The sequence below is a fragment of the Rhodopseudomonas telluris genome (assembly GCF_042432815.1).
GTDB classification, from domain to species: Bacteria; Pseudomonadota; Alphaproteobacteria; order Rhizobiales; family Xanthobacteraceae; genus Rhodopseudomonas; species Rhodopseudomonas telluris.
In genome coordinates this window covers 453,002-506,598 of sequence record NZ_JBHLWM010000003.1, presented here as the reverse complement: position 1 = coordinate 506,598, position 53,597 = coordinate 453,002, and the positions used below count along the sequence as shown (strand labels likewise).

The 53,597-nt window shown below is 66.3% G+C and carries 59 protein-coding genes (2 of these 59 running past the window's edge); 29 read left to right on the top strand and 30 right to left on the bottom strand.

Translation table 11 applies throughout. From position 1 onward, the window contains the following. The 6 genes from sucD to ACFFJ6_RS09135 form a co-directional block, all read right to left on the bottom strand. Positions 1-535 carry the 5' portion of a succinate--CoA ligase subunit alpha gene (sucD, locus tag ACFFJ6_RS09160; RefSeq protein WP_378386708.1) on the bottom strand. The gene continues 350 nt to the left of window position 1, outside the view, so only the first 535 of its 885 coding nucleotides appear in the window; the start codon lies at positions 533-535; the stop codon falls past the left edge of the window. A 60-nt stretch (positions 536-595) separates the two neighbouring features. Further along, positions 596-1,792 carry an ADP-forming succinate--CoA ligase subunit beta gene (gene sucC / locus ACFFJ6_RS09155; protein ID WP_378386706.1) on the bottom strand — a complete coding sequence of 399 codons (1,197 nt, stop codon included), beginning with the start codon at positions 1,790-1,792 and terminating at the stop codon, positions 596-598. Positions 1,793-1,874: 82 nt separating this feature from the next. Next, entirely contained in the window at positions 1,875-2,843 is a 969-nt protein-coding gene (gene mdh, locus ACFFJ6_RS09150) for a malate dehydrogenase (RefSeq protein ID WP_378386704.1), read from the bottom strand. A 128-nt stretch (positions 2,844-2,971) separates the two neighbouring features. Beyond that, the gene (gene zapE / locus ACFFJ6_RS09145; RefSeq protein ID WP_378387053.1) at positions 2,972-4,150 is read right to left on the bottom strand and encodes a cell division protein ZapE; all 1,179 of its coding nucleotides are present in this window, start codon (positions 4,148-4,150) and stop codon (positions 2,972-2,974) included. A 57-nt stretch (positions 4,151-4,207) separates the two neighbouring features. Then, positions 4,208-4,774 (bottom strand): RNA 2',3'-cyclic phosphodiesterase, encoded by a 567-nt coding sequence (gene thpR / locus ACFFJ6_RS09140; protein ID WP_378386702.1) that lies wholly within the window; start codon positions 4,772-4,774, stop codon positions 4,208-4,210. A 189-nt stretch (positions 4,775-4,963) separates the two neighbouring features. After that, positions 4,964-5,593 carry an arylesterase gene (locus ACFFJ6_RS09135; protein ID WP_378386700.1) on the bottom strand — a complete coding sequence of 210 codons (630 nt, stop codon included), beginning with the start codon at positions 5,591-5,593 and terminating at the stop codon, positions 4,964-4,966. Positions 5,594-5,669: 76 nt separating this feature from the next. Between ACFFJ6_RS09135 and ACFFJ6_RS09130 the strand changes: the two genes are divergently transcribed. The 4 genes from ACFFJ6_RS09130 (at position 5,670) to ACFFJ6_RS09115 (ending at position 11,000) form a co-directional block, all read left to right on the top strand. Continuing rightward, positions 5,670-6,410: an ABC transporter ATP-binding protein gene (locus ACFFJ6_RS09130; protein WP_378386698.1), complete on the top strand. Its 741-nt coding sequence runs from the start codon at positions 5,670-5,672 to the stop codon at positions 6,408-6,410. 2 nt (positions 6,411-6,412) lie between these two features. After that, positions 6,413-8,992 (top strand): ABC transporter permease, encoded by a 2,580-nt coding sequence (locus tag ACFFJ6_RS09125; protein ID WP_378386696.1) that lies wholly within the window; start codon positions 6,413-6,415, stop codon positions 8,990-8,992. Between the two features lie 337 nt (positions 8,993-9,329). Beyond that, entirely contained in the window at positions 9,330-10,121 is a 792-nt protein-coding gene (locus tag ACFFJ6_RS09120; protein ID WP_378386694.1) for a Bax inhibitor-1/YccA family protein, read from the top strand. A 339-nt stretch (positions 10,122-10,460) separates the two neighbouring features. Continuing rightward, complete coding sequence (locus tag ACFFJ6_RS09115; RefSeq protein WP_378386691.1) at positions 10,461-11,000, top strand: GNAT family N-acetyltransferase; 540 nt, start codon at positions 10,461-10,463, stop codon at positions 10,998-11,000. A 208-nt stretch (positions 11,001-11,208) separates the two neighbouring features. On the opposite strand, the gene ACFFJ6_RS09110 is transcribed toward ACFFJ6_RS09115, so the two are convergent. From ACFFJ6_RS09110 to acnA, 3 genes are all read right to left on the bottom strand, one after another. Further along, positions 11,209-11,577, bottom strand: coding sequence for a DUF2794 domain-containing protein (locus ACFFJ6_RS09110; protein ID WP_378386689.1), 369 nt, complete (start codon positions 11,575-11,577; stop codon positions 11,209-11,211). A 385-nt stretch (positions 11,578-11,962) separates the two neighbouring features. After that, positions 11,963-12,721: a DUF1223 domain-containing protein gene (locus ACFFJ6_RS09105; protein ID WP_378386687.1), complete on the bottom strand. Its 759-nt coding sequence runs from the start codon at positions 12,719-12,721 to the stop codon at positions 11,963-11,965. Positions 12,722-12,878: 157 nt separating this feature from the next. Beyond that, entirely contained in the window at positions 12,879-15,596 is a 2,718-nt protein-coding gene (gene acnA / locus ACFFJ6_RS09100; RefSeq protein WP_378386685.1) for an aconitate hydratase AcnA, read from the bottom strand. A gap of 214 nt (positions 15,597-15,810) precedes the next feature. On the opposite strand from acnA, the gene ccmA reads away from it, so the two are divergent. From ccmA to ACFFJ6_RS09070, 6 genes are all read left to right on the top strand, one after another. Then, positions 15,811-16,413, top strand: coding sequence for a heme ABC exporter ATP-binding protein CcmA (ccmA, locus tag ACFFJ6_RS09095; RefSeq protein ID WP_378386682.1), 603 nt, complete (start codon positions 15,811-15,813; stop codon positions 16,411-16,413). Positions 16,414-16,686: 273 nt separating this feature from the next. Further along, positions 16,687-17,355, top strand: coding sequence for a heme exporter protein CcmB (gene ccmB / locus ACFFJ6_RS09090; RefSeq protein WP_378386680.1), 669 nt, complete (start codon positions 16,687-16,689; stop codon positions 17,353-17,355). 88 nt (positions 17,356-17,443) lie between these two features. Next, positions 17,444-18,178: a heme ABC transporter permease gene (locus tag ACFFJ6_RS09085; RefSeq protein WP_378386678.1), complete on the top strand. Its 735-nt coding sequence runs from the start codon at positions 17,444-17,446 to the stop codon at positions 18,176-18,178. Continuing rightward, positions 18,178-18,354 (top strand): heme exporter protein CcmD, encoded by a 177-nt coding sequence (gene ccmD, locus ACFFJ6_RS09080; RefSeq protein WP_378386676.1) that lies wholly within the window; start codon positions 18,178-18,180, stop codon positions 18,352-18,354. The genes ACFFJ6_RS09085 and ccmD overlap by 1 nt, the downstream gene beginning before the upstream one ends. Beyond that, entirely contained in the window at positions 18,351-18,944 is a 594-nt protein-coding gene (locus tag ACFFJ6_RS09075) for a DsbE family thiol:disulfide interchange protein (RefSeq protein WP_378386674.1), read from the top strand. The genes ccmD and ACFFJ6_RS09075 overlap by 4 nt, the downstream gene beginning before the upstream one ends. 304 nt (positions 18,945-19,248) lie before the next feature. After that, positions 19,249-19,641, top strand: coding sequence for a ComEA family DNA-binding protein (locus ACFFJ6_RS09070; protein WP_378386672.1), 393 nt, complete (start codon positions 19,249-19,251; stop codon positions 19,639-19,641). Positions 19,642-19,825: 184 nt separating this feature from the next. Here the strand turns inward: ACFFJ6_RS09070 and ACFFJ6_RS09065 are convergent, their stop codons facing one another. Both ACFFJ6_RS09065 and ftsY read right to left on the bottom strand, forming a co-directional pair. After that, a complete protein-coding gene (locus ACFFJ6_RS09065) occupies positions 19,826-20,428 on the bottom strand; it encodes a septation protein A (RefSeq protein ID WP_378387051.1) in 603 nt (200 codons plus the stop codon). Positions 20,429-20,439: 11 nt separating this feature from the next. Beyond that, positions 20,440-21,384, bottom strand: a complete 945-nt coding sequence (gene ftsY / locus ACFFJ6_RS09060) for a signal recognition particle-docking protein FtsY (protein ID WP_378386670.1) — start codon at positions 21,382-21,384, stop codon at positions 20,440-20,442. A gap of 28 nt (positions 21,385-21,412) precedes the next feature. Here ftsY and ACFFJ6_RS09055 point away from each other — a divergent pair, with 28 nt between their 5' ends. Then, entirely contained in the window at positions 21,413-22,378 is a 966-nt protein-coding gene (locus ACFFJ6_RS09055) for an RluA family pseudouridine synthase (protein ID WP_378386667.1), read from the top strand. A 70-nt stretch (positions 22,379-22,448) separates the two neighbouring features. Here the strand turns inward: ACFFJ6_RS09055 and ACFFJ6_RS09050 are convergent, their stop codons facing one another. Continuing rightward, positions 22,449-23,390 carry an AraC family transcriptional regulator gene (locus tag ACFFJ6_RS09050; RefSeq protein ID WP_378386665.1) on the bottom strand — a complete coding sequence of 314 codons (942 nt, stop codon included), beginning with the start codon at positions 23,388-23,390 and terminating at the stop codon, positions 22,449-22,451. Between the two features lie 314 nt (positions 23,391-23,704). Here ACFFJ6_RS09050 and ACFFJ6_RS09045 point away from each other — a divergent pair, with 314 nt between their 5' ends. Together ACFFJ6_RS09045 and ACFFJ6_RS09040 are read left to right on the top strand one after the other, a co-directional pair. Next, complete coding sequence (locus ACFFJ6_RS09045; protein WP_378386663.1) at positions 23,705-24,817, top strand: DUF2336 domain-containing protein; 1,113 nt, start codon at positions 23,705-23,707, stop codon at positions 24,815-24,817. Positions 24,818-24,861: 44 nt separating this feature from the next. Next, the gene (locus tag ACFFJ6_RS09040; protein WP_378386661.1) at positions 24,862-25,146 is read left to right on the top strand and encodes a PilZ domain-containing protein; all 285 of its coding nucleotides are present in this window, start codon (positions 24,862-24,864) and stop codon (positions 25,144-25,146) included. Here ACFFJ6_RS09040 and mtaB read toward each other — a convergent pair. Both mtaB and dapF read right to left on the bottom strand, forming a co-directional pair. After that, on the bottom strand, positions 25,127-26,416 hold the full coding sequence (gene mtaB / locus ACFFJ6_RS09035) for a tRNA (N(6)-L-threonylcarbamoyladenosine(37)-C(2))-methylthiotransferase MtaB (protein WP_378386659.1): 1,290 nt from the start codon (positions 26,414-26,416) through the stop codon (positions 25,127-25,129). The two genes, ACFFJ6_RS09040 and mtaB, sit on opposite strands and share 20 nt — an antisense overlap. Beyond that, on the bottom strand, positions 26,416-27,297 hold the full coding sequence (dapF, locus tag ACFFJ6_RS09030) for a diaminopimelate epimerase (RefSeq protein WP_378386657.1): 882 nt from the start codon (positions 27,295-27,297) through the stop codon (positions 26,416-26,418). Before dapF ends, mtaB begins: the two co-directional genes overlap by 1 nt. 216 nt (positions 27,298-27,513) lie before the next feature. Between dapF and ACFFJ6_RS09025 the strand changes: the two genes are divergently transcribed. Next, positions 27,514-28,275 (top strand): GyrI-like domain-containing protein, encoded by a 762-nt coding sequence (locus tag ACFFJ6_RS09025; protein ID WP_378386655.1) that lies wholly within the window; start codon positions 27,514-27,516, stop codon positions 28,273-28,275. Further along, positions 28,272-28,991, top strand: coding sequence for an SIMPL domain-containing protein (locus ACFFJ6_RS09020; RefSeq protein WP_378386653.1), 720 nt, complete (start codon positions 28,272-28,274; stop codon positions 28,989-28,991). The genes ACFFJ6_RS09025 and ACFFJ6_RS09020 overlap by 4 nt, the downstream gene beginning before the upstream one ends. A 138-nt stretch (positions 28,992-29,129) precedes the next feature. Here the strand turns inward: ACFFJ6_RS09020 and ACFFJ6_RS09015 are convergent, their stop codons facing one another. The 3 genes from ACFFJ6_RS09015 to ACFFJ6_RS09005 are packed head-to-tail and all read right to left on the bottom strand — an operon-like array spanning position 29,130 to position 30,855. Next, positions 29,130-30,191 (bottom strand): MBL fold metallo-hydrolase, encoded by a 1,062-nt coding sequence (locus ACFFJ6_RS09015; RefSeq protein ID WP_378386651.1) that lies wholly within the window; start codon positions 30,189-30,191, stop codon positions 29,130-29,132. Positions 30,192-30,195: 4 nt separating this feature from the next. After that, positions 30,196-30,606: a type II toxin-antitoxin system VapC family toxin gene (locus ACFFJ6_RS09010; protein ID WP_378386649.1), complete on the bottom strand. Its 411-nt coding sequence runs from the start codon at positions 30,604-30,606 to the stop codon at positions 30,196-30,198. Beyond that, positions 30,607-30,855, bottom strand: a complete 249-nt coding sequence (locus tag ACFFJ6_RS09005; protein ID WP_378386647.1) for a type II toxin-antitoxin system Phd/YefM family antitoxin — start codon at positions 30,853-30,855, stop codon at positions 30,607-30,609. A gap of 266 nt (positions 30,856-31,121) precedes the next feature. Here ACFFJ6_RS09005 and ffh point away from each other — a divergent pair, with 266 nt between their 5' ends. From ffh to leuC, 6 genes are all read left to right on the top strand, one after another. Next, positions 31,122-32,672 (top strand): signal recognition particle protein, encoded by a 1,551-nt coding sequence (ffh, locus tag ACFFJ6_RS09000; RefSeq protein ID WP_378386642.1) that lies wholly within the window; start codon positions 31,122-31,124, stop codon positions 32,670-32,672. A gap of 164 nt (positions 32,673-32,836) precedes the next feature. Then, positions 32,837-33,160, top strand: a complete 324-nt coding sequence (rpsP, locus tag ACFFJ6_RS08995; RefSeq protein ID WP_378386640.1) for a 30S ribosomal protein S16 — start codon at positions 32,837-32,839, stop codon at positions 33,158-33,160. A gap of 9 nt (positions 33,161-33,169) precedes the next feature. Next, positions 33,170-33,718: a ribosome maturation factor RimM gene (gene rimM / locus ACFFJ6_RS08990; protein WP_378386638.1), complete on the top strand. Its 549-nt coding sequence runs from the start codon at positions 33,170-33,172 to the stop codon at positions 33,716-33,718. 148 nt (positions 33,719-33,866) lie between these two features. Beyond that, positions 33,867-34,613, top strand: coding sequence for a tRNA (guanosine(37)-N1)-methyltransferase TrmD (gene trmD / locus ACFFJ6_RS08985; RefSeq protein ID WP_378386636.1), 747 nt, complete (start codon positions 33,867-33,869; stop codon positions 34,611-34,613). A gap of 113 nt (positions 34,614-34,726) precedes the next feature. Further along, positions 34,727-35,122: a 50S ribosomal protein L19 gene (gene rplS, locus ACFFJ6_RS08980; protein ID WP_378386634.1), complete on the top strand. Its 396-nt coding sequence runs from the start codon at positions 34,727-34,729 to the stop codon at positions 35,120-35,122. A 308-nt stretch (positions 35,123-35,430) separates the two neighbouring features. Beyond that, positions 35,431-36,843 carry a 3-isopropylmalate dehydratase large subunit gene (leuC, locus tag ACFFJ6_RS08975; protein WP_378386632.1) on the top strand — a complete coding sequence of 471 codons (1,413 nt, stop codon included), beginning with the start codon at positions 35,431-35,433 and terminating at the stop codon, positions 36,841-36,843. Between the two features lie 145 nt (positions 36,844-36,988). On the opposite strand, the gene ACFFJ6_RS08970 is transcribed toward leuC, so the two are convergent. From ACFFJ6_RS08970 to ACFFJ6_RS08960, 3 genes are all read right to left on the bottom strand, one after another. Then, a complete protein-coding gene (locus ACFFJ6_RS08970) occupies positions 36,989-37,588 on the bottom strand; it encodes a hypothetical protein (RefSeq protein ID WP_378386630.1) in 600 nt (199 codons plus the stop codon). Positions 37,589-37,733: 145 nt separating this feature from the next. Then, a complete protein-coding gene (locus ACFFJ6_RS08965) occupies positions 37,734-38,048 on the bottom strand; it encodes a hypothetical protein (protein ID WP_378386628.1) in 315 nt (104 codons plus the stop codon). 140 nt (positions 38,049-38,188) lie between these two features. After that, positions 38,189-38,482: a hypothetical protein gene (locus tag ACFFJ6_RS08960; RefSeq protein ID WP_378386626.1), complete on the bottom strand. Its 294-nt coding sequence runs from the start codon at positions 38,480-38,482 to the stop codon at positions 38,189-38,191. A 248-nt stretch (positions 38,483-38,730) separates the two neighbouring features. Between ACFFJ6_RS08960 and ACFFJ6_RS08955 the strand changes: the two genes are divergently transcribed. After that, the gene (locus tag ACFFJ6_RS08955; protein WP_378386624.1) at positions 38,731-38,943 is read left to right on the top strand and encodes a hypothetical protein; all 213 of its coding nucleotides are present in this window, start codon (positions 38,731-38,733) and stop codon (positions 38,941-38,943) included. Positions 38,944-38,958: 15 nt separating this feature from the next. Here ACFFJ6_RS08955 and ACFFJ6_RS08950 read toward each other — a convergent pair whose 3' ends face one another. Further along, positions 38,959-39,273, bottom strand: a complete 315-nt coding sequence (locus ACFFJ6_RS08950) for a hypothetical protein (protein ID WP_378386622.1) — start codon at positions 39,271-39,273, stop codon at positions 38,959-38,961. 127 nt (positions 39,274-39,400) lie between these two features. On the opposite strand from ACFFJ6_RS08950, the gene ACFFJ6_RS08945 reads away from it, so the two are divergent. Together ACFFJ6_RS08945 and leuD are read left to right on the top strand one after the other, a co-directional pair. After that, positions 39,401-39,802 carry a metallopeptidase family protein gene (locus ACFFJ6_RS08945; protein ID WP_378386620.1) on the top strand — a complete coding sequence of 134 codons (402 nt, stop codon included), beginning with the start codon at positions 39,401-39,403 and terminating at the stop codon, positions 39,800-39,802. A 98-nt stretch (positions 39,803-39,900) separates the two neighbouring features. Beyond that, positions 39,901-40,506 carry a 3-isopropylmalate dehydratase small subunit gene (gene leuD / locus ACFFJ6_RS08940; RefSeq protein WP_378386617.1) on the top strand — a complete coding sequence of 202 codons (606 nt, stop codon included), beginning with the start codon at positions 39,901-39,903 and terminating at the stop codon, positions 40,504-40,506. A gap of 170 nt (positions 40,507-40,676) precedes the next feature. Here leuD and ACFFJ6_RS08935 read toward each other — a convergent pair whose 3' ends face one another. Continuing rightward, positions 40,677-41,555: an HpcH/HpaI aldolase/citrate lyase family protein gene (locus ACFFJ6_RS08935; protein ID WP_378386615.1), complete on the bottom strand. Its 879-nt coding sequence runs from the start codon at positions 41,553-41,555 to the stop codon at positions 40,677-40,679. A gap of 195 nt (positions 41,556-41,750) precedes the next feature. Here ACFFJ6_RS08935 and ACFFJ6_RS08930 point away from each other — a divergent pair, with 195 nt between their 5' ends. Further along, positions 41,751-42,395, top strand: coding sequence for a carbonic anhydrase (locus ACFFJ6_RS08930; protein WP_378386612.1), 645 nt, complete (start codon positions 41,751-41,753; stop codon positions 42,393-42,395). A 302-nt stretch (positions 42,396-42,697) separates the two neighbouring features. On the opposite strand, the gene ACFFJ6_RS08925 is transcribed toward ACFFJ6_RS08930, so the two are convergent. Then, positions 42,698-43,258: a TIGR00645 family protein gene (locus tag ACFFJ6_RS08925; protein WP_378386609.1), complete on the bottom strand. Its 561-nt coding sequence runs from the start codon at positions 43,256-43,258 to the stop codon at positions 42,698-42,700. Positions 43,259-43,392: 134 nt separating this feature from the next. Beyond that, the gene (locus ACFFJ6_RS08920) at positions 43,393-44,427 is read right to left on the bottom strand and encodes an aspartate-semialdehyde dehydrogenase (RefSeq protein WP_378386607.1); all 1,035 of its coding nucleotides are present in this window, start codon (positions 44,425-44,427) and stop codon (positions 43,393-43,395) included. Between the two features lie 157 nt (positions 44,428-44,584). Here ACFFJ6_RS08920 and ACFFJ6_RS08915 point away from each other — a divergent pair, with 157 nt between their 5' ends. Together ACFFJ6_RS08915 and ACFFJ6_RS08910 are read left to right on the top strand one after the other, a co-directional pair. After that, a complete protein-coding gene (locus ACFFJ6_RS08915; RefSeq protein ID WP_378386604.1) occupies positions 44,585-44,935 on the top strand; it encodes a hypothetical protein in 351 nt (116 codons plus the stop codon). 165 nt (positions 44,936-45,100) lie between these two features. Then, positions 45,101-45,481 carry a hypothetical protein gene (locus ACFFJ6_RS08910; RefSeq protein WP_378386602.1) on the top strand — a complete coding sequence of 127 codons (381 nt, stop codon included), beginning with the start codon at positions 45,101-45,103 and terminating at the stop codon, positions 45,479-45,481. Positions 45,482-45,748: 267 nt separating this feature from the next. Here ACFFJ6_RS08910 and leuB read toward each other — a convergent pair whose 3' ends face one another. Continuing rightward, positions 45,749-46,861: a 3-isopropylmalate dehydrogenase gene (leuB, locus tag ACFFJ6_RS08905; protein WP_378386600.1), complete on the bottom strand. Its 1,113-nt coding sequence runs from the start codon at positions 46,859-46,861 to the stop codon at positions 45,749-45,751. A gap of 262 nt (positions 46,862-47,123) precedes the next feature. On the opposite strand from leuB, the gene ACFFJ6_RS08900 reads away from it, so the two are divergent. Then, complete coding sequence (locus ACFFJ6_RS08900) at positions 47,124-48,314, top strand: YbfB/YjiJ family MFS transporter (protein ID WP_378386597.1); 1,191 nt, start codon at positions 47,124-47,126, stop codon at positions 48,312-48,314. Positions 48,315-48,384: 70 nt separating this feature from the next. Here the strand turns inward: ACFFJ6_RS08900 and ACFFJ6_RS08895 are convergent, their stop codons facing one another. The 4 genes from ACFFJ6_RS08895 to ACFFJ6_RS08880 form a co-directional block, all read right to left on the bottom strand. Beyond that, positions 48,385-48,903, bottom strand: a complete 519-nt coding sequence (locus ACFFJ6_RS08895) for a superoxide dismutase family protein (protein ID WP_378386594.1) — start codon at positions 48,901-48,903, stop codon at positions 48,385-48,387. 138 nt (positions 48,904-49,041) lie between these two features. After that, the gene (locus ACFFJ6_RS08890; protein WP_378386592.1) at positions 49,042-49,821 is read right to left on the bottom strand and encodes a molybdopterin-dependent oxidoreductase; all 780 of its coding nucleotides are present in this window, start codon (positions 49,819-49,821) and stop codon (positions 49,042-49,044) included. Positions 49,822-49,933: 112 nt separating this feature from the next. Beyond that, positions 49,934-50,572, bottom strand: a complete 639-nt coding sequence (locus tag ACFFJ6_RS08885; RefSeq protein WP_378386590.1) for a cytochrome b/b6 domain-containing protein — start codon at positions 50,570-50,572, stop codon at positions 49,934-49,936. A gap of 212 nt (positions 50,573-50,784) precedes the next feature. Beyond that, the gene (locus tag ACFFJ6_RS08880) at positions 50,785-51,372 is read right to left on the bottom strand and encodes a fasciclin domain-containing protein (protein WP_378386587.1); all 588 of its coding nucleotides are present in this window, start codon (positions 51,370-51,372) and stop codon (positions 50,785-50,787) included. Positions 51,373-51,641: 269 nt separating this feature from the next. Between ACFFJ6_RS08880 and ACFFJ6_RS08875 the strand changes: the two genes are divergently transcribed. After that, the gene (locus ACFFJ6_RS08875) at positions 51,642-53,153 is read left to right on the top strand and encodes a malonate--CoA ligase (RefSeq protein ID WP_378386585.1); all 1,512 of its coding nucleotides are present in this window, start codon (positions 51,642-51,644) and stop codon (positions 53,151-53,153) included. 260 nt (positions 53,154-53,413) lie between these two features. On the opposite strand, the gene ACFFJ6_RS08870 is transcribed toward ACFFJ6_RS08875, so the two are convergent. Then, a protein-coding gene (locus ACFFJ6_RS08870) for a cation diffusion facilitator family transporter (RefSeq protein ID WP_378386582.1) crosses the window boundary here: on the bottom strand, positions 53,414-53,597 show its 3' portion. It continues 815 nt past the right edge of the window; only the last 184 of its 999 coding nucleotides appear in the window; its start codon lies off the right edge, out of view — the gene reads right to left on this strand; the stop codon is at positions 53,414-53,416.

Genomic DNA, 53,597 nt, shown 5'->3' with positions numbered 1-53,597 from the left:
CGATGCCGACCGCGGTGGTCTGGCCGAGGCCTTCGCTGGTGGTCTGGAACACGGCCTCGTAGGTCAGGGTGCCGGAGCGCGACACGATGCCGACCGAACCCGGCTTGAAGATGTTGGCCGGCATGATGCCGATCTTGCAGGCCCCGGCAGTCATCACGCCCGGGCAGTTCGGCCCGATCAGGCGGGACTTGGAACCGGCCAGCGAGCGCTTCACCCGCACCATGTCGAGCACCGGGATGCCCTCGGTGATGCAGACGATCAGCGGGATCTCGGCGTCGATCGCCTCGCAGATCGCGTCGGCGGCGCCCGGCGGCGGAACGTAGATCACCGAGGCGTCGGCGCCGGTCTTCTCGCGCGCTTCGCGGACGGTGTCGAACACCGGCAGGCCGAGGTGGGTCGCGCCGCCTTTACCGGGCGAGGTGCCGCCGACCATCTTGGTCCCGTAGGCGATCGCCGCCTCGGAATGGAAGGTGCCGTTCTTGCCGGTGAAGCCCTGGCAAATGACTTTGGTGTTGTGGTCGATCAGGATGGACATTGGCGATGTTGCTTTCGCGGTCGAACGGGTTGGTCGGAAGCGAGCGAGGCCGGCGCGGCCTCAGGCTCCCTTGACGGCGTTGACGATCTTCTGCGCCGCGTCGTCGAGATTGTCGGCGGGCAGCACGTTGAGGCCGGAGTGCTTGATGATCTTCTTGCCCTCTTCGACATTGGTGCCTTCGAGGCGGACCACCAGCGGCACCGACAGACCGACTTCCTTGACGGCCGCGACCACACCCTCGGCGATCACGTCGCACTTCATGATGCCGCCGAAAATGTTGATCAGGATGCCCTTCACGTTCGGATCGGCGGTGATGATCTTGAACGCCGCCGTCACCTTCTCCTTGCTGGCGCCGCCGCCGACGTCGAGGAAGTTGGCGGGCGACATGCCATACAGCTTGATGATGTCCATCGTGGCCATCGCCAGACCGGCGCCGTTGACCATGCAGCCGATGGTGCCGTCGAGCGTGACGTAGTTGAGGTCGTATTTCGACGCTTCGATTTCCTTGGCGTCTTCCTCGGTCTCGTCGCGCAGCACCTGGATGTCCGGGTGGCGATACAGCGAATTGCCGTCGAACGAGATCTTGGCGTCGAGGCACTTCAGATCACCCTGCTTGGTCAGCACCAGCGGGTTGATCTCGAGCATCTCCATGTCCTTGGCGACGAACGCCGCGTACAGCTTGGTCACCAGGCTCTCGGCCTGCTTGGCCTGCTCGCCCTTGAGGTTGAGCGCCTTGGCGACGGTGCGGCCGTGGTGGCCCATGATTCCGGTCGCCGGATCGACGGTGAACGACACGATCTTCTCGGGGGTCTCGTGGGCGACGTCCTCGATCGACATGCCGCCTTCGGTGGAGACCACGAAGGAAACGCGCGAGGTGGCGCGATCGACCAGCAGCGACAGGTAGAACTCCTTGTCGATCTCGGAGCCTTCCTCGATGTAGAGGCGATTGACCTGCTTGCCGGCCGGACCGGTCTGCACCGTCACCAGCGTCGCGCCGAGCATCTGCTGGACGTAGTCCTTGACCTCGTCGATCGACTTGGCGAGCCGCACGCCGCCCTTGTCACCGGCGGAGGCTTCCTTGAACTTGCCCTTGCCGCGGCCGCCCGCGTGGATCTGGCTCTTCACCACCCAGACCGGGCCGCCGAGCTGCTTGGCGGCGGTTTCAGCCTCGGACGCCTTGAAGATCGGGTAGCCGTGCGACACCGGAACGCCGAATTCGCGCAGCACCGCTTTGGCCTGGTATTCGTGGATATTCATCGATTGCCCCTCGCCAGATCACGTCCAGCCGGTTGAGTTGCGGCGCGCTCCATGCCGGAGCGCGCCACGGTCAGGTCAGGTCTTAGTGCCCCAGCAGGTCGGGGGCGATCTTCTTGCAGGCGTCGACGAGGCCCTGCACGGCGGCGACCGACTTGTCGAACGCTTCGCGGTCCTTGCCGGCCAGCTCGATCTCGACGATGCGCTCGACGCCCTTGGAACCGATCACCACCGGCACGCCGACATACATGTCCTTGACGCCGTATTCGCCGGCGAGGTGCGCCGCGACCGGCAGCACGCGCTTCTTGTCCTTGAGATAGCTCTCGGCCATCTGGATCGCCGAGGCGGCGGGCGCGTAGAACGCCGAGCCGGTCTTGAGCAGGTTGACGATCTCGGCGCCGCCGTTGCGGGTGCGGTCGACGATCTCGTCGAGGCGGCCCTGCGAGGTCCAGCCCATCTTCACCAGGTCCGGCAGCGGGATGCCGGCGACGGTCGAGTACTTCACCAGCGGCACCATGGTATCGCCATGACCGCCGAGCACGAAAGCGGTGACGTCTTCGACCGAGACGTTGAATTCGTCGGCGAGGAAGTAACGGAAGCGCGCCGAGTCGAGCACGCCGGCCATGCCGACGACCTTCTTGGCGGGCAGGCCCGAGGCCTTCTGCAGCGCCCACACCATCGCGTCGAGCGGGTTGGTGATGCAGATGACGAACGCGTCGGGCGCGTACTTCTTGATACCGGCGCCGACCTGCTCCATCACCTTGAGGTTGATGCTGAGCAGATCGTCACGGCTCATGCCCGGCTTGCGCGGCACGCCGGCGGTGACGATCACAACGTCGGCACCTTCGATCGCCTCGTAGGAGTTGGCACCGGTCAGGTTGGAGTCGAAGCCGTCGACCGGGGACGATTCCGCGATGTCGAGCGCCTTGCCCTGCGGCACGCCCTCGGCGATGTCGAACATCACCACGTCGCCGAGCTCTTTCAGCCCGATCAAGTGTGCCAGCGTTCCGCCGATCTGACCTGAGCCGATCAAAGCAATCTTGTTACGCGCCATGGGGAAACAGTCCTTTAAGCCCGAAGGTGGGAGGGGTGGGAAATCCGCTTGGCTGGTTATCCCTTTCGCCCGGAGCGTTCAAGTCGCGCCGCGCCCATTTGTTGGCCAGCCGCCATGCCGAATACGCCTTACGTCTCGACCAGGCCTGTTGTGGCACCGGTCGCGGTGGAATCACTGCGGCCGTGCGGAAGGGCCAGGTAAGATTCCGAGCCCATTTCGATCAGTCGCGAGACGGTGCGGTTGAATTCCATCGCCTCGTAGCCATCGGTGGCGCGGTAAAGCTCCGCAGGCTCGGCGGCGGCCGATGCCATCAGCTTCACGGCGTTGTCGTAGAGCGTATCGATCAGCGCAATAAACCGCTTGGCGGCATTCCGGTCGGCGTAGTCCATCACCGGCACGTGGTCGATGATCAGCGTGTGGTACTCGTGCGCCAGTCGCAAATAATCGGACGCGCCGAGCGGCTTCTCGCACAGATCGGCGAAGTCGAACCGCGCGACATGATGATCGGCCCGCGGAATATGCAGCAGCCGGCCCTTGATCGAGATGTCCCGCGGCGTACCGGGAGCATTTCCGGTGATCCGGTTCCAGGCGCGGTCGAGCGCCGCCGTGGCCTCGGCATCGTCCGGCGCCAGCCAGACCTTCATGCCGGCGAATTTCTCCAGCCGATAATCGGTCCGCGCATCGAGCCGGATCACCTGCATGTGCTGCTTCACCTGGCCGATGAAGGGCACGAACAGCGCGCGGTTGAGGCCGCCCTTGTAGAGATCGTCCGGCGCGACGTTCGAGGTCGCCACCACCACGGTGCCGAGTTCGAACAGTTTGCCGAACAGCCGTGACAGAATCATCGCGTCGGCGATGTCCGTGACGTGAAATTCGTCGAAGCACAGCAGCCACGCCTCGTCGAAAATCGACGCGGCGGTCAGCGCGATGACGTCGCCGTCGGGGATCTCGCCGCGTTTGATGTTCTGTCGGAACGCGTTGATGCGCTCGTGAGCCTCGGCCATGAATTCATGGAAATGCGCGCGCCGCTTGTGCAGCACCGGGCTGGCGTCGAAAAACAGGTCCATCAGCATGGTCTTGCCACGCCCGACTTCGCCATGGACGTACAGCCCCGGCGGCGGCTCGGGATCGCTGCCGCCGAACAGCCGACCGAGAAAGCCTTGTTTTTTCGGGGGCTTATAGGTTGCCAGCAGCGAGTCGAGGGCACCCAGGGCCTCGACCGCCCGCGCTTGGGCCGGGTCGGCCTCGATGGCGCCGGATGAGACCAGGGACTGATATTGTTGGCGAAACGAGCGCGGCGAGGACATGGACATCCTTACCGCCCCACCGCGCTGCAAAAAGCAAGAACTGAATGCTGCTGCGAGCTATGCAGTCCGGGCGAGCCGGGGGTCAGCGTAGGATTTCAGCTCGTAGGGGGCCTCCACCACATAGGGCCCGCCGCCGGTCGAGGCCCGGGACGAGAACAGCACGAAGCGCTCGGCCGTGAAGGCCCGGGTGGGGAAATAGCCGCGGATCGACAGATATTGAGCGACATCCTGGCAGGACACGTCGCGCAGCCACGCCAACGTAACGTGCGGAGTGAACTTGCGGCCTTCCGGATCGAGCCCGACGCGCTGCATCAGCCGCTCGAGCTCGGCCTGCAGCTCGATCAGCGGCCGGGACGGCACCACCGAGGCCACCACCGCGCGGGGCTTGCGTCCCCCAAAGCTCGACAGGCCCTGGAGTTGCACCTCGAACGGCCTGCGATTGACGCGGAACAGCGTCGAAGCCACCTCGTTGGCGGTGGCGCCGTCGATGTCGCCGATGAAGCGCAATGTCAGATGATAGTTTTCCGGCTCGACCCAGCGCGCACCCGGCAGACCGCCGCGCAGCGTGGACAGTGTCCGGGTGATGTCGGCGGGGATTTCCAGCCCAGTGAACAAACGCGGCATCGGAGCTCCCCTTTTGAGGCCCGATTGCGACGGCTGTCCCTGACGTCCGGGACTTTGCTCCCCGCAAATCGTCCGGCGAATCACTTCGTCAATTTTGTAGCGCGTTTGTGTAACAGCGCTACCGCGACAACGTCGGGACGGTGAAAAAGTTGAGGGCAATCCGCCCCTTAGGCGACTTATGCCGGGTTTTCAGCGCTTCTGCCCAGCAACCGGTCGAAGAAATGCTTCGACACTAGGCAGGATGTTGGCGACCACCCGGTCGACGCCGGCCGCGGTCGGATGCAGGCCGTCGGCCTGATTCAACCCCGACACCGTCGCGACGCCGTCCAGGAAGAACGGATACAGCGGCACGTCGTATTGCTTGGCGAGGTCGGGGTAGATCGCGTTGAACTCGCGGGCGTAATCCGGCCCGTAATTCGGCGGCGCCAGCATGCCGGCGAGCAGAACCGGGATATTGCGGGCCTTGAGCCGCTTGATGATCTCGTCCAGCGCCTTGCGGGGGACCTTCGGGTCGGTGCCGCGCAGCGCGTCGTTGGCGCCGAGTTCGACGATCACCGCGTCCGCGTCCGGGGGCACGGACCAGTCGAGTCGTTCAAGCCCGCCGCTCGCGGTGTCGCCCGACACGCCGGCATTGATCATGTCGGTCCGGATGCCTTTGGCGTCGAGTGCCTTCTGCAGCTTGACCGGAAACGCCGCGTCTGCGGGTAATCCATATCCAGCCGTCAGCGAATCCCCGAGCACCACGACCTTCAGCGGCGGCGTCTCCTGCGCACGGGCGCCGGAGCCCGGCATCATCATCGACAGCATTCCGATAACCATCGCCCACGCAAACGTGCGGCGCGCCCTCTCGACCGCTGCGAAACAATTGCCATATGCACCAGCCATGGACAGCCTTATGGACAGCTTCATCGAACCCTCGTCGCGGCCCGGCCAACAGCCGGACACCATCTCCATTTCGAACGTCAATCTGTCGCTGGGCAGTGGCGCCGCGCGGGTGCACATCCTCAAGGATATCAGCCTCCGCGTCGCCCAAGGCGAAGCGATCGGCCTGATCGGCCCGTCGGGGTCGGGGAAATCCACCCTGCTGATGGTCATGGCCGGGCTGGAGCGGCCCGACAGTGGTGAGGTGGTCGTCAACGGCACGGCTTTCAATGGCCTCGGCGAGGACGCATTGGCACGCTTCCGGGGCCGCGAGGTCGGAATCGTGTTTCAGTCCTTTCATTTGATCCCGACCATGACGGCGCTGGAGAACGTCGCGGTGCCGCTCGAACTCGCCGGCGAACGCGACGCGGCGGCACGCGCGGCGCGCGAACTTGCGTCGGTGGGACTGGGCGAACGGCTGCATCACTATCCGTCGCAACTGTCGGGCGGCGAGCAGCAGCGCGTCGCTTTGGCGCGGGCGCTGGCGCCGGATCCGGCGATCCTGGTGGCGGATGAGCCGACCGGAAATCTCGACGAAGCGACGGGGCGGCAGATCGTCGACATGCTGTTTACCAAGCACGCCGAACGCGGCATGACGCTGGTCCTGGTGACGCACGATACGGGCCTTGCGGAGCGCTGCGACCGGGTGATCCGGCTGCGCTCGGGGCGGATCGATACGACGCAGCCGGGCACGGCCCGCGCGCGCACGGCCTGACGATGGCGCTCGCGGAGTCTTGGGGCAAACCTGTGGCAGCACCTGCGAACCTGTCGCTGCCGTTCCGTTACGCGCTGCGCGAAATGCGCGGCGGCCTGAACGGGTTTTACGTCTTCATCGCCTGCATCGCGCTCGGCGTCATGGCGATCGCCGGCGTCGGCTCGGTCGCCGCCAGCCTCGGCGAGGGACTGGCCCGCGAAGGGCGTACTCTGTTAGGGGGCGATGTCGCGTTCTCGCTGATCCAGCGCGAGGCCACCCCGCAGGAGCTGGAATACCTTCGCGCCCGCGCGCCGGTCTCGGTGGCGGCGACGATGCGCGGCATGGCGCGGACGCCGGCGGGGCAGTCGGCGCTGGTCGAGATCAAGGCGGTCGACAATCTTTATCCGATGCTCGGCGAGCTGAAACTGGCGCCGCCGGTGCCGCTCGCCGATCTCCTTGCCGAGCGCGACGGCGCATTCGGCGCTGCGGCCGATGCGGCGCTGCTGGCGCGGCTCGGGCTGAAGGTGGGCGACCGGGTCTCGATCGGCAGCGCCAGCTTCCAGATCCGCAGCGTGGTCGAGTCCGAGCCGGACAAGCTCGCCGGCAATGTCGGCTTCGGGCCGCGCTTCCTGATCAGCGAGGACGCACTGCGCGCCACGCAGCTGCTGCAGCCCGGCAGCCTGGTGCGCTGGATCTATCGGGTGCGGCTGCCCGACAACCGCGCAGACGATCAGGCCGCGACCCGCTTCGCCGACGACACCCGCGCGGCGCTGCCGCAGGCCGGCTGGGAAATCCGCAGCCGCGGCAACGCCTCGCCGCAGCTCGAACGCACCATCACCCGCTTCACCCAGTTCCTGACCCTGGTGGGCCTCGCCGCACTGCTGGTCGGCGGCGTCGGCGTCGCCAACGCGGTGAAGAGCCACATCGATCGCCGCCGCGAGGTGATCGCCTCGTTCAAGGCGCTCGGCGCCACCGGGCGCGACGTGTTCGCGATCTATCTGACGCAGGTGCTGGTGCTGGCGGCGATCGGCTCGCTGATCGGGCTGGCGCTCGGCGCCGCGCTGCCGTTCGCCATCGTCGGCCTGTTCGGCAAGCTGCTGCCGCTGCCGGTGGTGCCGTCGCTGCACTGGGGCGAGCTCGGACTGTCGCTGATCTACGGCCTACTCACCGCGCTGGCGTTCGGACTGTGGCCGCTGGCGCAGGTCCGCGACGTGCCGGTTGCGACGCTGTTCCGCGAGGCCGCCACCGCCGACGGCCACCGGCCGCGGCTGCGCGACATCGTCGGGATCGGCGCGGTGATCGCGCTGCTGCTCGGCGTGGTGATCGGCCTCGCCTACGACAAGCGCGTCGCGATCGCCTTCGTGGTCGCCTCGGTGCTGGTGTTCGGGCTGCTGCGCGGCGTCGCCGCAGGTCTGATGGCGATCGCGCGCCGGCTGCCGCGCTCGCGCTTCACGATGCTGCGCCTCGCGATCGCCAACATTCACCGCCCCGGCGCGCTGACGCCGTCGGTCGTGCTGTCGCTCGGCCTCGGCCTCGCGGTGCTGGTGACGATCGCGCAGATCGACGGCAATCTGCGGCGGCAGTTCACCGCGGCGCTGCCCGAGAAGGCGCCGGCGTTCTTCTTCATCGACATCCCGTCGAGCGAGACCGAGCGCTTCAGTTCGTTCCTCACCCAGATCGCCCCGAAGGCGACGCTGGAAGACGTGCCGATGCTGCGCGGCCGGATCGTCGCCGCGCGTGGCGTCCGCGCCGAAGACCTCAAGCCCGCCCAGGACGCCGAGTGGGTGCTGCAGAGCGACCGCGGCCTCACCTACGCGACCGACCTGCCGGCCGGCTCCAAGGTGGTGCAGGGCCATTGGTGGCCGAAGGACTACAGCGGCAAGCCGCTGGTGTCGTTCGACAAGAAACTCGCCGACGGGCTCGGCCTGAAGATCGGCGACACCGTCACGGTCAACGTGCTCGGCCGCGAGATCACCGCCACGATCAGCAATTTGCGCAGCGTGGACTGGCAGAGCCTCGGCATCAATTTCGTGCTGGTGTTCTCGCCCAACACGTTCCGCGGCGCGCCCCACACCCACATCGCCACCCTGACCGAGGCCGGCAGCACGCCGCAAACCGACGCCGCGCTGATCAAGCAGGTGGCGGACAAATTCCCGATGGTCACCAGCGTCCGCGTCAAGGAAGCGCTGGAGACGGTCGGCGGCGTCGTCAGCAATCTGGCGCTGGCGGTGCGCGGGGCGAGCTCGGTGACGCTGATCTCGGCCATCCTGGTGCTGGGCGGCGCGCTCGCGGCCGGCCATCGCCACCGGGTCTATGACGCGGTCATCCTGAAGACGCTCGGCGCCACCCGGGCGCGGCTGATCGGCGCCTTCGCGCTGGAATACATGATGATCGGGCTGGCCACCGCGGTGTTCGGGGTGATCGCCGGCTCGATCGCCGCGTGGCTCATCGTCACACGACTGATGACGCTGAGCTTCGTCTGGCAGGCCGGGTCGGCCGCCGGGGTGGTGGCGGCGGCCCTGATCGTGACGGTCGGCCTCGGCCTGGTCGGCACCCTGCTGGCGCTCGGCCAGAAGCCCGCGACGGTGTTGAGGAATCTCTGATCGGCCGGAGCCTGACGGCCATCGTCCGGCATCCGGACAGGGCCGTGCGGCGGCCGCAACCGGCGCAGGAAACCGGCCCCGGCTGCGACCAAAGTCGCTGCCTGGAGCTTAACCCTGAAGCTGCGGAGCGACATTCAGCCGCGCATAAACCCTTGCCCCTATTGTGTTAGTTTCCCACATATCGGAATGGGTCGGGCAGCGCGCCGGCGACTTGGGTGGCGAATTCGGTGACCGAATTCAGTGACCCGAACTTAACGTCCGCCGCGCATCACTGTCCGGATAGTTTTCATCGGCTTCGCCACCCTTCGCGGCGCCGAACCAACTCAGGATCTCGACCATGTCGGACTTGGACCGTAACTACGCCTCTCCCTTCGGCCGGGCCGCCGGTCGCGTCGACAGCGCGACCGTGGATGCCGGTCTGCGCGCCTACATGCTGCGCATCTACAACTACATGACGATCGGCCTGGCCATCACCGGCCTGGCCGCTCTGGGCGTCTACATGGGCGCCGTGACCACCGATAGCACCGCCGCCGCCGCGCGGGTCGGCAACACCATGCTGACGTCGTTCGGCGTGGCGATGTTCGTCAGCCCGCTGAAGTGGGTGTTCATCCTCGCCCCGCTGGCGATGGTGTTCGCCATCTCGTTCGGTATCAACCGGCTGAAGCCGCAGACCGCGCAGATGCTGTTCTGGGCGTTCTCGGCCCTGATGGGTATCTCGCTGTCGTCGATCTTCCTAGTGTACACCCACACCTCGATCGTGCGGGTGTTCTTCATCACCGCCGCCTCGTTCGGTGCGCTGAGCCTCTACGGCTACACCACCAAGCGTGACATGACCGGCATGGGCTCGTTCCTGATGATGGGCCTGATAGGCATCATCATCGCCAGCCTGGTGAACCTGTTCGTCGCCTCGTCGATGCTGCAGTTCATCGTGTCGGTGGTCGGCGTTCTGGTGTTCGCGGGCCTCACCGCCTGGGATACGCAGCGCCTGAAGAACGACTACATCTACGGCTACGCCTCGGAAGGCGGCGACGTCGCGGAGCGCGCGGCGATCACCGGCGCCCTGTCGCTGTACCTGAACTTCATCAACCTGTTCACGCTGCTGCTGCAGCTGCTGGGACAGAAAGAGTAAGCACCTCCCCGGTGCCGACCATCAAAGCCCCGGCCTCGCGCCGGGGCTTTTTTGTTGGGGCGAGGTTTTGTTGGAGGCGCTCTTGTCAGGATCGGCTGAGTGAGACGACACGGCCCGCCCCACCCACTCCCGTCATCGCCCGGCTTGACCGGGCGACCCAGTATTCCAGAGCGCGCGTTGCTAACCTCCGCCGCTCTGAAATACTGGGCCCTCCGCTTTCGCGGAGGGTGACGGCGGGGGATGGTGGCGGTGGGGATGGGTGACGGTGGGGATGGAATCGCCGGCCTCTCTTGCGTATGACGGCGCGTTCGAAGCGCACCGCTCGTCTCAGGGCCTCTCATGTCCGACCTTCTCGTCCGCCCCGCTACACCCGCCGACCTCCCCGCCATCACGGCGATCTACGACGAGGCGGTGCGCGCCGGCACCGCGACGTTCGAACTGACGCCGCCGGATCTTGCCGAGATGACGCGGCGGTTCGAGACGCTGACCGGCGGCGGATTTCCCTATCTGGCGGCGCTGCTGGACGGCGAAGTCTGCGGCTACGCCTATGCGGGCCCGTACCGGCCGCGGCCGGCCTATCGGTTCACCGTCGAGAACTCGGTGTATCTCGCCCCGGCGGCGCAGCGCCGCAGCGTCGGCACCGCGCTGCTGCGCGAGTTGATCGCGCAATGCGAAGCGCGCGGCTTCCGGCAGATGATCGCGGTGATCGGCGACTCGGCCAATGCCGGCTCGATCGGCGTCCACCGCAAGACGGGCTTCGAGCTGATCGGCGTTCACCGCAACGTCGGCCTGAAATTCGGCCGCTGGCTCGACACCGTGATGATGCAGCGCGCGCTCGGCGACGGCGGAGAGACGGTGCCGGAGCAGGGCCAAGTGTAGATCGCGGCAGTCGCGTCGCCATCAGCCGTCACCCTCCGCGAAAGCGGGGGGCCCAGTAGTCCAGAGCGTCAGAGGCTTAATAATGCGCGCTCTGCGATACTGGGTCGCCCGGTCAAGCCGGGCGATGACGTGAGGGGGTGGGGCGGCGGCGGAGCATGCGGCCAGCTCCGGGACGCAACCCCGAGACAACTCCGGGGCCAGGCTCAGCTCACACCAGCGCCAGTTTCCGGTCGATCACCAGCAGCACGCGGTCGAGTTCGTGGCCGCGGCGGAGGATCTGGCCGCTGGCGCCAACCACGCTGTAGGCGCCCTGCTTGCGGGCCAGCCGCGGATCCTTGACGATACGGTAGATCGGAACCTCGGAGGCGCGGCGGAAGATCGAGAACACCGCCTGATCCTTGAGGAAGTCGATGGCGTAGTCGCGCCACTCGCCCTCGGCCACCATGCGGCCGTAGAGGTTGAGGATGCGATTGAGTTCAAGGCGATTGAACGTCACCCGTGGCTGCAACGGAGCGACGCCCTGGCGCTCCGCCGCGCGACTCTCGCCGGGATCGGCCTCCTCGGAATACAAGCTCATCGGCGCCTCCTGTCACTGAGGTGACATGATTGCGCCGACCCGGGTGCGCCGCAAGAGGACTTAAAGCAGGAGGCCGGCGGCGGCCGCAGAGGTGACCGGCCAGAAACACCGGCTCACACGTTCGTTAGGTCGAATCTTATTACCGCCCGAATTTCGCCCAGCGATGGCCAACCGGACCTGCAAAGTTACGATCACTGCGTTGGCTCGGTTCCTTCGGTTTCGGATTCCTCAGCCCCCAGCCCCCCGAGGCAGTCGGGACCGGGCCTGCGCAGCAGCTTAAATCCCCCGACTGGGCCAACGCGAGTTGGTCCTTTTTGTTTTTTGGGGTCTTTATTTCTCAAGCTCAGCGTTCGGCGGTGCGGCGCAGCCGCCGCATTCCCACCCTTTAGTGCAGCGACGTGAAGGCCCCGCCGAGCATCGGGCCGGGCCGGTCGCGGCTGCCGTCCTGCACATACACCACGGCCGCATCGATGCCGTCGTGCGCGATGTTTTCCAGCGGCACCGACCAGCTCCCGGCGGTTCCGGTCCAGTCGCCGACCTTCAGCAGATTGCGGACGACGTTGTGATAGGTGATCTCGCGGCCGCGGTTCTCGCCGCGCGTGATCGTGATCGGCACCGCCTTCGACACCGCACAGATCCACACCTCGCCCTGCCGGGCGGCGGCGTCCGCCGGCGCGGCGGCGACCGAGACCTTGATCTCCTTGCCGTTGACCGCCATCGAGACCGGCACCGTCATGCTGCCGGTGGTCTTGTCGGTGGTCTTGATCGCCTCCTCGATGCCGGCGCGGTTGCTGCCGACCAGATGCGCCGCGCCGTTGACCACCACCTGCGGGGTGTAGACGTCGCGGTCGCCTCGCATCTGCGAATAGGCTTTCTGGCGCGCGCTGAAGCGAGCGTCCGCCAGCGTATCTTTCCAGCCGAGATAGTCCCAGTAATCGATCGGCAGGCTCAGCGCGATCACCGAGGGGTCCTTGGCGAGATCGCCGATGATCCGGTCCGCCGGCGGACAGGACGAGCAGCCCTGCGACGTGAACAGCTCCACCACGGCGCGCGGGCCGGCAGCGGTCGAAGCATGCGTCGTCGCGATCAGGGCGCACACACCGAGTGCGCCGGACCATCGCGAAAAGCCAGGAAGTCGGATCATCGTCGCCTTTGCCGGGAGCAGGCGACGGCAATTGCGCCGCCGCTCGGGAGTGCCTTGAAAACGAAAAGGCGGCCCTTTGCATAGGCCGCCTTCCGTTCACCTGCCACTCACTTCGCAGTGAGGCTTTTTGGCCACTTTTGTGGCCGCCGAAGCCCGCTTAGGCGGCGAGCTTGCGCAGCACGTAGTGCAGGATACCGCCGTTACGATAGTACTCCAGCTCGTCCAGCGTATCGATGCGGCAGAGCAGCGGCACGCGCGAGACTTTGCCGGCGGCCGACTTGATCTCCGCCTCGAGCATCTGCCGCGGCTTGAGATCGCCCTGCAGGCCCTTGATGGTGACCGTCTCGTCGCCCTTGAGGCCGAGCGACGACCACGAGATGCCGTCCTCGAAGGTCAGCGGCAGCACGCCCATGCCGACCAGGTTCGAACGATGGATGCGCTCGAAGCTCTGGCAGATCACGGCGCGAACGCCGAGCAGACGGGTGCCCTTGGCGGCCCAGTCGCGCGACGAGCCGTTGCCGTATTCGGCGCCGGCGAACACCACCAGCGGCACCTGCTCGGCCTGATACTTCATGGCGGCGTCGTAGATCGACATCTGCTCGCCGTCCGGCCAGTGCTTGGTGAGGCCGCCTTCCGGAATGTTGCCGTCGGCGCCCTTCAGCATGAAGTTCTTGATGCGGATGTTGGCGAAGGTGCCGCGCATCATGACTTCGTGGTTACCACGACGGGTGCCGTACTGGTTGAAGTCGGCCGGGCGCACCTGGTGCTCCGACAGATACTTGCCGGCCGGCGAGGTCAGCTTGATCGAACCGGCGGGCGAGATGTGGTCGGTGGTGATCTTGTCGCCGAACAGCGCCAGGATGCGGGCGTCGACGACATCGACGATCGGCTCCGGCTGCATCTTCATGCCTTCGAAGTACGGCGGGTTCTGCACGTAAGTGGAGCTCATGTTCCACTTGTAGGTCTCGCTGTTGACCGTCTTGATCTTGCGCCAGTTGGTGTCGCCCTTGAACACGTCCGCGTAGCGCGTCTTGAACACCTTCGAGGTCACGTACTTCTTGACGAAGGCGTTGATCTCCTTGGTGGTCGGCCAGATGTCCTTGAGGTACACGGGCTGGCCGTCCTTGCCGGTGCCGATCGGCTCGACCGACAGGTTCTTGGTCACCGAACCGGCGAGCGCGTAGGCGACCACCAGCGGCGGCGACGCCAGGTAGTTGGCCTGCACGTCCGGCGAGACGCGGCCTTCGAAGTTGCGGTTACCCGACAGCACGGCCGCGGCGACGATGCCGTTGTCGTTGATCGACTTCGAGATCTCTTCCGGCAGCGGGCCGGAATTGCCGATGCAGGTGGTGCAGCCGAAGCCGACCAGGTTGAAGCCGACCTTGTCGAGATCCTTCTGCAGACCCGAATTCGCCAGATACTCGGCGACCACCTGCGAGCCCGGGGCCAGCGAGGTCTTCACCCACGGCGCCGACTTCAGGCCCTTGGCGGCGGCGTTGCGGGCCAGCAGGCCGGCGCCGATCAGCACGCTCGGGTTCGAGGTGTTGGTGCAGGAGGTGATGGCGGCGATCACCACGTCGCCGTGGCCGAGGTCGAAGTTCTTGCCCTCGACCTTGTAGCGCGTGCCGTCGAGCGCCTTCTTGTACTCGGTCTCCATCGCGGCGGTGAAGCCTTCGGCGACGCCCGACAGCGCGATGCGGCCCTCGGGACGCTTCGGGCCGGCCATCGACGGCTCGACCTTGGCGAGGTCCAGCGTCAGCGTCACGGTGAACACCGGATCGGGCGACGCCGAGGTGCGGAACAGGCCCTGCGCCTTGCTGTACTTCTCGACCAGCGCGACGCGCGCCGAGGCGCGGCCCGAGGTCTTCAGATAGTCCAGCGCTTCGGAGTCGACCGGGAAGAAGCCGCAGGTCGCGCCGTATTCGGGCGCCATGTTGGCGATCGTCGCCTTGTCGGCGACCGAGAGATGGTCGAGGCCCGGGCCGAAGAATTCGACGAACTTGCCGACCACGCCCTGCTTGCGCAGCATCTGGGTGACGGTGAGCACCAGGTCGGTGGCGGTGACGCCTTCCTTGAGCGCGCCCTTGAGCTTGAAGCCGACCACTTCGGGCAGCAGCATCGACAGCGGCTGGCCGAGCATCGCGGCTTCCGCCTCGATGCCGCCGACGCCCCAGCCGAGCACGGCGAGGCCGTTGACCATGGTGGTGTGCGAGTCGGTGCCGACCAGCGAGTCCGGATAGGCGACTTCGAACGTGCCCTTGGTGCGGCCGATCGTCATCTTCTGCTTCTTGGTCCAGACCGTCTGGGCCAGATATTCCAGATTGACCTGGTGGCAGATGCCGGTGCCGGGCGGCACCACCGAGAAGTTCGAGAACGCCTTCTGGCCCCACTTCAGGAACTCGTAGCGCTCCTGGTTCTGCTTGTATTCCTCGGCGACGTTCTTGCCGAACGCCTTGTTGTCACCGAAGAAGTTGACGATCACCGAGTGGTCGATGACGAGATCGACCGGGACCAGCGGGTTGATCTTCTCGGCGTCGCCGCCGAGCGCCTGCATGGCGTTGCGCATCGCCGCCAGATCGACCACCGCCGGAACGCCGGTGAAATCCTGCATCAGCACGCGCGCCGGGCGGAAGGCGATTTCGTGCTCGAGCTTCTTCTTCCGCATCCACTTCGCCACCGCCATGATGTCCGCCTTGGTGACGGTGCGGTCGTCCTCATTGCGCAGCAGATTCTCCAGCAGCACCTTCATCGAGTAGGGCAGGCGGGAGATGCCTTTCAGGCCGTTCTTCTCGGCGGTGGGCAGGCTGTAATAGACGTAAGACTTGCTGCCGACCTTGAGGATCTTCCGGCATTTGAAGCTGTCGAGCGAGGTCATGTAAGGCGGTCCCAGGATTTATCGTTGTCGATGGGCAGGCGGTGGTCCGGCGCCGGAGAAGAAGCCGTGCGGCTTGCAGGCGCCGATGGTGTGCTGCATCAAGTTCCGGCTTATAGAACCTTTCCAGATGCGCCGCCAGTTCGACAATGACTAGCGGCGGCATCGATTATGAGCAAGACGAAGTCGGCGCGGGAACGGGAATAGGCAAGCGAGAATGCGGCTGCGTGGACGGGGCCTGCGATGCATACGAGGCGGCCGCGAGGTCTTCGATGGGCTCGACTTCGAGGTGGCTTGCGGCGAGGCGCTGACGCTGGTCGGGCACAATGGCGCGGGCAAAACCTCGCTGCTGCGGCTGATCGCCGGCCTGTTGCAACCGGCGGCTGGTACCATCACGGTCGAGGGCGGCGAGCAGGACACACCGGTCGCCGAACAGGCGCATTATCTCGGCCACCGCGACGCGCTCAAACCGTCGCTCAGCGTGTCTGAAAATCTGGCGTTCTGGCGCGAGTTCCTCGGCGGCGAAACCACCGACCTCGCGGCCGCGATCGCCGCGGTCGGACTCGGCCACGCGGCTGAGCTGCCGGCCGCATACCTCTCCGCCGGCCAGCGGCGCCGGCTGTCGATCGCCCGCCTGCTGGTGGTCCGCCGGCCGATCTGGCTGCTCGACGAGCCGACCTCGGCGCTCGATGTGAAGGGCCAGGAGCTGTTCGTCCGGCTGATGCAGGACCATCTCGCCGGCGGCGGCCTGATCGTCGCCGCGACGCATCTGCCGCTGGGGATCGAAGCGCGCGAGATGCGGATCGGGGTGCGGGTATGAGCGGGGTGAGGTGGTGATAAACTCGTCCGCCGCTGCGGCTTTGCTGTCGCCGACACCGTGCCTGGGGACCCCCACCCCCGACCCCTCCCCGCAAGGGGGAGGGGGGACCAGACGCCGTGCCATGTCGCTGCTCGACTGTTCTTCCTGCACCTCCCCACTCACTCCCCTCGCGGCTCCTCGGCTCCCCTCCCCCTTGCGGGAAGGGGTCGGGGGTGGGGGGGCCGCGGGGAATGGGGCTCGTCATGGAAACCCGCCCGCCGCAGGAGCCGACCGATGACCGCCCTCAAGGCCATCATGCGCCGCGACATCGCGATTGCGCTGCGGGTCGGGGGCGGCGCGCTGATCGGCGTGCTGTTCTTCCTCACCGTTGTGGTGCTGATGCCGTTCGCGGTCGGGCCGGATCTGCAGCTGCTGCAGCGACTTGGACCGGCGATCCTGTGGCTCGGAGCGCTGCTGGCAAGCCTGTTGACGCTCGACCGGCTGTTCACCGCCGACGCCGAGGACGGCTCGCTCGACCTGATCGCGATGAGCCGCACACCGCTGGAGCTGACCTGCGCCGCCAAGGCGCTGGCGCACTGGCTCGCGGCCGGGCTGCCGCTGATCGTCGCCACGCCGGTGCTCGGCCTGCTGCTCAACCTCGACGGCAGCGCGTCGCTGGCCGTGATGGCGACGCTGCTGGCCGGGACCCCGGCGCTGACCTTCACCGGGATGATCGGCGCCGCGCTGGCGGTGACGCTGCGCCGCGGCGGGCTGCTGCTCGCCGTGCTGGTGCTGCCGCTGGCGATTCCCGTGCTGATCTTCGGGGTCGCCGCCTCGCAGGCCGCGATCGTCGGGCCGGTTCCGTTCGGCACCCCGTTCTCGATCCTGTGCGCGATCTCGCTGATGAGCCTGGTGATCGGCCCGTTCGCAGCGGCGGCCAGCCTGCGCCAGGGGCTGGATTGAGATCGCGGCCGATCAACTCCCGCTGAAGCGGCGGCCTCCGGAGAAGGCCGCATTGCCTGCACCCCATCCTCCCGATATCAGGAACGCCATGACGCTGACCGAACTCGCCAATCCGACCCGGTTCCTGTCGCTCGCGGGGCGTGTGCTGCCGTGGCTGGCCGGGCTGACGGTGCTGCTGCTCGGCATCGGTCTCGTCCAGTCGATGCTGGCGCCGGACGATTACCAGCAGGGCGCGACCGTCAAGATCATGTTCGTGCACGTGCCGAACGCCTGGCTGGCGATGTTCGTCTGGGGGGTGATGAGCGTCGCCTCGCTGGGCACGCTGGTGTGGCGGCATCCGCTCGCCGACGTCGCCGCCAAGACCGCCGCGCCGATCGGCGCCGCCTTCACGTTCCTGGCGCTGCTCACCGGATCGCTGTGGGGCCGGCCGATGTGGGGCACCTATTGGGAATGGGACGCGCGGCTGACCTCGATGCTGATCCTGTTCCTGATGTATCTCGGCCTGATCGCGCTGTGGCGCGCGGTCGAGGACCCGTCCCGCGCGGCGCGCGCCGCCGCGGTGCTGACGCTGGTCGGCGCCATCAACCTGCCGATCATCAAGTTCTCGGTCGACTGGTGGAATACGCTGCACCAGCCCGCCTCGGTGATGCGGATGGGCGGGCCGGCGCTCGACAAGTCCTTCCTGATCCCGCTGCTGGTGATGGCAATCGGCTTCTCGCTGCTGTTCGTGACGCTGCATGTCGCGGCGATGCGCAACGAGATCCTGCGCCGCCGGGTGCGGTCGCTGCAGATGATGCAGGCCAGCCGGTTCGAGGCGGCGTGATGTTCGGTCGCTACGCGGAATTCATCGTCTCGTCCTACGCGGCCACCGCGCTGGTGATCGTGCTGCTGATCGCCTGGGTGGTGATCGATTATCGCCGTCAGAAGGCGCGGCTGCGCGACCTCGAAGCCCGCGGCGCGACGCGGCGCTCCGGCCGCAGCGCGACGGACCTGTCATGAGTTCGCCCCTCGCCGACGCCCCCGCGCCGAAGCGCCGCTCCTGGCTGGTGGTGCTGCCGCTGCTGGTGTTCGCCGGGCTGGCGGTGCTGTTCTGGTTCAGGCTCGGCGATCGCGACATCGCGCGGATTCCCTCGGCGCTGATCGGCCGCGAGGCGCCGCAGACCGTGCTGCCGCCGCTCGAGGAGCTGGCCCGCGACGGCGCCGCGGTGCCGGGCATCGCGCCGGCGCTGTTCGCCGGCAAGGTCAGCGTCGTCAATGTCTGGGCGTCGTGGTGCGTGCCCTGCCACGACGAAGCGCCGCTGCTGACCGCGCTCGGCGACGACAAGCGGATCCAGATCGTCGGCATCAACTACAAGGACAAGCCCGATAACGCCCGCCGCTTCCTCGGCCGCTACGGCAACCCGTTCGCCGCCGTCGGCGTCGACGCCAATGGCCGCGCGGCGATCGACTGGGGCGTCTACGGCGTGCCGGAGACCTTCGTGGTCGGCCGCGACGGCCGGATCGCCTACAAGCTGGTCGGCCCGATCACGCCCGACAATCTCGACAAGGTACTGAAGCCCGAGATCGAGATGGCGCTGGCGAAGTCCTAGCAGCGTTCATCCTCACCCTCTCCCCGACCGCTGCGAGCCCCCTCTCCCGCCTGCGGGAGAGGGCTGGGGTGAGGGCGACGCGGGCAGTGACTCAGTGACTCGTTGATGGGAGTGCCCTCACCCGGATCGCTCCGCGATCCGACCTCCCCCGCAAGCGGGGGAGGTTGCGCTGCGCCGCGTGGACACGCTTCCCGAAGAAATAATCAGCAACGTTTATCGCAGGTTCATTTGGCGGCCTTGGACCCGCCATGAATCGACGGCTAGCTTGGTTCCGTTACTAACAACGTCCTTGGAGGACACCCCGATGCGTACTTTGAAGTTGCGCCACCTCACCCTCGCCCCGCTCGCCGCCGCGCTGGCCTTCGGCCTGCTCACCAGCGCCCCCGTGATGGCCCAGGGCACCCAGACTGCGCCGTCCGGCACCATGGCGCCGGCGCCGAAGGCCGATACCAAGATGGCCCCGGCCAAGGACAGCAAGATGGCGCCCGCCAAGGCGGAGAAGACCGAGCTGCTCGATATCAACTCGGCCACCGCCGAACAGCTCGACGCCCTGCCCGGCATCGGCAAGGCCTACTCGGCCGCGATCATCAAGGGCCGCCCCTACAAGGGCAAGGACGAGCTGGTGCAGAAGAAGATCGTCCCCGAGAAGACCTACGAGAGCATCAAGGACAAGATCATCGCCAAGCAGAAGAGCTGATTTGGCGAATTGAGCTATCAACTCGCGAATAGTTCTTCAGCTTCCCGCGACCGTCATTGCCGGGCTCGACCCGGCAATCCATCTTGTTCAGAAGGATGGATGCCCGGGTCAAGCCCGGGCATGACGGCGGTGGAGTGGGCGATGCCGCGTTCAGGCCAGCAATGCCAGCAATGACGTAACAGCCTCAGCGCCCCGACACGTCGCCTTCGTCGGCGGCGCTCTTGTCGAGCGTGGCGGGTTCGGCGGCGTAGCGTTTGGCCAGCGGCATCTGCAGCATGGCGAACAGCATGGTGATCGGCACCATGCCGAACACCTTGAACGACACCCAGAACTCGGTCGACTGCGTCCGCCACACCGCCTCGTTCAGCACCGCCATCGCGGCGAAGAACAGCGCCCAGCGTGCCGTCAGCTTGCGCCAGCCCTCCGGCGTCAGGTTGAACACCTGATCGAACAGGATGGCGATGAAGCTGCGGCCGAACAGCAGCCCGCCACCGAGCACCGCGGCGAACAGCGCGTACACGATGGTCGGCTTCATCTTGATGAAGGTCTCGTCGTGCAGCACCAGCGTCAGCGTGCCGAACACCAGCACGACGACGGCAGTGACGATCGCCATGATCGGCACATGCCTGGTCACCACATAAGACGCGATGATCGCGACGATCACCGCCACCATGAAGGCGCCGGTGGCGGCGAACAGATTCCACTTCGCATTGACGAAGAAGAACACCAGCAGCGGCCCGAGTTCGGTCGCCAGCTTGAACAGCGGGTGCGGCTGCTTCTTGTCGATCAGCTCGTCGCTCATGCGGCCTCCGTGCCGGCGATCGCCTTGGCGAAATCGCGTGCGGTGAACGGCGCCAGATCCTCGACGCCTTCGCCGACGCCGACGAAATGCACCGGCAGCTTATGCTTCTCGGCGATGGCGACCAGGATGCCGCCACGCGCGGTGCCGTCGAGCTTGGTCATCACCAGGCCGGTCACGCCAGCCGTCTTGGTGAAGGCCTCGACCTGCGACAGCGCGTTCTGACCGACGGTGGCGTCGAGCACCAGCAGCACGGCGTGCGGCGCGCTGGCATCGACCTTCTTGATCACCCGCACGACCTTTTCCAGCTCGCTCATCAGCTCGGCGCGGTTCTGCAGCCGGCCGGCGGTGTCGATCAGCAGCACGTCGCGGCCCTGATCCTTGGCGGCGGTCAGCGCGTTGAAGGCGAGACCCGCGGAGTCCGAACCCTGCGCGCCGGCGATCACCGGCGTATTGGTGCGGTCGCCCCAGACCTTGAGCTGCTCGATCGCGGCGGCCCGGAAGGTGTCGCCGGCGGCCATCATGACGCTGCGGCCTTCCGCCGCGAAGCGCGCCGACAGCTTGCCGATCGTGGTGGTCTTGCCGGAGCCGTTGACGCCGACCACCAGCACGACGAACGGCTTGTGGGCCGTGTCGATGGTGAGCGGCTTGGCCACCGGAGCCAGCACCTTCTCGACCTCGGCGGCGACGATTTCCTTGACGTCGCTGGCCGCGATCATCTTGTCGTAGCGGCCCTCGCCGACCGCCGCGGCGATCCGCGATGCCACCTCGGTGCCGAGATCGGCGCGCAGCAGCACGTCCTCGATCTCTTCCAGCATCGCCCGATCGAGCTTGCGCTTGGAAATCAGATCGGTGAGCGCCGTGCCGATCTGGCTCGACGTCCGCTTCAGTCCGCTGGACAGCCGCCGCCACCAGCTCGTTTTGCCGTTTTCCGTGTCACTCATCAGGGCGCTGTGTTAGCCGTTTCGGACCATGAACGAAAGCCACGCAGATCAATTCGACGTGCCGGAACTGACGCCGGACGAGATCCAGGCACGGGTGCTGCATCGCGACGGCCTGATGCTGGTGATCGACAAGCCGCCCGGCCTGCCAGTGCATCGCGGACCGAAGGGCGGACCGAACCTCGAAGCCTCGTTCGACGCGCTGCGGTTCGGCCTGCCGCGCCCGCCGGTGCTGGCGCATCGGCTCGACCGCGACACCTCGGGCTGCCTGGTGCTCGGCCGCCACCGCAAGGCCACCGCCACGCTCGGCCTGCTGTTCAAGCACAGCAAGATTTCCAAGACCTATTGGGCGATCGTCGAGGGCGGCCCGATCGAGGACCGGGGCGAGATCGATCTGCCGATCGCGCGGCTCAACGCCGAACGCGGCTGGTGGCAGAAGGTCGATCCCACGGGCCTGCCGTCGCTGACGAAATGGCGGGTGATGGGACGGTCGGGGCCTTTGCCGGCCGTGGCGACGACCGCCTCCGCAGCATCCGCCCCGCCGCCCGACGCCGCGGCAAATGGCTCCCCTCCCCCTTGCGGGGAGGGGTCGGGGGTGGGGGTGCCCCGAAGCGAGGCTCCCGTTGTGGACCCCCACCCCAGCCCTCCCCGCAAGGGGGAGGGAGCTCGCCCCGCTGGGGGCGAGGCGACCGATCCGTCTCGCAAGCCGGGCGCGATTCTTGGCGCGGCGCCGCCGACGCAGCTCACCTGGCTGGCGCTGGAGCCGATCACCGGCCGCACCCACCAGCTGCGGGTGCATTGCGCCGCGATGGGCTGGCCGATCGTCGGCGACAATATCTATGGCAATGGCCCGCGCTTCGGCGAGCCGCGGCTGCATCTGCACGCCCGCGAGATCGTGATCCCGCTGTCGCGCAACAAGCCGCCGGTGATCGTCACCGCTCCGCCGCCGGCCCACATGCATCCGCGGCTGCGGACATGTGGTTGGACGGACAATTAGTCAGCCGGCGCCGGGGTCGTCGCGGCGATGGGGACCTGAAACACGTCCCTGTCGCAACCCGGTCGACGACCTAGTGCGCCAGCGCGAGGGTCTCGGACGGCAGTTCGCCGAAGTGAGTCCGGTAGCTTCGCGAGAAGTCGCTCAGATGCCAGAAGCCGTAGGCGAGCGCGCACGCCTTGACGCTGATGTTGCCGCTCAGCAGCCGTTGCCGGACCAGCCAGAGCCGCTTGAGCCGGAGGTAGCGATGCAGGCTCATGCCGCGATATTGCAGCACCGCGGTGTGGATGGTGCGGACCGACACGCCAAGAGCGCGCGCCAGCTCGCCGCTGTAGATCGGATTCGCCGGATTAGCGAAGATGATCTCGTCGATGCCTTTGACGATACTCAAAAACCGCTCAGTATGCTCCGACCGCGAACCGAGTAGTGAGACCGAATCCGCAAAAGCCTCGTCCGCGGCGGCGAGTAGTGACTCCCTCATTCCCTCCACGACTTCCGGCTTGCGCAAGTCATCGGGATATTGCGACGCGAGATTGATGATTTCCTGCACCAGGACGCGAAGCCTGCTGTGGGCCGGCTGCGAGACGGTGAAAATCTCGAAGCCCTTGATGGGCGCAGGCCAGCCACGGTCGCGTATTTCTTGATCGAACACCACGCTTGCGAAGCATCCGGGCGTGTTTTCGTGCGCCACGCAACTGTCGCCGCCATAGGCGAGAACAAGCGTCGTGCCGCAGACATCGATGCCGTTGATCTGCACCGCAACGTCATCGCACATCGAGAATCCGATCCTGGTGCTTCCCGGCAACAGCGTCGCATCGATCAGACGGGGAAACGTCCGCTCCACGATGAGATGGAAGCCCGGCAAGCTTACTATCAACTGCCTGGCCGAAATCTTTCGGGTGAGCGGGATGAACTCGAGCGCCACCAGCTCGTCGCACCATCGATATTGATCGACATCGTCGAAGCAACAGATCCGCAGTGCGGACGATGGAGCCAATGAGTTGGTGGTCTTCATTGTGTTTCAAAACAATTCAGAAAATCGTGCCCGACAGGCGCGCATGAAAAATGAGCAGACCGCTTACTTGCACGGCACTACGAATTCATCGTCGGGCTCGCTCACGTGATCGATTAGCATCTGAAGGCCGCTCCGTCGAAATGTCTAGGTGTTTGCAGATTTTCGATATCGATTCTACCGCTCGTTAAGTCCTGTCTAACCAGCGCTTGGAACATTGCAGAACGAGTTGACGGACTGCGTATCACCGGCTGGCGGAATTACACGCGCCGCAGGCGAATGAGGCAGGACGATAAGTTGCGAAGGATAATTTCGACGTGTCCGCTTCCCAGACGATGACGACCCAAGCCTCCTTGCTGGACGAGCTCGAATTCGCGTTTCAGACGGGGTCGGCCGAACGCCGCCTCGAGACGCTGCGCCGGATCACGGATCTGTTTCTGGGCGGCAGCAACAAATTCAACGAGGAGCAGATCGCGGTTTTTGATCAAGTCCTTGGGCATCTGATCCGGAAGATCGAAACGCGGGCTCTGGCCGAGCTGAGCGTTCGCCTGGCGCCGATCGACAATGCGCCGCTGGAAACGATCAGAAGCCTCGCAAGAAACGACGATATCGAAGTCGCCGGACCGGTGCTCGCCGAATCCGCGCGGTTGACGACGAGCGATCTCGTGGAGATCGCCAAGACCAAGGGACAGGCTCACCTGCTGGCGATTTCCGGACGTCCGACGCTGACCAACCCGGTCACGGATGTACTGGTCTCGCGCGGCAACAATGAAGTGTATCACCGCCTGTTGAGCAACGAGACATCCTCGATCTCGGCGGCGGGTTTTGCCGTGCTTGCCAAAGCTGCCGAGAACGACGAGCTGCTCGCCGAAAAAGCGGGTCGGCGCATTGATATCCCGATCAAGCTGTTACGCGATCTGTTGCTGAAGGCGAAGGAAGCCGTGCGCGAAAGGCTGCTGGCGGTGATGCCGGCCAAGGTCCGGGACGAGGTCCAGCACATCCTGAATTCGGTGGTGCAGGCGGTGGACCACGAGGTCTCGCAGCCGCGCGATTTCGCGGCGGCCCGCAAGTTCGTCGAGCTCCTGAAGGAAAAGGGCGAACTCCAGGAGAGGGACCTGCTGCGGTTCGCCAAAGCCGGCCAGTACGAGGAAACGGTCGCGGCGCTGTCGTTGCTGGCATCGACGCCGATCGACCTTCTTAAACCTCTGATGCAGAGCCCGCGCTGCGACGGCTTGCTGGTGCCTTGCCGCGCCGCCGACTTCCGGTGGGAGACGGTCAGCGCAATCCTGCAGATGCGCCTTCCGGGCGTGCCTCTGACGGAGGTTGAGCTCGACCGGATCGGACAGGAGTTTGCGAAGCTGTCGAAAGCGAGCGCGCAGCGGATGCTTCGGTTCTGGAAGGTGCGGGAAAGCACGCAAGCGAGCGGCTAGCGCAAGCCGCGCCAGTCGGCGAATTCGAGCGGGAGGAAACGGCAATGTCGTGGGACAAACGCAAGGCCAAGCGCGTGCAATTTCACCCCAGGAGTAGCATCGATGTCCGCATCGTCGGCGTCGACGGCCTGTGGCGACGCGACTGCAAGCTTCTGGATATTTCGGAATCCGGCGTCCTGCTGAGCTACACCGGCTCGGTACAGGACCTGGACCTCAGGACCTTCATCCTGCGGTTTCAGCCGGAGGGCATGGCCAGCCGGCGTTGTTCGGTCGTGCGGATCGAAGCCGGCCGCATCGCGGCGCGGTTCGTCAAGCAAGCGGCCCGCTGAGCTGCGCCACAAGCCGCGCGCCGTCGTGCCCCGCCATGGTCAGCCGCCGCACCACGCCGGGCGTGTCGCCGCCAATGGAGACCGGGATGAAATGCTCGGTCCGGCCCTGCGTCGTGCTTTCGATCAGCACATCGCGCACGGCGCCGACTTCGGTCACCAGCCGCCGCAGCAGCGCGGCCTCGCCGGCGGCGCGAAGGCGCCTCGCCCGGTGCTTGACGACACCGCCCGCCACCTGCGGCATCCGCGCCGCCGGCGTGCCGGGCCGGGGCGAGTAGGGAAACACGTGCAGGAAGGTCAGGCCGCAATCCTCGACCAGATCGAGCGAGCGCTGAAACATCTCCTCGGTCTCGGTCGGGAAGCCGGCGATCAGATCGGCGCCGAGCGCGATGTCGGGCCGCAGCCGGCGCACCTCGTCGCAGAACGCGATCGCGTCTGCGCGCGCATGCCGCCGCTTCATCCGCTTCAGGATCAGGTCGTCGCCGGCCTGCAGCGACAGATGCAGATGCGGCATCAGCCGCTCTTCATTCGCCAGCGCGTCGAGCAGATCACGGTCGGCCTCGATGGAGTCGATCGAGGAAATGCGCAGCCGCTGCAACTCGGGGACGTGGCGTAGGACCTTCTTGACCAGCGTGCCGAGCTTCGGCGTCCCCGGAAGATCAGCGCCGTAGCTGGTGAGGTCGACGCCAGTCAGTACGATTTCGGCATGGCCGCGCTCGGCCAAAGTGCGGACCTGATCGACCACCGCGCCGACCGGCACCGAGCGCGAATTGCCGCGGCCGAACGGGATTATGCAGAAGGTGCAGCGATGGTCGCAGCCGTTCTGCACCTGCACGAACACCCGCGGCAGGCCGCTCTGGTAACCATCCAGCAGATGCGGCGCCATCTCGCGCACCGCCATAATGTCGGCGACGGCGATCTTCTGCTCGCGCCCGAGCCCGAACGCATCGGCATCGAACGCCGTCCGCGCCGCGCGCCAGGCCTCGCCGCGCATCTTGTCGTCATTGCCGATCACGCGGTCGACTTCGGCCATCGCCGCGAAGGTCGCGGGTTCGGTCTGCGCGGCGCAGCCGGTGACGACGATGCGCGCGCCCGGCCGCGCGCGCTTCAGCTTGCGGATTTGCTGGCGCGCCTGCGCCACGGCCTCGTTGGTGACCGCGCAGCTATTGACGACGATCGTCTCCGTGAGGCCGGCGCCCTCTGCCTCGCGGCGGATCACTTCGGATTCGAAGGCGTTGAGGCGGCAGCCGAAGGTGACGATCTCGACCGTCATCAGGCCGGATTGGAATTCAGCGACGGCGCGAACAGCGCCGGATCGAACCGGCCCTCGAACTCGAACTCGGCGCCGCCGGTCATCAGCACGTGGTTGTCGGCCTCGCGCCACTCGATGGTGAGCTTCCCGCCCGGCAGCGTCATCTCGACGACGCGCCCCGTCCGCTTCAGCCGCGCCGCCGCCACCGCCGTCGCACAGGCGGCCGAGCCGCACGCCTTGGTCAGGCCGGCGCCGCGCTCCCAGGTCCGCATCGTGATGTGCTCGCGATCGACGATGTGGGCGAGCGTGATGTTGGCGCGCTCCGGAAAGATCGGATGGTTTTCCAAGAGCGGCCCGAACCGGCCGAGATCGTAAGCCTCGATGTCGTCGACCCAGAAGATCGCGTGCGGGTTGCCCATCGAAACCACCGACGGCGTGTGCAGGATCGGCGCGTCGATCGGGCCGATCTGCAGCTCGATGCCGCGGGTGTCGCGAAACTCTTCGGCGAGCGGAATATCCTGCCAGCCGAATTTCGGCTCGCCCATGTCGACGGTGAACAGCCCCTCGGCCGGACCGCGCCAGCAGTTGAGCAGGCCGGCGCGGGTCTCAAACGTCAGGCCGCTCTTGTCGGTGCCGGCGAACATCTGCGAGGCGACGCAGCGCATGCCGTTGCCGCAGGCGCCGGATTCGGAGCCGTCATTGTTGTAAATACGGACGAAGGCCTCGGTGCCGGGCAGACGCGCCGGCTGCAGCAGCATCAGCTGGTCGTAGGGCACATGCGCCGCCACCGCGCGGGCGTCGTCCGGCGTCACCGGCGCTTTCTGGTCGCGCAGGTCCACCACCACGATCTCGTTGCCGATGCCGTTCATCTTGGCGAACAGGCGATTGTCCAGCGCGCTCATGCTTTCCGATCCTCTTCGCGCCTATATGGCGAAGCACGGCGGTTTTGGCCAGTCCGGCGCCCGGACTCGCAGCCCGCCACAGTCAAGCCACATGCGGATCGCAAGGGACGAAAGCGCCGGCCGGATGTTAGGAAGGTCACGGCGCTGACGATCCGCCGGGCGCTTGCGGATCGCCGCGACCGGCAGCGCTCCGCTGCGGCCAGGGAGACATTTGGAATGAACCGCCCCCGCTTGATCCGCCCCGTTTGGCTCGGGCTCACCTCCGCCGCGGCCTTGATGCTCGGCGTTACCGGCGCGCTGGCGCAGACCGAGACCAAGCCGGCCGACACGCCCGCGACGCCTCCGGCCGCGGCGACACCCGCTCCGGCGACGCCGTCTGCTCCCGCAACACCGGCCGCTCCTGCAACGCCGGCCACCCCGGCCGCGCCCGCAACACCGCCGGCGGCCACCGAGACCCCCGCAACGCCTCCGCCGGCCGCGCAGGCGCCGGCCACTCCGCCCGCCAAGGTGCAGACCGCCGATCCGTTCGGCGAGGAGATCACGCTGGAGCCGAAATCCGCCGTGATCCTGAAGGGCAAGGCGAGCTGGGACGCCGCCTTCGAGGCGCTGATGGAGGCGTTCAAGACGCTCACCGCCACGCTCGACAAGGCGGGCGTCAAGCCGAACGGCAACCCGATGATCGTCTACACCTCGACGGACGACAACGGATTCACCTTCCAGGCCGAGATGCCGGTGCCGGAAGCGCCGAAGAACCTGCCGAAGACGATGAGCATGGGCACCACGCCGGACGGCAAGGCGCTGAAATTCGTCCACCGCGGGTCTTACGACAACATGGACAACACCTACGAGGCGATCACCAACCACCTCGACGACAAGAAGATCGAGGCCAAGGACACCTTCGTGGAAGAGTACCTCACCGATCCGCTGACCACAGCGGAAGACAAGCTGGTCATCAACGTCTATGTGCCGATGAAATGATGCTGCCCCTTCGTTCGCTGCTGTCCGCCCTCGCCGTCTCCGCATTCGCCGCCGCGCCATTGCACGCGCAGACGGTTTCCTCGCCTCAGCCGCAACAGCCGGCCATCACGGTGACCGGCGAGGCGCACAAATCGGTCGCGCCGGATATCGCCCAGATCGAGGCCGGCGTTTCCAACGTCGCCAAGACGGCCCGCTCGGCCGCCGAAGCCAACAACATGGCGATGGGCAAGGTGCTGCTGGAACTGAAGAACGCCAACCTCGACGCCAAGGACATCCAGACCTCGCGGCTGTCGATCCAGCCGCAATATGCGTCGTCCAACCGGCCCGGCCCGACCGAGATCAACGGGTATCTGGCCAGCAACATGGTGACCGTGCAGGTCCGTGACACCGCCCGCGTCGCCAGCCTGATCGATACGCTGGTGCAGGCTGGCGCCAACGAGATCCGCGGCATCAGCTTCCGTGTCGCCGATCCGTCCAAGGTGCTGGACGACGTCCGCGCCGAGGCGGTCGCCGATGCGCGCCGCAAGGCCGAGATCTACGCCCGCGCCGCAGGCGTCACGCTCGGCGCGCCGCTGGTGATCACCGAGGACACGCAGCCCGGCCCGATGCCGATGCGCAAGATGGTAATGGCCCAGTCCGCCAGCGCCGCCATCGCGCCCGGCGAGGAAACGCTGGGCGTCACCGTGCTGGTGAGCTGGGCCATCAAGGCGCCGTAGTAGCCGTCCGCACCCATAGGACGGCAGCCTCCCGTCATTGCGAGCGAAGCGAAGCAGTCCAGCGCCGTGCACGTGGCGCGGATTGCTTCGTCGCTGCGCTCCTCGCAATGATGGAAGATTTGACCCGCTGGGCGACCATCAGATCTCGAACACCTGCCCCGGCTTCAGCACCCGGAAGCGCTCGCGCGGGACGCCGGCGGCATCGAGCGCCGCGTAGAGATCCTGCTCGGGCGCATCGATCGCCTCGTCGGTGAGCTGGAACGTGAAGTGATGATTGGCGAGCGCCTGCTGCGCGCCGCAATCGGTCAGCGCCATTACGGCATCCGCCGGATTCATGTGCTGATCCTTCATGAACCAGCGCGGCTCGTAGGCGCCGATCGGCAGGATCGCCAGCCGCAGCGGGCCGTGCGCCGCGCCGACGTTGCGGAAGTGCCTGCCGTCGCCATAGCCGGAATCGCAGACGACGTAGATCTTGCCGGCCGGCGTCTCCAACACGAAGCTCGCCCATAGCGCGCGATTGCGATCGAACGGCCCGCGCGCGGTCCAGTGCCGCGTCGGCACCAGCGTCACCGCGACGCCGTCGCCCAGTTCGACACGATCGCTCCAGTCGTAAGCCTCGGCGCGGATCGCGGCGTCATGGCCGGTCATCGTGAGGTCGTTGCCGAGCGGCGTGATCACCCGCGGCGCATCGCGGGCGGCGAGCCGCGACAGCGTGACGAGATCGAGGTGATCGTAATGGCCGTGCGACACCAGCACGCGATCGATCTTGGGCAATTTGTCGAAGGCGATGCCCGGGTCGTTGTGACGTTTCGGCCCGGCGAAGCTGACCGGCGACACTCGCTCGGACCACACCGGATCGATCAGGATATTGAGCCCGCCGGTCTGCAGCAGCCAGCTGGCATGCCCGACATAGCTCAGCCGCGCGGCGCTGCCGGTGACGCGCGGCGGCGGGACGTCGGTCGACGCGTTCGGCAACCAGTCCGGCCACTTGGCCGGCTTGCTGGTGAACCGCCAGCGCAGCACGTCGAGCCACCCCTTCGGCGGGGCGCCGTCGCGGTCGAAGAAGCGCTCACCGTCGAAATGATCGGTGATCGGGCCTTTGTACGAAGTCATGCGGGATGCCCAGAAGGAGGAAAGACCGGCAGTGGCAGCAAGGCCGGCAAAGGTCGCCAGCAGACGGCGGCGGGTGATCAGCGTCATGCGCTCATGCGCCAACCAGCGCGACGCTCTCGGCCTCCGCGGCCCGAACCAGCGCCGCATCCAGCGTCGCCAACTCGATCCGCTCGCGCTGTGCCAGCTCGAGATAGGCGGCGTCGTAGAAGGTCAGGCGATGGCGCTGGGCCAGCTCGAACAGCGCGTTCGACGATGATGGAAGGCGATCAAATGTGATGGCCGCGCGATTGATGCGGTCCAACACACGCTTGATCTGCTGATCGTCGATACGGCCTCGCCTCGATCCGACCAACAAGGTGTTCCGGAGTTCAAACCAGAACAGCGCGGGCGCCACCGCGGTTGCGCTGCCTTGGAGGCGCGCAAACGCTGCATCGGCGACGCGCGCATCCTCATCGTCGAAACAATAGGCCGCCGCGACGGAGGCATCGAGCACGAAGCGCATTTAGAAGCGACGACCTTCGTCACGCCAAGCGATAATCTCTTCTGCGGTCGCCGGCCCAGACTTCTTGCGCAGTTGTTTCAGTTCTTCGATAGCCCGCCGGGCATCCTCCCGATTGCTTTCGTCAAACGGAGGCGCCAGCTCAACCGACCGTCCCCCCTCACGACTGATCGTAACCGTCTCGCCCCGCTCGACCTCGTCGAGCAGTTCCGCGATATTGGCGCGCGCATTCGCCAGACTGACGTGCTTCATGACTTTCGACCTTCGTTAAGTAACCGATATATAGCAACTTTTGGATGGTTCGGCAGTCCCGGCGAAAGCCCGAAATGCCGCAATTCTTGACTTCCCGGCGTCGTCGCGTGTAGATGCCGGCGAAATCTCGAAAAGTCTTCTTTTCGATCCGCCGACCGGTCCTGGAGGCCGGAGGTCAACGCCCGACAGCGCGATGCGCCCTCGGGCGCCATAAGTGTTTGGTTTTGTAGGCCTTTCGCCGGAAGGCCGTCGCTGGAATTGGGCCGATGTTCGACAATCTGTCGGAAAAGCTGGGTGGCATTCTCGATCGGCTGACCGGGCGCGGGTCGCTCAGCGAGGCCGATGTCGATGCGGCGATGCGCGAAATCCGCCGCGCGCTGCTGGAAGCCGACGTCGCGCTCGAAGTGGTGCGCTCCTTCACCGACAAGGTCCGCGAGCAGGCGATCGGCGCCACCGTCGTCAAGTCGGTCAAGCCCGGTCAGATGGTGGTCAAGATCGTCAATGACGAGCTGATCGCCATGCTCGGCTCCGACAGCCAGGCGATCGACCTCAACGCCGTGCCGCCAGTGCCGATCATGATGGTCGGCCTGCAGGGCTCCGGCAAGACCACCACCACCGCCAAGCTGGCGCGCCGGATGACCCAGCGCGACAAGCGCAAGGTGCTGATGGCGTCGCTCGACGTCTATCGCCCGGCCGCCATGGAGCAGCTCGCGGTGCTCGGCCGCGACCTCGGCATCGACACGCTGCCGATCGTCGCCGGCCAGAAGCCGCCGGATATCGCGCGCCGCGCCATGGAAGCCGGCAAGCTCGGCGGCTACGACGTCGTGCTGCTCGACACCGCCGGCCGCACCACGCTCGACGAAGAGATGATGACCGAGGCGGCCGAGATCAAAGCCGCCGCCAGCCCGCACGAAGTGCTGCTGGTCGCTGACTCTCTGACCGGTCAGGACGCCGTCAATCTCGCCCGCGCGTTCGATCAGCGCGTCGGCCTCACCGGCATCGTGCTGACGCGAATTGACGGTGACGGACGCGGCGGCGCCGCGCTGTCGATGCGCGCCGTCACCGGCAAGCCGATCAAGCTGATGGGCACCGGCGAAAAGACCGACGCCCTCGAAGACTTTCACCCCAGCCGGATCGCCGGCCGCATCCTCGGCATGGGCGACATCGTCTCGCTGGTCGAGAAGGCCGCCTCGACGCTCGACGCCGAGAAGGCCGCCGCCGTCGCCGAGAAGATGCGCAAGGGCAAGTTCGACTTGGCCGATATGCGCGAACAGCTGCAGCAGATGTCCAAGATGGGCGGCATCGGCGGCCTGATGGGGATGATGCCCGGCATCTCCAAGATGAAGAACCAGATCGCCGCCGCCGGCATCGACGACAAGATCCTCAAGCGCCAGGTCGCGATCATCGATTCGATGACCCGCGAGGAGCGCAAGAACCCCGACATCCTCAAGGCCAGCCGCAAGAAGCGCATCGCCGCCGGCGCCGGCATCAAGGTCGAGGACGTCAACAAGCTGCTGAAGATGCATCGCAACATGGCCGACATGATGAAGGCCGTGAGCCGCGGCAAGGGCGGCCCGATGGCCGGCCTCGCCAAGGCGATGGGCTTCGGTGGCGGCATGCCCTCCGCCGACGAGATCAAGGCGATGCAGGACAAGATGAAGAGCGGCGAGATGCCCGAGGGCATGCCGGAGCTGCCCAAGGATCTGCCGGCGAGCCTGCGCGGCGGCCTGCCCAATCTGCCGGGCCTCACCGGCCTGTCCGGCAAGCCGACCCTGCCCGGCCTCGGCGGCTTCCCCGGCTTCGGGAAGAAGAAATGAGGCCGCTCACTCACCGCCCTTTTGTCATTCCGGGATGCGCCCGCAGGGCGCAGGCGCGGAATCCATACTCCCTGCAGGGGTTATGGATTCCGGGTTCGCACTCCGGAATGACGATAAGCAACTAAGCGTTTCAAACACATCGAACCCCCACCTAAGGAGCTCACATGTCCGTCGTCATCCGCCTCGCGCGCGCTGGTACCAAGAAGCGCCCGTTCTATCACGTCGTCGTCGCCGACTCGCGCTTCCCGCGCGATGGCCGCTTCATCGAGCGTCTCGGCTACTTCAACCCGCTGATGGCCAAGGACAACGAAGCGCGCCTCAAGCTCGACCTCGACAAGGTCAAGGATTGGCTCGCCAAGGGCGCCCAGCCGTCGGATCGCGTCGCCCGCTTCCTCGACACCGCCGGCGTCAAGAAGCGCGAAGCCCGCAACAACCCCGAGAAGGCGGTGCCGCGCAAGGAGCGCAAGGCCGCCGAAGCCGGCAAGTAAGCCGGACCCATGGCGTCCGGGCTGATCCGCGACGCCCGGCAGATCTGCGTCGCGCGAATCGGCGCGCCGCACGGCGTGCGGGGCGCGGTACGGCTGTGGAGCTTCACCGCCGATCCGTTCGCCGTGGCCGACTACGGAGCGCTCGCCACCAAGGACGGCGCGCGCTCGTTCGAGATCGCCACGGCGCGAGAGGCCAAGGACCATCTGGTGGTGACGCTGAAGGGCGTCACCACGCGCGACGAGGCCGAGCGCCTCAACGGACTCGAACTCTATGTGCCGCGCGACGCGCTGCCGCCGACCGAGGACGACGAGTACTACCATGCCGACCTGATCGGCCTCGCGGCGGTGACCACCGCCGGCGAGCCGCTCGGCCGCGTGGTGGCACTGCATAATTTCGGCGCCGGCGACATCATCGAGATCGCTCCGCCATCAGGACCGACGCTGCTGCTGCCGTTCACCAACGCGGTGGTGCCGACCGTCGACTTGAAGGCCGGCCAGGTGATCATCGAGCCGCCGGACGAGATCGAAGGCGATACGCCGAACCATCCGGAGGCGTGAGCCTCCGGGCGGCCTTGTTTCGCCCGATCGCCGCAACGCTTATTGTCGTCATCGCCGGGCTTGACCCGGCGATCCATCCTCCTGCGAAGAAGATGGATGCCCGGATCAAGTCCGGGCATGACGTCTGAATTCGCTGCACGGCCTCCTCATGACCTGGCGCGCCACTGTCCTCACCCTGTTTCCGGAGATGTTTCCCGGTCCGCTCGGCGTCAGCCTGGCGGGGCGGGCGCTGGCGTCGGGGTTGTGGGCGCTGGAGGCGCGCGACATCCGGGACTCGGCGACCGACCGGCATCGCAGCGTCGACGACACGCCGGCTGGCGGCGGCCCCGGCATGGTGCTGCGCGCCGACGTGCTGGCCGCCGCGATCGACGCGGCCGACGCTGCGGCGGATCGCCCGCGCCTGGTGATGAGCCCGCGCGGCCGGCCGCTGACCCAGGCACGGGTCGCGGCGCTCGCCGCCGGCCCCGGGCCCCTGATCGTCTGCGGCCGGTTCGAGGGCATCGACCAGCGGGTGATCGACGCCCGCAATCTCGAGGAAGTGTCGATCGGCGACTACGTGCTGTCCGGCGGTGAGATCGCCGCGATGGCGCTGATCGATTCCTGCGTCAGGCTGCTGCCCGGGGTGATGGGCAAGCTCGATTCCTCGACCGAGGAGAGCTTTTCGGCCGGATTGCTCGAATATCCGCAATACACAAGGCCGCAGCTGTTCGAGGGCCGGCCGATCCCCGAGATCCTGACGTCGGGTGACCACGCCAAGGTCGCGGCCTGGCGGCAGGCCGAGGCGGAGGCGTTGACGCAGGCCCGGCGGCCGGATCTGTGGGCCGCGCGGCCAGCTAAGCCCGCACGGACAAAGGGCGAATCGCAAAAATCGCCAAAAAACAAGACGGACGGGTGACAAACCCCCAGGATTGCCGTATAGCACCGGCAAATCCGTGCAATGGCAGGACAATGGATCTTCGCGCAGCCCGCGCCGGGATGGTCGGGCGCGCCGCCGATGGAGAATTACCGATGAACCTGATTCAGACGCTCGAAAAAGAGCAGTTCGACAAGCTGTCCGCCGGCAAGACGATTCCGGAGTTCGGTCCCGGCGACACCGTGATCGTCAACGTGAAGGTCGTCGAAGGCGAGCGTTCGCGTGTGCAGGCCTATGAAGGCGTCTGCATCGGCCGCTCCGGCGCCGGCATCAACGAGAGCTTCACCGTGCGCAAGATTTCGTACGGCGAGGGCGTCGAGCGCGTGTTCCCGCTGCTGTCCCCGATGATCGACTCGATCAAGGTGGTGCGCCGCGGCAAGGTGCGTCGCGCTAAGCTGTATTACCTGCGCAACCTGCGCGGCAAGTCGGCCCGCATCGTCGAGAAGAAGCAGGACCGTCCTGCGGCCGCCGCTGCCGGCGCCGCCGAGTAATCAGCTTCACCGATCCGAAATTCGAAAGCGCGGCCTTCGGGTCGCGCTTTTTTGTTGCGGCTGCGTTGCGCGCCGGCCGGCGCGGCGGAACATTGTCGGTCTGGCGCGACGTGCTATATGGATGGAATGTTTCCAGATCGCTCCACGCTCCAGCCCGCGCGCGTCGTCCTCGACGACCGCAGCCGCCTGCCCTGGCGGTTCTTCGGCCGGCTGACCACGGCCGCGCTGATTAGCTGATCCGGCGCCGCGCGCTGCGCGATCATGCACTCACTTCGAAAATGCAAAGATCCTTCTGAAGGACCGACACCATGTCCGCGACCAAACCCACCACGCTGTACGACAAGATCTGGAACGACCATCTGGTCCACGAGGCCGAGGACGGCACCTGCCTGCTGTATATCGACCGTCATCTGGTGCACGAAGTCACCTCGCCGCAGGCGTTCGAAGGGCTGCGCACCACCGGCCGCAAGGTCCACGCGCCGGAGAAGACGCTGGCCGTGGTCGACCACAACGTGCCGACCAGCGATCGCAGTAAGCCCAATCCCGATCCGGAAAGCGCCGAGCAGATCGCCGCGCTGGCCGAGAACGCCCGCGACTTCGGCGTCACCTACTACAACGAATTCGACAAGCGGCAGGGCGTGGTCCACGTGATCGGCCCGGAGCAGGGCTTCACCCTGCCGGGCACCACCATCGTGTGCGGCGACAGCCACACCTCGACGCACGGCGCGTTCGGGGCGCTGGCGCACGGCATCGGCACCTCCGAGGTCGAGCACGTGCTGGCGACCCAGACGCTGATCCAGAAGAAGGCCAAGAACATGCGCGTGACCGTCGACGGCAAGCTGCCGGACGGCGTCACCGCCAAGGACATCATCCTGGCGATCATCGGCGAGATCGGCACCGCGGGCGGCACCGGCTACGTGCTGGAATACGCCGGCGACGCGATCCGCGCGCTGTCGATGGAAGGCCGCATGACGGTCTGCAACATGTCGATCGAAGGCGGCGCCCGCGCCGGCCTGATCGCGCCGGACCAGCAGGCCTACGATTTCCTGAAGGGCCGTCCGATGGCGCCGAAGGGCGAGCTGTGGGACGCGGCGCTGCGCTATTGGGAGACGCTGCGCTCCGACGAGGGCGCGCATTTCGACCACGAAATCCGGCTCGACGCCGCCGCGCTGCCGCCGATCGTGACCTGGGGCACCTCGCCCGAGGACGTGATCTCGGTGACCGGCCGCGTGCCGAACCCGGCCGACATCGCCGACGAGGCCAAGCGGCTCTCCAAGGAGCGGGCGCTGGCCTATATGGGCCTGACGCCGGGCACCAAGATCACCGACATCAAAATCGACCGGATGTTCATCGGCTCCTGCACCAACGGCCGTATCGAGGACCTGCGCGCCGCCGCCAAGGTCGCCGAAGGCAAGACCGTCAACGGCAACGTCAAGGCCATGATCGTGCCGGGCTCGGGTCTGGTGAAGGAGCAGGCCGAGGCCGAAGGTCTGGACAAGATCTTCATCAAGGCCGGCTTCGACTGGCGCGAGCCGGGCTGCTCGATGTGCCTCGCCATGAACCCGGACAAGCTGGCGCCGGAAGAGCGCTGCGCCTCGACCTCGAACCGCAACTTCGAAGGCCGCCAGGGCTTCAAGGGCCGCACCCATCTGGTGTCCCCCGCGATGGCCGCCGCCGCCGCGATCGCCGGCCACTTCGTCGACATCCGCGACTGGCACTGACGGACGCGTCATTGCCGGGCTCTCCCCGGCAATCCATCCTGCAAGACCGATGGACCGCCGGATCACGTCCGGCGGTGACGACCACAGCGACATCGAACGACAAACAGGCGCCCATGGGGCGCCTGTTTGCTTTGGAAGACTGTCGTTACCAGTACACGCGCCAGTGACGATGGTGGCGGTGGTGATGCCAGTGATGGCGATGCCAGTGATGCCGCCACGGGCGGAACTGGCAGACGCGGCGGGGGCCGTAATAGGTGTAGATCACGCGGCAGAACCGGCGCGGGCCGTAGTACACCGGCGCGTAGGTACGCGGACCGTAATAGCCGTAGTAGCGCGGGCCATGGAAATGCCGGCGGAAGCCGTAGTGGCGGTGACCGTAGAACCGTGGTCCGCCGTAAAATCTTGGACCGCCGTAGAACCGGCGATGATGATAGGCGCCGCCGATCCCGTACGCGCCGCGATGGAATCCGCCGCCGTGAAACGCCGGACGAAAGCCGCCGCCGCGGAAGCCGCCGCCGTGAAAATGCCCGCCGTGAAAGCCGCCACCATGGTGACCGCCGCGCACCTGAATGGCGCGTTCGGTTGCCGGCTTGACCGCGCCGGCGCTCACCGGAGCGAACGCCTGCGCCCGCGGCGCGGTGGCGATCGACGCGGCCACGGCCGCGATCGCCGCGACGCTCAGCAAACCGAGTCGCCGCACGAAGGTCAAACGTCTCCGTCCCATTGCGATTGCTGCTGTGGCCATCCGTCCTCCAATCCGCCGTGCCGGCGATGGGATGCAAAGGCTCTTCAACTGCAGCAAGGCTAGGCGGGGGACGGTGAACGCGCCATGAATGGATCACGACGAAGGGCGACGGCGTGATCTCCGCGTCGCCAACTACGCGTCGTGCTTACCAGGACGGCTGAAAGCCGTAGCCGCCGAAGCCGAACGGAAAGAACGGCGCCATGCCGTCCGGACGGGCGCCGTAGGGCCGCGCCGCAGCGGGCGGCGCCGCACGATGCCGAGTGCCATGTCGGTAGCTGTGACGGCGCGCGGGGCGCTGCGCATGCGCGCGGCCGCGATGACGCGAGCTGAACTCGGTCGCCGACAGGTGCCGGCTGATCTGCGTTCCGCCGTCCCGGTATGAGGCAGACGGTTGGGCAGACGCAGCACTCGTCAGCCCGAGTGCGACCGCGACGATCGCGGCTCCGATCCATCTTTGCATCGCAACATCCTCCAAGGATGGCTCCAGCGCTCCCGCGCCAGCGAGGCCATTCTCATGCTAGCGCGCCGCGGCGCCCGGCAACAGGCCCAAACAAAAACAGGCCCGCGGAACGGGCCTGTTTGCTGAACAACGCGTTGCGATCAGCGCCAGTGGCGGTGATGCGGCCGCACGTAGCGATGATGGCCGTAGACGCGATGCGGGCGGTGCCAATGGCGATGATGCGCGCGCGGGTGATGGCGGTAGCCGTGGTGATGACGATAGCCGTGACGATGGTGGCGATACTGCACTTCGCTCACGTTCGGCACGACGTCGCGCTGCACGCTGCTGGCGATGCCCGCGGCCGCAACCGGCGCGGCCTGCGCGCGATCACCGGGCGCCGCGATCAGCAGCAGACCCGCGATGGCGGCCAGACCCGAAAGTTTCAAAAAGTTCATGATGAGTTTCCTTGTTGGAGTGCGCTTCATCGAGTGCTGCGGAGTTGTTAGTCGAGATCCGCAGAGCGACCGGCGCCGCTTGTGATCATGCTGAGGCGCGTGACGTGAACGCGAAGTGAATGCGTTTGCATGCGCGAGTGAATGCGTCCGCGCCGAAGTAGTTCCGCGTCGGATGTTTTTTACTCTGCACGCTGGAAACCAAACGCGGGTTTGTGCGTCTTTGCTGGCATTTGGCAAAGGAGACCAACATGACGCAGGCACGCTTGCGACGAAGCATCGCGGCAGCGGCGGCCGCGACGTGCGGCATCGTGGCGCTCAGCGCAAACGTCGCAGCCGCGGCACAAGGTAGCGGCGCTGCGCCGGTCGCGGGCGAGCCCGTCGAATCCGCGATGGCCTTCATGGTGTATGGATCGATGGCGGCCGGATTGGTCGCCGGTCTGATCCGTCGCGCCGAGCGCTGACGACGGTCAGGCGGCTCAGCCGCGCCGCCAGAAGCAGTTCATCCGCGGCGTGATGACGGTGCCGCTCGGCCGATATTCCTGCACATAGGTGGCGGTGCATTCGCGCACCGCATTCGGGCCGGGATTGAAGCGCGGCGAGACGTCGTCATCCGGCACGACGCGCGGATAGATCCGCAGCCGCTTCGGCCGGCGCCGCTGCTGCGCCGACACGTCGGTGGCAGCGGTCGCCTGCTGCTGCGTGGCCGCCGGCTGCGTCCGGGACTGGGCCTGCGCTGCTTGCGGAGCCTGCGCCAGCAGCAGCGCCGCTGCCAGACCCGTCGCCAAGGTCATCCGTCCGATCATCGCCCGCCGTCCCATCCTCGATCCTCGCCGGCACCGTCCCCGATCAGGCTGCCGGCGTCAACCGCAACCGTTTGCCGCCTTTGCCGAAACCCCGGTCATCCCCTACAACGAGCCGATGTGGACCACCGCCAAAGCGCCCTCGCTCGCCGACTTCGAGGAGATGGCGCACGACGTTTACGGCAAGCTGCCGCCCGAGTTCCGCGCCCTGTGCGAGGGTGTGATCATCCGCGTCGACGATTTCCCGACCGACGAGGTGATGGACGAGATGCAGGTCCAGACCGAGTTCGACCTGCTCGGCCTGTTCCAGGGCATCGGCCTGCCGCAGCAGTCGAGCCAGGACATCGCCCCGATGCCCAACATGATCTGGCTGTATCGCCGCCCGATCCTGGATTATTGGGCCGACCACGACGACACGCTGGGCGAGATCGTCCGCCACGTCCTGATCCACGAAATCGGCCACCATTTCGGCCTGTCGGACGCCGACATGGAAGCCATCGAGGCGCAGGCGGACGGCTGAGGGCGGGTTGAGGCCGACGCAGGGCGACCTGCGCAACAAACGCCTTGGAACGCAGCTTCTGGCCAGCTAAAACCCGGCCTCAATCTGGGAAAATCGCCATGGACAAGTTCACCACGCTGGAAGGCGTCGCGGCGCCGCTGAAGATCATCAATGTCGATACCGACATGATCATTCCGAAGCAGTACCTGAAGACCATCAAGCGCACCGGGCTCGGCAAGGGCCTGTTCTCCGAACAGCGCTACAAGGACGACGGCAGCGAGAACCCGGACTTCGTGCTGAACAAGCCCGCCTATCGCAAGGCGTCGATCCTGGTCGCCGGCGACAATTTCGGCTGCGGCTCGAGCCGCGAGCATGCCCCGTGGGCGCTGCTCGACTTCGGCATCCGCTGCGTGATCTCGACCTCGTTCGGCGACATCTTCTACAACAACTGCTTCAAGAACGGCATTCTGCCGATCCGCGTGTCGCAGGACGATCTCGACAAGCTGTTCGACGACGCCGAGCGCGGCGCCAACGCCACCGTGACGATCGACCTGCCGGCGCAGGAGATCCGCGGTCCGGACGGCGGCACGATCAAGTTCGAGATCGACCCGTTCCGCAAGCACTGCCTGATCAACGGCCTCGACGACATCGGCCTGACGCTCGAGAAGAAGGCGTCGATCGACAGCTACGAAGCCAAGCTGAAGACCGAACGCGCCTGGGCGTAAGCCTTCGCTTCGCTACACGGCGCGCCGCGCGACGGTCGGCTGTCGCGCGCGGAAACGTGTCGTCACCTCATGCCTCAGCCGTCATGCGCGGGCCTGACCCGCGCCTCCATCTTCTCAAGACGATGATGGATCGCCGGGTCGAGCCCGGCGATGACCTTGGTGTGTAAAATTCAGCGCCCTGCCAGCTCGATCGCGTCGGCGATCGCGATCGTCTTCTTGGCGATCTCGGCATGCAGGCGCTCGACCATGCGGCCGTCGAGCTGGATCGCGCCGCGGCCCTGGTTTTCCGGGCGCTCGAACGCCGCGAGGATGGCGCGGGCCTGAGCCACGTCGGCGGCCGGCGGCGTGAAGGCGGCGTTGCAGGCGTCGATCTGGCCCGGGTGGATCAGCGTCTTGCCATCGAAGCCGAGATCGCGCGCCTGGGCGCATTCGGCACCGAGCCCATCGACATTGGCGATGTCGCTGTAAGGGCCATCCAGCGCGACGAGACCGTGGACGCGCGCGGCAAGCACGCAGTTCAGCATCATCGGAATCATGGTCGAGCGGCCCGGCAGCATGCGGATGCCGGTTTCGCGCGAGATGTCGTTCGGTCCGAACACGAAGCCGGCCAGCCGCGTCTGCGGATTCTGCGCCTGCGCGGCCAGCTCCTCGGCATGCAGCACGCCGCGCGCGGTCTCGATCATGATCCAGAGCCGGATCGCCGGATCGGCTTTCAGCGCGGCGAACTGCGACACGATCGTCGCGATGTCCTCGACGCTCGACACCTTCGGCACCAGAATGCCGTCCGGAACGACGTTCGCGGCCATCGCCATGTCGTCCTGCCACCACGGCGAATCCAGCGCGTTGATGCGCACCAGCACCTCGCGGTGGCCGAAGCCCTTCGCCGCCACGGCCGCGGCGATCTGCTCGCGCGCCTGCGCCTTGGCGTCCGGCGCCACCGCGTCCTCGAGATCGAGGATCAGCCCGTCGGCCGCGAGCAGCCGGGCCTTTTCGAGCGCCCGCGCATTCGACCCCGGCATGAACAGCAGGCTGCGGCGCGGTCGGATCATCGGAGGCCTCCAGAGCATAGGAAAATCACCCGAGCCGATACCATTTCGTCGCTCGCGCCGGAAGGCTTGTTCATCGCCGCATCCTGTGATTATCCCTGCGGCATCAGGCGCGCGCGTATCCTGGTCGCATCACATCCCCGCATCCGCGCAACATTCGCAACCTGACTCTTCTCCAGCCACAGAGAGACCGCGCCGATGGCCTCCTTCCCGACCTCCCTGATCTCCGGATACGAAGCGTTTCGCGCCCAACGGCTGCCGACCGAGCAGTCGCGCTATCGCGAACTATCCGAACGTGGCCAATCGCCCGAGGTCATGCTGATCGGCTGTTGCGACTCGCGTGTGTCACCCGAAGTGATCTTCGATGCCGGCCCGGGCGAAATGTTCGTGGTCCGGAATGTCGCCAATCTGGTGCCGGTGTACGAGCCCGATGGCGGCGCGCATGGCGTGTCCGCCGCGCTGGAATTCGCCGTGCAGGTGCTGAAGGTGAAGCACATCGTGGTGCTCGGCCATGCGCAATGCGGCGGTATCCGCGCCTTCGTCGAGAAGCCGGCGCCGCTGACGCCGAGCGACTTCATCGGACGCTGGATGTCGATGTTCAGCAAGCCGGGCGAAGTCGTCGAGCAGCGCGACCACGAAACCATGCAGCAGTTCATCACCCGGATCGAGAAGGCCGCGGTGTTCCGCAGCCTGGAAAACCTGATGACCTTCCCGTGCATCAAGATCCAGGTCGAGCGCGGCAAGATCCAGCTGCACGGCGCCTATTTCGGCGTCGCCGACGGCGAGCTGTCGGTGCTCGATCAGGAGAGCAAGCAGTTCGTGCCGGCCGTGAAGCTGGTGTGAGGCCCACCGCGATCGTGATGCCGGGCTCGTCCCGGCAATCCATCGCTCTGCGCAAGCGTGTTAGTCTCGCGCGCTCCCGCGCACGACGCTTCGAGCGCTTCATCGATTGATTGAAGCAATCCGGTCTTGCAGAGGCACTGAGTCCTCGTCCTGAGGAGCCCGGCGCAGCCGGGCGTCTCGAAGGATGGGGCCACGCAGTGCCGATGGCGCATGGTTCGAGACGGCGCTGCGCGCCTCCTCACCATGAGGATGTGCTTGTGGCCCACATCAGCAAGCTTGAGTGCGCCTCAAACAGAACCGCTCTAGTGCGCGCTTTTGCTGGTGCCGTGGCCGCCCCAGCGATCGGACAGCGCCATGATCAGCGTCGACACCACGAACACCAGATGGATGCCGACCAGCCAGGCCAGCTTGGTGGTGTCGTAGCCCGAGTCGAGATTCATGAAGGCCTTCAGCACCTGGATCGCCGAGATCGCCACGATCGAAGCGAGCAGCTTCTGCTTCAGCCCGGCGAAATCAACCTGGGTCATCCACTCCGGCCAGTCCGGGTGGTTGCCGGGATCGATCCGCGAGACGAAGTTCTCGTAGCCGGAGAACACCACGATCAGCACCAGATTGCCGGTAAGCGAGACGTCGATCAGGCTCAGCACACCGAGGATGATGTCGGATTCCTTGGCCAGCGTCGCGTGCACGATGAATTCGTACAGCAGCATGACGAACTTATAGAGCAGCACGACGAGGCTGATCACCAGGCCGAAATAGAACGGCGCCATCAGCCAGCGGCTGTTGAACAGCAGCGTCTCGAAGCCGCGCTCGACGCGTTTGGCGGAGGACGGGGATGGGGTCGGATCGGGTTGGTCGGTCATGATGCGGCCGTGGGCAATGAAGCTGCGCCAGCCTAGCGTGCGGGCGCGTTCGCGTCAGTACCGTTGCGCACCATGAACGCAAATGGCCGGGGACGAGCCCCGGCCATTGTGTCGATGCCAGAATTTCTGACGGACTACGCCGCCTGCTTCTTGGCGGTGATCAGCTTGCGGTTGATCAGCACTTCGGCGATCTGGATCGCGTTCAGCGCCGCGCCCTTGCGCAGATTGTCCGACACGCACCACAGCACCAGGCCGTTATCGACCGTCGGGTCGGTGCGGATGCGGCTGATATAGGTCGCATCCTCGCCGGCGGCTTCATACGGCGTGACGTAACCGCCGGGCTCGTGCTTGTCGATCACCAGGCAACCCGGCGCGCTGCGCAGGATGTTGCGCGCCTCGTCGACCGAGATCGGGTTCTCGAACTCGATATTGACCGACTCCGAATGGCTGACGAACACCGGCACCCGCACGCAGGTCGCGGTCAGTTTGATCTTGGGGTCGAGGATCTTCTTGGTCTCGACCACCATCTTCCACTCTTCCTTGGTAAAGCCGTCCTCCATGAAGACGTCGATCTGCGGGATGAGGTTGAAGGCGATCCGCTTGGGGAATTTCTTATTCACCAGCTCGCTGTTGGTGTAGACGGCCTTGGTCTGCGAGAACAGTTCGTCCATCGCATCCTTGCCGGCGCCCGACACCGACTGATAGGTCGACACCACCACGCGCTTGATGGTGGCGTGGTCGTGCAGCGGCTTCAGCGCCACTACGAGCTGCGCGGTCGAGCAGTTCGGATTGGCGATGATGTTCTTCTTGGTGAAGCCGGCGGCGGCCGCGGCGTTCACTTCCGGAACGATCAGCGGCACGTCCGGATCCATCCGCCACGCCGACGAATTGTCGATCACGACCGCGCCCTGCGCGCCGATCTTGGGCGACCATTCCTTCGACACTTCGCCGCCCGCCGACATCAGGCAGATGTCGACGTCGCTGAAGTCGTAGTGCTCGAGCGCCTTGCATTTCAGGGTTTTGTCGCCGTAGCTCACCTCGACGCCGACCGAGCGGCGCGACGCCAGCGCCACCACCTCGTCCGCCGGGAACTTGCGCTCGTCCAGAATGCCGAGCATTTCGCGTCCGACATTGCCGGTCGCACCGACCACCGCGACTTTGTAACCCATCGTTGACTCTCCGAAGAAATTCGCCCGCCGCGTTGCTGACGCGGAAAGGAGAAACCAGCGCTTCTATGCGAGAAACGCCCACAACACAACTTGATACCTGCCTTGCGCCGACCGGCGCGCCGTCCCTTTGCGTCCCATTCCGCCCGGAGTGTTGCCGATGCGACCGAACCCGCCCAGACGGGCCGCGCCTCACCGGATCCATCCAGCGCTGAGCAGCTTCGCCGACGACTGCAGCCGCACCCTGACCGGGCTGCTGCTCTATGTAGGTGCGCTGGCGTTGATCGGCATCCTCGTCGCCACCACCGCCGGACCGTTGACCGAGGCGGCGATCACGGCGGCGACCGAACTCGCGGCCGGCCGGATCGATCTGGCCGCCACCACCGACAATCCGGAAATCCTCCAGCCTGCCGACGACGGCCGCAAGACGCCTGCACAGCGCGCCGCCTGGGGCCGGGACAGCGCCGCGTCCCCCGGCCCGCAGAAGCTGGGGCTGCGCGGCGCAATCTGACGGGTGATTCGCTGGAATCGTTTAAGGCGCTGGAATCGATGCAACATTCTGGCAAGGTCGGGATTGCATTATTGCGCGCGGTGTTGCCCGATTGACCTTGTGGCGATGCCACAGGCGCGGCTAGAAAGAGGCGTAATTCGCAATGCGTCTGCCGATGAGGACCCGATGACCCTGAAACTGAATGCCGCCAAGACGTTTGCGGTGCTGCTCGCGACGGCGGCGGTGATCGCGGCCGGCATCTCTTCTGCAGACGCGCAGCAGACCACCAAGAAGCGCGTCTACAGGACCAACGACCAGATCCGCTACGGCGACCGCGGTCCGAACGTGTCGTACCAGTCCGGCCCGCGCACCCGCGTCTACATCACCAAGCGCTCCTGGCTCGACGCCGGCACCGAAGTGCTGCCGGGCGACCGCAAGTTCACCGACTATGCCAACCCGCCCGGCTACTCCTTCGCCCGCGAGAACGGCCAGCGCCCGATCGACCGCGCCCCGCTCAACCCGCCGTCGGATCTGGGCGGCTACCCGACCGGCTTCCCGCTGTACTGAGCGACACCGACACCCGGCGACGAAGACATCCCGATACGAAAATGCCCGGCTTGGCCGGGCATTTTTTATGGTCAACCGCCCGTCTCGTCCTCACCCGAGCCACGTGCCCCGGATGCTGCGCAGCGCGCCGCCCTTCGCGGCGTGGTGCGCTGCTGATCCGGGGCCCCGGTGCCTTCGGGAGTCAGCGAGACATCAAAACCGTCGAAAACCGCGGTCCCGGGTCTGCGAAGCGGCATAAGAATGCCGCATCGCGCCCGGGACACAAGGTCAGCCGTGCAGCGCCTGCAGTTCGGCGACGATGGCTTCGCCCATCTGGCTGGTCGACACCACGGTGGCACCTTCGCTCTTGATGTCGGCGGTGCGCAGGCCCTTGGCCAGCACGGCGGCGATTGCCGCATCGAGCTTGTCGGCCAGATCGCCCATGTCGAGCGAATAGCGCAGCGCCATGCCGAACGAGGCCAGCATCGCCACCGGGTTGGCCATGCCCTTGCCGGCGATGTCGGGCGCCGAGCCGTGCACCGGCTCGTACATCGCCTTGCGCTTGCCGGTCTTGCTGTCGACTTCGCCGAGCGAGGCCGACGGCAGCATGCCGAGCGAGCCGGTCAGCATCGCGGCGATGTCGGACAGCATGTCGCCGAACAGGTTATCGGTGACGATGACGTCGAACTGCTTCGGCCACTTCACCAGGTTCATGCCGCCGGAGTCGGCGAGCTGGTGCTCGAGCTGGACGTCCTTGTATTCGCGCTGGTGCACCGCCGTGATGACCTCGTTCCAGAGCACGCCCGTCTTCATGACGTTGCGCTTCTCCATCGAAGTGACCTTGTTGCGGCGCTTGCGGGCGAGGTCGAACGCGACCCGGCCGATCCGCTCGATCTCGTAGGTGTCGTAAACCTGAGTGTCGACCGCGCGCTTCTGGCCGTTGCCGAGATCCGTGATGGTCTTCGGCTCGCCGAAATAAACACCGCCGGTCAGCTCGCGGACGATCATGATGTCGAGGCCCTCGACCACCTCGGGCTTCAGGCTGGAGGCTTCGGCGAGCGCCGGGTAGCACACCGCCGGGCGGAGATTGGCGAACAGCGCCAGATCCTTGCGCAGCCGCAGCAGGCCGGCCTCCGGCCGCGCCTCGTACGGCACGCCGTCCCACTTCGGTCCGCCGACCGCGCCGAAGATCACCGCATCGGAGGCCTGCGCGAGCGCCATGGTGGCGTCGGTGATGGCGACCTTGTCGGCATCATAGGCGGCGCCGCCGACCAGGCCGTGCTCGGTCTCGAACTTGGCGATCCCGGCCTTGTTCAGCCAGTCGATCAGCCGGCTGACCTCGGCCATCACTTCGGTGCCGATGCCATCGCCGGGGAGAAGGAGCAGTTTATGCGTCGCCATTTGAGACCTCGATATGATGAAAGTCGTCATGCCCGGGCATAGCCGTTCGAAGAACGGCGTCGTTTCACGCGCCTATGACCCGAGCATCTATCCATTTTCGCGAAGAAGCTGGATTGCCGGGTCAAGCCCGGCAATGACGACCTGCGGAATTTCGGCCGAGTGCTAAATCGCCATTGCCGGCTTGGCAAGACAGTGTTGCCGGAGCTGTTGTTGCCGTTGCGGGGCATTCGCTGTCACAATGGCAGCGCCGGAGACTTCCCCTTTGACCCTGCTCGACCGCACCGAGGCGGCGCCTGCGAATCCCGCGCGCCTGATCCTGATCCTGTCGCTCGCCCCCACGGTGGGGCTGGGCATCGGCCGCTTCGCCTATTCGCTGCTGCTGCCGGACATGCGGGACAGCCTGTCGTGGACCTATTCGGCGGCCGGATTCATGAACACCATCAATGCCGCCGGCTACCTGGCCGGCGCGCTGATCACCTCGAAGCTGGTGCAGCGCTACGGCCTGTCGGCGATCGTCCGGGTCGGGACGCTGGCCTGCGTGCTGTCGCTGGCGCTGTGCGCGGCGTCAGGGAATTTCGTGCTGCTGTCCGCGGCGCGGCTGATTGCGGGAATCGGCGCCGCGCTGGCGTTCGTGGCCGGCGGGGCGCTGGCGACCATCATCGCCCAGGCGCAGCCCGCGCGCTCGGCCTTCCTGCTCAGCCTGTTCTACGCCGGCCCGGGGATCGGCATCCTGTCGTCCGGGCTGATCGCGCCGTTCCTGCTGCAGGCGGCCGGACCGGGGTCGTGGTGGATCGGCTGGCTGGTGCTTGCGGCGCTGGCGGCCGCGATGACGCTGCCGCTGCTGCTGGCGCCGCTCGACAGCCACGCCACCATGAGCAGCGAGACGCCGGCGAGCTTCCGGGTGCGGCCGGTGCTGATCTATCTGGCCGGCTATTTCATGTTCGGCGCCGGCTACATCGCCTACATGACCTTCATGATCGCCTATGTGCGCGACGCCGGCGGCGGCGCGGCGGCGCAGAGCGCGTTCTGGTGCCTGATCGGCTGCAGCGCCTTCGTCACGCCCTGGGTGTGGCGGCGGGTGATGGCGCTGCACCGCGGCGGGCTGTCGACCACCATCATCCTGAGCGTCAACGCGATCGGCGCGGCGCTGCCGCTGTTCGGGCTATCGACCGCGATGCTGGCGATCTCGGCGCTGGTGTTCGGGGTGTCGTTCTTCGCCGTGGTGGCCTCGACCACGGCCTTCGTCCGCTTCAACTACAGCCAGGCGGAATGGCCGGGCGCGATCGCCGCGATGACGATCTCGTTCGGCATCGGCCAGACGCTGGGCCCGCTGGTGGTGGGCGCGATCACGGACGCGATCGGCTCGCTGTCCTCCGCGCTCGCGGTGTCGGCCGCGACGCTGGCGATCGGCGCGCTGTTGTCGGCGTTTCAGCAACCGCTGCGGCGCGCCTGATTCAGGCACGTAATTCCGGGTTCACGCGCGGTGCGCGTGCCCCGGAATGACCCCGTGTGGAAAGCTCGACTTACCGCGCCTCTTCGATCACGCCGCAGGCGATGCGGTCGCCGGCGTTGCCGGCGGGATCGGACTTGTAGTCGTCGGCCTTGGCGTGGATCACCAGCGCGGTGCCGTCGGGCTTGAACACCGAGTTCGGCTTGCCCTTCTCCAACGTTACCGCGTCGTTGACGATGTCGATGTCGAGACGGCCGGACGCCGGGATGGTGAGGTTCGGCATGTCGCCCGCATGGGCGCCGCCCTCGGCCATCTTGCCGTGCTTCTTGTTGTCCGGATTGAAATGGCCGCCCGCCGAGGTGAACGGCGGCTCGCACTTGCCGACGGCGTGGATGTGGAAGGCGTGCTCGCCCGGCGGCAATCCCTTCAGCGACAGCTTGATGGTGACACCCTTCGAGCCCTGGGTCAGGGTCGCGCCACCGACATCGGCGCCTTCGGCGTTCTTCAGCATCACTCTGGCGTTGTCGGCCGCGAAGCCGGTGGTCGTCAGCGCGACCAACGCGGTGGCGGCGAGCATGGAGCGAATGATCATTGGAGCCTCCCTGATGCGGCACTTCGAAGTCTGGCCGCCCGCACCATTTAGGCCCGGTCGGTCGGGCAGGCAACGTTCCCTCGGCAGCGAAGTTGCTGCGGCCATCCGCCTTTCCGGCGCGAGCGGTTCGCAGAACCGCTACAGGCCGCTGAACGAATTGTAGCCTTGGTCTTCCCAATAGCCGCCCTTGTAGTCGTTGGTGACTTCCATCGACACGACGTATTTGGGATTCTTGAAGCCGAGCTTGGTGGGGATGCGGATCTTCATCGGATAGCCGTAGGCGCGCGGCAGAATCTGGCCGTCATATTTGAACGTCATCTGCGTCTGCGGATGCAGCGCGGTCGGCATGTCGATCGGCGAGGTGTAGTCGTCGGCGCAGCGAAACCAGACATATTTGGCGCGGGTGTCGGCGCCGACCAGCTTGAGGAAATCGCGCAGCGGCGTGCCGCTCCACGAACCGATCGCGCTCCAGCCCTCGACGCAGATGTGCCGGGTGATCTGTTTGACCTCGGGCAGCTTGCTCAGTTCGTCGATCGTCCAGCTCTTCTTGTTGTCGACCAGGCCGGTAACCTCGAGCGCCCACTCCTTGCCATCAATGGTGGGCGCCTCGTCCAGCGAGTAGAAAGCGTTGAACGGGAATGGCCTAGTGATCTCCTTCTCAGAGTAGGTCGGCGCCAGCGCGTTCGGATTGAAGATCGCGGCCTGCACCGCATCGTTGAATTTCGACACCTTGGCGAGCAGCGTCTCGGCCGATGCGCCGTCGACCACGTCGCAGCCGGTCAGCAGCGTCAGCGCGCCGAGGCTGGCGCCGCCGGTGAGGAAGCGCCGGCGCGTCACGTCGGGCATCAGCGCCGCGGCGTCCTTGATCAGCAGCTTCTTGTCGACGCCGGGAATCAGCAGCGATTTGATGCGCAGCATGGTGACGTTCCTCGTTGGTCGTCATTGCAAGAGCGAACCGACGAAGCAATCCAGCCAATTGCACCAGGTCTGGATTGCTTCGCTACTCTCGCAGCGACGGGATTTTCCTGACTTAACGGCCGATGATCATCGCGCGCAGGCTTTTCGGCACCAGCAGCGCGAGCAGGATGTGAACCACCAGGAACGCGCAGATCGCCGTCATGGCGGCGAAGTGCACGTAGCGCGCGGTGTCGTAGCCGCCGAACAGTGCGGTGAGCGCCTGGAATTGCACCGGCTTCCAGATCGACAGGCCGGACAGCACGATCAGCACGCCGACCAGCAGGATGCCGGCATAGAGCAGCCGCTGCACATAGTTGTAGACGGAGAGGTCGGCATGCGACAGCCGGAAGGTGAGCGCCTTGCCGAGATCCGATATCACGCCGCGCGGCGAGATCGGCCACAGCTTGCGGCGGAAGCGGCCGGTGGCGAAGCCGAGCGCCACATACAGCACGCCGTTGATCACCAGCACCCACATCGCGGCGAAGTGCCACAACAACCCGCCGCCGAGCCAGCCGCCGAGCGTGATGTTGCGCGAGAACTGGAAGTCGAACAGCGGCGAGGCGTTGTAGATCTGCCAGCCCGACATGATCATGGCGATCATCGCGGCCGCGTTGATCCAGTGCATGATCCGCACCCAGGCGGGCTGGATCACCTTGGCGGCGGAGCTGACGCCGGCGGCGCCGGCCTGCTCGCTGATCGTCGTGCTCGACATCGCTTGCGGTCCTGAAACGGGTTGGTCCGGGAGAGGCATCTGCCAGACCATAACCCCGCCTCGTTACGGCCACTCCCTCACGATCGCCAGCGCGGAACGTCGCTTGCGATCACGAAAGCGCGAGCCGTTTTGCGGCCCGCGCCTCGCGAAGCGGCAGGGGAGCCACTTCGGTCGGCCGCTCCCGGGGGACGTAAGGAGCGGCCGGTGCCCGATTAGGACGGCATCAGGACGGTATCGACCACGTGGATCACGCCGTTCGACTGATTGACGTTCGGGATCGTGACGGTCGAGCTGCCGCCTTTGGAGTCGATCAGCGTCACCGTGTCGCCCATGCGCTTCACCGTCAGCGTCTCGCCTTCCACGGTGGTCAGCTTCTTGCCGTCGGTGAGATCGGCGGCGGCGAGCTTGCCGGGCACGACGTGATAGGTGAGGATCTTGGTGAGCTGCTTCTTGTTCTCCGGCTTCACCAGCGTATCGACGGTGCCGGCCGGCAGCTTGCCGAAGGCGGCGTTGGTCGGCGCGAACACGGTGAACGGCCCCTTGCTTTCCAGCGTCTTGACGAGGCCGGCGGCCTTCACGGCGGCGACCAGCGTGGTGTGATCCTTGGAGTTGACCGCGTTCTCGACGATGTTCTTCGACGGATACATCGGCGCGCCGCCCACCATCACGGTGTTGCCGCCGCTCATCTCGCTTTTCTTCATCATCATCTTGTCTTCGGCAGAGGCCGGCGCGGTGATCGCGGTGTTGAAGGCAAGCACGCTGAGGGCTGCGGCGGACAGGACAGCAATTCGCTTCGACATGTTTCGTCTCCCATTGGGTTGAACGCCCGCGACACTACGCGGGTCGGTGATGACTCGGCTGCGGCGGCGCGGTGGCCTGGCGGAGTGCCTTGTCGTCCGGAGCTACGGGAGGTTTTGCCCGTCGTTTCAGGATTTCTTTTTTGTCGCAGGGTGAAACCGAACGCCGCGTCGCACGTTCCTTGCCGCTTGTGCGCGTGGTATCCGTTGCGTTGGGATCGGCGTTGTTGTTATTGCAGTCGCGCTTTCCTGCAGCCTGACGGAACACCCTCATGAGCGCCAACCTGTTTTCCCGCCTGTTCGACGGGCTCACCGATCCCGCCAAGCTCGCGATCGAGACCGCGGACGGCGGCCGGATCAGCTACGGCGATCTCGTGGCCCGCGCCGGCCGCGTCGCCAACGTGCTGATCGACCGCGGCGTCGTGCCCGGTGATCGCGTTGCAGCACAGACCGAGAAGTCGGTCGAGGCGCTGGTGTTGTACTTGGCGACGGTGCGGGCCGGCGCGGTGTATCTGCCGCTCAACACCGCCTACACGCTGCACGAGCTCGATTACTTCATCGGCGACGCCGAGCCGAAGCTGGTGGTGTGCGATCCGAGCAAGCGCGACGGCGTCGCCGAGATCGCCGCCAAGGTCGGCGCGAGCGTCGAGACGCTCGGCGCCGACGGACAGGGTTCGCTGACCGATGCGGCCGCGCAGGCGAAGGAAGACTTCGCGACCGTGCCGCGCGCCGCCGACGATCTCGCCGCGATCCTCTACACCTCGGGCACCACCGGCCGCTCCAAGGGCGCGATGCTGAGCCACGACAATCTGGCGTCGAACTCGCTGACGCTGGTCGACTATTGGCGCTTCACGCCGGACGATGTGCTGATCCACGCGCTGCCGATCTATCATACGCACGGCCTGTTCGTGGCCAGCAACGTCACGCTGTTCGCGCGCGCCGCGATGATCTTCCTGCCCAAGCTCGATCCGGACAGGATCATCGACCTGATGGCGCGCGCCACCGTGCTGATGGGCGTGCCGACGTTCTACACGCGGCTGCTGCAGAGCCCGCGGCTGACCAAGGAGTCGACCAGCCACATGCGGCTGTTCATCTCCGGCTCGGCGCCGCTGCTCGCCGATACGCATCGCGAATGGCAGGCGCGCACGGGCCACGCCGTGCTCGAGCGCTACGGCATGACCGAGACCAACATGAACACCTCGAACCCGTATGACGGCGACCGCGTCCCCGGCGCGGTCGGTCCGGCGCTGCCGGGCGTATCGGCGCGGGTCACCGATCCGGAAACCGGCAAGGAATTGCCGCGCGGCGAGATCGGCATGATCGAGGTGAAGGGCCCGAACGTGTTCAAGGGCTATTGGCGGATGCCGGAGAAGACCAAGTCGGAATTCCGCGACGACGGCTTCTTCATCACCGGCGACCTCGGCAAGATCGACGAGCGCGGCTACGTCCACATCCTCGGCCGCGGCAAGGATCTGGTAATCACCGGCGGCTTCAACGTCTATCCGAAAGAGATCGAGAGCGAGATCGACGCGATGCCGGGCGTGATCGAATCCGCGGTGATCGGCGTGCCGCATGCCGATTTCGGCGAGGGCGTCACCGCCGTGGTGGTCCGCACCAAGGGCGCGCCGATCGACGAGGCGCAGGTGATCAAGAGCCTCGACGGCCAGATCGCCAAGTTCAAGATGCCCAAGAAGGTGATCTTCGTCGACGACCTGCCGCGCAACACCATGGGCAAGGTCCAGAAGAATGTGCTGCGCGAGACCTACAAGGATATTTATAAGTAATCGGGCGCAGCGCCCGCACCACTATCTGCCTCACACACTGTCATTCCGGGGCGCGCGCTGCGCGATGCGGAATGACGGAGCAAGACGGACGAAACTAACTGATAGCGTAAAGACACGAGGCGCCGCTTGAACCCCTCCCCCTTGCGGGGAGGGGCGGCCGAGCGAAGCGGAGGCCGGGGTGGGGGTGCCGCGAGCACATCGCCTGGGGACCCCCACCCCCGACCCCTCCCCGCAAGGGGGAGGGGAGCGCAGGCACTTCCCTACACCACATGCTCCGGCGCCAGCGCGCAGGGCGTATCTGGATTCGTCTCGATCTGCACGGTGCTGTGGGCGATGCCGAAGTCGTGGTCGAGTTCGTGGGCGAGGTCGATCAGGAAGGCGTCGCCCGGGGGGCCGGAGGGGATCACCAGATGGCAGGTCAGCGCCACTTCGGTGGTCGACATC

Bases quoted from the DNA above. Each gene is read 5' to 3' on its own strand.
- sucC (WP_378386706.1), bottom strand. From the start codon at position 1,792: ATGAATATCCACGAATACCAGGCCAAAGCGGTGCTGCGCGAATTCGGC.
- mdh (WP_378386704.1), bottom strand. From the start codon at position 2,843: ATGGCGCGTAACAAGATTGCTTTGATCGGCTCAGGTCAGATCGGCGGA.
- zapE (WP_378387053.1), bottom strand. From the start codon at position 4,150: ATGTCCTCGCCGCGCTCGTTTCGCCAACAATATCAGTCCCTGGTCTCA.
- thpR (WP_378386702.1), bottom strand. From the start codon at position 4,774: ATGCCGCGTTTGTTCACTGGGCTGGAAATCCCCGCCGACATCACCCGG.
- ACFFJ6_RS09135 (WP_378386700.1), bottom strand. From the start codon at position 5,593: ATGGTTATCGGAATGCTGTCGATGATGATGCCGGGCTCCGGCGCCCGT.
- ACFFJ6_RS09130 (WP_378386698.1), top strand. From the start codon at position 5,670: ATGGACAGCTTCATCGAACCCTCGTCGCGGCCCGGCCAACAGCCGGAC.
- ACFFJ6_RS09125 (WP_378386696.1), top strand. From the start codon at position 6,413: ATGGCGCTCGCGGAGTCTTGGGGCAAACCTGTGGCAGCACCTGCGAAC.
- ACFFJ6_RS09120 (WP_378386694.1), top strand. From the start codon at position 9,330: ATGTCGGACTTGGACCGTAACTACGCCTCTCCCTTCGGCCGGGCCGCC.
- ACFFJ6_RS09115 (WP_378386691.1), top strand. From the start codon at position 10,461: ATGTCCGACCTTCTCGTCCGCCCCGCTACACCCGCCGACCTCCCCGCC.
- ACFFJ6_RS09110 (WP_378386689.1), bottom strand. From the start codon at position 11,577: ATGAGCTTGTATTCCGAGGAGGCCGATCCCGGCGAGAGTCGCGCGGCG.
- ACFFJ6_RS09105 (WP_378386687.1), bottom strand. From the start codon at position 12,721: ATGATCCGACTTCCTGGCTTTTCGCGATGGTCCGGCGCACTCGGTGTG.
- acnA (WP_378386685.1), bottom strand. From the start codon at position 15,596: ATGACCTCGCTCGACAGCTTCAAATGCCGGAAGATCCTCAAGGTCGGC.
- ccmA (WP_378386682.1), top strand. From the start codon at position 15,811: ATGCGGCTGCGTGGACGGGGCCTGCGATGCATACGAGGCGGCCGCGAG.
- ccmB (WP_378386680.1), top strand. From the start codon at position 16,687: ATGACCGCCCTCAAGGCCATCATGCGCCGCGACATCGCGATTGCGCTG.
- ACFFJ6_RS09085 (WP_378386678.1), top strand. From the start codon at position 17,444: ATGACGCTGACCGAACTCGCCAATCCGACCCGGTTCCTGTCGCTCGCG.
- ccmD (WP_378386676.1), top strand. From the start codon at position 18,178: ATGTTCGGTCGCTACGCGGAATTCATCGTCTCGTCCTACGCGGCCACC.
- ACFFJ6_RS09075 (WP_378386674.1), top strand. From the start codon at position 18,351: ATGAGTTCGCCCCTCGCCGACGCCCCCGCGCCGAAGCGCCGCTCCTGG.
- ACFFJ6_RS09070 (WP_378386672.1), top strand. From the start codon at position 19,249: ATGCGTACTTTGAAGTTGCGCCACCTCACCCTCGCCCCGCTCGCCGCC.
- ftsY (WP_378386670.1), bottom strand. From the start codon at position 21,384: ATGAGTGACACGGAAAACGGCAAAACGAGCTGGTGGCGGCGGCTGTCC.
- ACFFJ6_RS09055 (WP_378386667.1), top strand. From the start codon at position 21,413: ATGAACGAAAGCCACGCAGATCAATTCGACGTGCCGGAACTGACGCCG.
- ACFFJ6_RS09050 (WP_378386665.1), bottom strand. From the start codon at position 23,390: ATGAAGACCACCAACTCATTGGCTCCATCGTCCGCACTGCGGATCTGT.
- ACFFJ6_RS09040 (WP_378386661.1), top strand. From the start codon at position 24,862: ATGTCGTGGGACAAACGCAAGGCCAAGCGCGTGCAATTTCACCCCAGG.
- mtaB (WP_378386659.1), bottom strand. From the start codon at position 26,416: ATGACGGTCGAGATCGTCACCTTCGGCTGCCGCCTCAACGCCTTCGAA.
- dapF (WP_378386657.1), bottom strand. From the start codon at position 27,297: ATGAGCGCGCTGGACAATCGCCTGTTCGCCAAGATGAACGGCATCGGC.
- ACFFJ6_RS09025 (WP_378386655.1), top strand. From the start codon at position 27,514: ATGAACCGCCCCCGCTTGATCCGCCCCGTTTGGCTCGGGCTCACCTCC.
- ACFFJ6_RS09020 (WP_378386653.1), top strand. From the start codon at position 28,272: ATGATGCTGCCCCTTCGTTCGCTGCTGTCCGCCCTCGCCGTCTCCGCA.
- ACFFJ6_RS09015 (WP_378386651.1), bottom strand. From the start codon at position 30,191: ATGACGCTGATCACCCGCCGCCGTCTGCTGGCGACCTTTGCCGGCCTT.
- ACFFJ6_RS09010 (WP_378386649.1), bottom strand. From the start codon at position 30,606: ATGCGCTTCGTGCTCGATGCCTCCGTCGCGGCGGCCTATTGTTTCGAC.
- ACFFJ6_RS09005 (WP_378386647.1), bottom strand. From the start codon at position 30,855: ATGAAGCACGTCAGTCTGGCGAATGCGCGCGCCAATATCGCGGAACTG.
- ffh (WP_378386642.1), top strand. From the start codon at position 31,122: ATGTTCGACAATCTGTCGGAAAAGCTGGGTGGCATTCTCGATCGGCTG.
- rpsP (WP_378386640.1), top strand. From the start codon at position 32,837: ATGTCCGTCGTCATCCGCCTCGCGCGCGCTGGTACCAAGAAGCGCCCG.
- rimM (WP_378386638.1), top strand. From the start codon at position 33,170: ATGGCGTCCGGGCTGATCCGCGACGCCCGGCAGATCTGCGTCGCGCGA.
- trmD (WP_378386636.1), top strand. From the start codon at position 33,867: ATGACCTGGCGCGCCACTGTCCTCACCCTGTTTCCGGAGATGTTTCCC.
- rplS (WP_378386634.1), top strand. From the start codon at position 34,727: ATGAACCTGATTCAGACGCTCGAAAAAGAGCAGTTCGACAAGCTGTCC.
- leuC (WP_378386632.1), top strand. From the start codon at position 35,431: ATGTCCGCGACCAAACCCACCACGCTGTACGACAAGATCTGGAACGAC.
- ACFFJ6_RS08970 (WP_378386630.1), bottom strand. From the start codon at position 37,588: ATGGCCACAGCAGCAATCGCAATGGGACGGAGACGTTTGACCTTCGTG.
- ACFFJ6_RS08965 (WP_378386628.1), bottom strand. From the start codon at position 38,048: ATGCAAAGATGGATCGGAGCCGCGATCGTCGCGGTCGCACTCGGGCTG.
- ACFFJ6_RS08960 (WP_378386626.1), bottom strand. From the start codon at position 38,482: ATGAACTTTTTGAAACTTTCGGGTCTGGCCGCCATCGCGGGTCTGCTG.
- ACFFJ6_RS08955 (WP_378386624.1), top strand. From the start codon at position 38,731: ATGACGCAGGCACGCTTGCGACGAAGCATCGCGGCAGCGGCGGCCGCG.
- ACFFJ6_RS08950 (WP_378386622.1), bottom strand. From the start codon at position 39,273: ATGACCTTGGCGACGGGTCTGGCAGCGGCGCTGCTGCTGGCGCAGGCT.
- ACFFJ6_RS08945 (WP_378386620.1), top strand. From the start codon at position 39,401: ATGTGGACCACCGCCAAAGCGCCCTCGCTCGCCGACTTCGAGGAGATG.
- leuD (WP_378386617.1), top strand. From the start codon at position 39,901: ATGGACAAGTTCACCACGCTGGAAGGCGTCGCGGCGCCGCTGAAGATC.
- ACFFJ6_RS08935 (WP_378386615.1), bottom strand. From the start codon at position 41,555: ATGATCCGACCGCGCCGCAGCCTGCTGTTCATGCCGGGGTCGAATGCG.
- ACFFJ6_RS08930 (WP_378386612.1), top strand. From the start codon at position 41,751: ATGGCCTCCTTCCCGACCTCCCTGATCTCCGGATACGAAGCGTTTCGC.
- ACFFJ6_RS08925 (WP_378386609.1), bottom strand. From the start codon at position 43,258: ATGACCGACCAACCCGATCCGACCCCATCCCCGTCCTCCGCCAAACGC.
- ACFFJ6_RS08920 (WP_378386607.1), bottom strand. From the start codon at position 44,427: ATGGGTTACAAAGTCGCGGTGGTCGGTGCGACCGGCAATGTCGGACGC.
- ACFFJ6_RS08915 (WP_378386604.1), top strand. From the start codon at position 44,585: ATGCGACCGAACCCGCCCAGACGGGCCGCGCCTCACCGGATCCATCCA.
- ACFFJ6_RS08910 (WP_378386602.1), top strand. From the start codon at position 45,101: ATGACCCTGAAACTGAATGCCGCCAAGACGTTTGCGGTGCTGCTCGCG.
- leuB (WP_378386600.1), bottom strand. From the start codon at position 46,861: ATGGCGACGCATAAACTGCTCCTTCTCCCCGGCGATGGCATCGGCACC.
- ACFFJ6_RS08895 (WP_378386594.1), bottom strand. From the start codon at position 48,903: ATGATCATTCGCTCCATGCTCGCCGCCACCGCGTTGGTCGCGCTGACG.
- ACFFJ6_RS08890 (WP_378386592.1), bottom strand. From the start codon at position 49,821: ATGCTGCGCATCAAATCGCTGCTGATTCCCGGCGTCGACAAGAAGCTG.
- ACFFJ6_RS08885 (WP_378386590.1), bottom strand. From the start codon at position 50,572: ATGTCGAGCACGACGATCAGCGAGCAGGCCGGCGCCGCCGGCGTCAGC.
- ACFFJ6_RS08880 (WP_378386587.1), bottom strand. From the start codon at position 51,372: ATGTCGAAGCGAATTGCTGTCCTGTCCGCCGCAGCCCTCAGCGTGCTT.
- ACFFJ6_RS08875 (WP_378386585.1), top strand. From the start codon at position 51,642: ATGAGCGCCAACCTGTTTTCCCGCCTGTTCGACGGGCTCACCGATCCC.